This is a genomic window from Clostridium caldaquaticum, assembly GCF_023806125.1.
In the GTDB taxonomy this organism is placed as follows: domain Bacteria; phylum Bacillota; class Clostridia; order Clostridiales; family Clostridiaceae; genus Clostridium_AT; species Clostridium_AT caldaquaticum.
Window position 1 is genome coordinate 57672 of record NZ_JAMSKT010000006.1, and the last position, 57671, is coordinate 115342.

Consider the following 57671-nt stretch of genomic DNA (forward strand, 5'->3'; position numbering starts at 1 on the left):
ACCAAAAGATGACAATGTAGTAGATGCAGATTTTAAAGTAGAAGATGACAAATAATAAATAATCTGTATAATATATAAGGGATGGGTAACATGACCCCTCCCTTAATTTAAGTTAGTTGTAATTTACAAAATGTAGGTGGTGAAAACGGGATGGCGAAAAAAGACTATTACGAAGTTCTTGGATTACAAAAAGGTGCTAGTGACGATGAAATAAAAAAAGCGTTTAGAAAATTAGCTATTAAATATCATCCTGATAAAAATCAAGGAAACAAGGAAGCAGAAGAAAAGTTTAAAGAGATAAATGAAGCCTATCAAGTTTTATCTGATCCTGAAAAAAAGGCTCAATATGATCAGTTTGGAACTACAGATTTTAGTGGAGGCGGAGGTTTCCAGGGTGGTTTTGATTTTTCTGATATAGGTGGTTTTGGAGATATATTTGAAAGCTTTTTTGGAGGGGGATTTGGAGCAGGACGAAGAAGAAATGGACCTGAAAGAGGAGCCGATATTGAATATTCTTTAAATTTAACTTTTGAAGAAGCTGTATTTGGAGCAGAAAAAGAAATTGCAGTAAACAGATATGAAAGATGTGAAACTTGTTCTGGTAATGGTTCGAAACCAGGCACATCACCAAAAACCTGTGATAAATGTAATGGTTCTGGTCAAGTTAGAGTTCAAAGAAACACTCCTCTTGGAAGCTTTGTAAGTGTAAACACTTGTGATAAGTGCGGCGGTAAGGGAAAATTAATAACAGATCCATGCCCAACTTGTAAGGGAACAGGAAAAGAAAGAAAACATAGAAAAATAAAAATAAATGTACCTGCCGGTGTAGACACAGGAAATGTTATACCTTTAAGAGGTCATGGAGAACATGGAGTTAATGGAGGACCTCCAGGAGATTTATATGTAAACATAAGAGTTTCATCGCATCCAACCTTTAAGAGAAAAGGCTTTGACATTTATATAGATAGACATATTAGTTTTGCAAAGGCTGCTTTAGGTTGCGAGTTAAAAGTACCTACAGTAGATGGAGAAGTTAAATATGAAGTGCCTGCTGGAACACAGCCAGGAACAGTGTTTAGACTTAAAGGAAAAGGTGTTCCAAGGGTAAACAGCAGCGGCAGAGGAGATCAATATGTAAATATCATAGTAGATATTCCTAAAACTTTAAATGAAAAGCAAAAAGAAGCTCTTAAAATGTTTGTAGAAGCTACTGGTGAAGCACGTGAGGATGGAAAGAAATCTTTTATGGACAAATTAAAAGACAAAATAAAGTAGTATAAAACTTCGCTTTATGAAATATAAAGCGAAGTTTTACTGTGTTTATTCAAATATGTTTAGTATGGCTATTGTTTTGGAATAATAAAAACAATATAATAATTAAAGATATATTTTGAAGGGATTGAAAAAAATGAATGGAAAATGGATAGAGGTTAAAGTTGTAACAAGCAGTGATGGGGTGGAGCCTATAACAGGTATATTTTACGGTTTAGATGTTAAAGGAGTTGCAATTGAAGACCCTAGAGATATTTTAGAAAGAGAACAAGGACCTTTAACTTGGGATTTTGCCGATATAAATATTTTTGAATACGGCAATGAGGCTGCAGTAGTTAAGGGATATTTTAACTTAGATGAAGATATGACGAAGATTAAAAAATATATAGAAGATAAGTTAGCTGAGCTTAGACAAATGGATTTAGATATAGGTGAGGGCAAAGTTATTATTAACGAAGTTCATGAAGAGGATTGGGCTAATAATTGGAAGAAGTACTATAAGCCTACAAAAATCGGTGAAAAAATTGTAATAAAACCTATTTGGGAGAAGTATGAGAAGAAGGATGACGAAATTATAGTAGAAATGGATCCTGGTATGGCTTTTGGTACTGGTACTCATGAAACTACTATGATGTGTATTGAAGCTTTGGAAAAATATATATCCTCTGATGCTATAGTATTTGATATTGGAACTGGTTCAGGAATATTAGCTATTACTGCTGCTAAATTAGGAGCAAAAAAGGTTGTAGGTGTGGATTTAGATCCTGTTGCAATAGATTCTGCGAAATCAAATGTGAAATTTAATAATTTAAATAACATTGAAATACTACATGGAAACCTTATGGAAGTTGTAGAAGGAAAAGCAGATATAGTTGTTGCAAATATAATTGCAGATATAATTATATTACTATCAGAAGATGTAAAGAAATTTTTACAGCCTGGAGGGTATTTTATATCTTCAGGGATAATAAAGGATAGAAAAGAAGATGTAGTTAATAAGCTGACTTCTATAGGGTTTAATATCAAAGAAGTTAATACTCTTGGAGAATGGGTATGTATAGTGGCAGGCTTATAAGGAGAAGAACATATGCATAAGTTTTTTGTAAAGAAAGAGAATATTGATGGTGATTTTGCAGTTATTGAAGATGATGACGTAAAACATATTTATAAAGTATTAAGACTAAGTGTTGGCGATAAAATAAGTATTAACAATCTTGAAGGAAGTGAATTTTTAGGTGAAATTAGATCGATAAATAAAAGACAAGTTACAGTAAAACTTTTGGAAAAACTTCCTGTAAATAATGAAAGCCCAATTAATATTTATCTTTATCAAGGGCTTCCTAAGTCAAGCAAAATGGATTTAATTGTTCAAAAAGGAACTGAACTAGGTGTAAAAGAGATAACACCTGTTATAACAGAAAGAGTAATTGTAAAAAGTGAGCTTGGCGAGTTTAAAAAGGTAGATAGATGGAACAGAATAGCTCTAGAGGCTTGTAAGCAATGTAAAAGAACTTTAATACCAAAGATAAATACTCCTATTGAGTTTGAACATCTTATAAATGATATAAAAACTATGGACTTAGTTGTAGTACCGTACGAAAATCAAGAGAGTTTTGGTATAAAGAATGTTATAAAATCAGTTAAAAATAATACGAAAAATATTGCTATAGTTATAGGTCCTGAGGGCGGTTTTGAGCAATCTGAAATAGAAGTTTTCAGGAATATTGGAGCACATATAGTGACGCTTGGTCCAAGAATTCTAAGGACTGAAACCGCAGGCTTTGTTTGTGTATCATTACTAATGTATGAACTAGGTGATATAGGAGGATTATAGGGGGGGATCTAATGAAGGTTGCATTTTCAACGCTAGGCTGTAGAGTAAATCAATATGAGTCAGAAGCTATGACCGAAAAGTTTTTAAGAGAAGGTTATGAAGTAACTTCTTATGACAGCTTTGCAGACGTATATGTTATAAATACATGTACAGTAACAAATATGGGAGATAAAAAATCTCGTCAAATGATAAATAGAGCAAGAAGGCAAAATCCTGATGCTATTATTGCTGTAGTAGGATGCTATTCTCAGATAGCTCCAAATGAAGTAGCTAAAATTGAAGGTGTTGATGTAGTTTTAGGTACAAGAAATAAAGGGGAAATAGTTTATTGGGTTAATAGAGCTAGAGAAGAAAAAAAGCAGATTGTTGAAGTAAAAGATGTACTGAGAAATAAGGTATTTGAAGAATTAAATATTGAAGAATATCAAAATAAAACTAGAGCGTTTTTAAAAATTCAGGATGGATGTAATAGATTTTGTTCATACTGTTTAATACCTTTTGCTCGTGGAGCGGTATGCAGCAAAAGTCCAGAAAAGGTGCTTGCAGAAGTAAAAGAACTTGCGAAAAATGGTTTTAAAGAAGTCATATTATCTGGAATTCATACTGCATCTTATGGGGTTGATTTAGATAAGAGTGTCACTTTAGTAGATTTGCTTGAACAAATAGATAATGTGGAAGGAATTGAGAGGATAAGAATTGGTTCAATTGATCCTACGTTCTTTAGTGAAGGTGTAATTGAAAGAATAATAAATATAAAAAAATTATGTCCTCATTTCCATCTATCTCTTCAAAGTGGATGTGATGCTACTTTAAAAAGAATGAATAGGGGCTATACTTCAGAAGAATATAGAAAAGTAGTAGAAGATTTAAGAAAGCATATAAAAGATGTATCTATAACTACAGATATTATAGTAGGTTTTCCAGGAGAGTCTGAAGAAGAATTTAGTATTACTTATAATTTTTTAAAGAATATAAAACTTTCGAAAATGCATGTGTTTAAGTTTAGTCCTAGAACTGGAACTAAAGCTGCTTTAATGAGTGATCAGGTAAGTAATGACATTAAAGATGAGAGAAGCAATAAACTTATAGAGCTTAATAATATGCTTGAAAATGAATTTATGAATAAATTCAAAGATAGATTTATGGATATTTTATATGAGCAAAGATATAATAATGAAGAAAAATATGAAGGATATACACCAAATTATATAAAGGTAGTTTCAAAATGTAACGATAATATAGAAGGAAAAATAATACAAACAAAACTTATAGAATCTATGAAAGAGTTTATGATAGGAGAAATTAAATCATAGCTTAAAGGAGGTGAAACTATGGAAGGTTGTTTATTCTGCAGTATTATAGAAGGAAAAATACCTTGTGAAAAAGTATATGAAGATGAAATGGTATTAGCATTTAAAGATATTAATCCAGAAGCTCCAATACATGTATTAATTATTCCTAAAAAACATATAAATAGTATAAATGATCTAGAAGATAAACATGAAAATTTAATAGGACATATTTATACTGTTTGTAAAAAAATTGCCGCTGAATTAGGTATAGCTGAGAGTGGTTATAGAGTAGTGACAAATTGCGGAGCGAATGCAGGTCAAACTGTTTACCATATACATTTTCATCTTTTAGGAGGTAGAAATTTAAATTGGCCTCCAGGTTAAAATAAAGCTAAAATGAAATTCTTGACAGTTTATAAATCTATATTGTATAATTAATATTGTGCTGTTTAGCCCATAGATGCTGCATTTAATTTTTACTGATTAAATTGTGCTAGCGGAGGGAGGGATAAGATATGTCAGAAATTAGAGTTGGAGAAAATGAAACATTGGATAGTGCATTAAGAAGATTTAAGAGAAAATGCGCTAGAGCAGGAGTTCTTTCAGAAGTTAGAAAGAGAGAACATTATGAAAAGCCAAGTGTTAAAAGAAAAAAGAAGTCTGAGGCTGCAAGAAAGAGAAAGTTTAAATAGAATTCTTTTCGAAAGAGGGTACTAGAGATGTCTCTTAAAGAAAGACTGCAAGAAGATTGGAAGCAGGCTTTGAAGGCAAAAGATAAATTCAAGGCTGATACTATAAGTATGGCTAAAGCTGCTGTTTTACAGGTAGAAAAAACTGATGGTGTTAAGCTTGATGATGAGCAAATTATTGAAGTTTTAGCTAGAGAAGTAAAGCAAAGGCGTGAAGCTATACTGGAATTTGAAAAAGGAAATAGGCAGGATCTTGTACATAAAGCAAATGCTGAAATTGAGATCTTGTTAGATTACCTTCCTCAGCAGTTAAGTGAAGAAGAAATATTGGTTATGATTCAAGATGCAGCTGTTGAAGTTGGTGCAAATAGCATTAAAGATATGGGTAAAGTTATGCAAAGTTTGGCTCCTAGAATAAAAGGAAGAGCTGATGGTAAGCTTGTAAGTCAAATGGTAAGGGAACATTTAAATAAATAATAATGTTGTAAAAGGTTCGGTTTTCTGAACCTTTTTTATTTTTTTGAGCTTTCTATTTTGTCATTTATTATTATAATATAACATAAATTTAGTATGAAAGTATTTTCTAGGGGTGTAAGGTGTGGAAAATAAGCTTAATAAGACAAAAGAAACTTTAGCTCAAAGATTAGATTTACCTAGAGATGTAGTTATGAATATACCTAGGATAACGATAACCGGAGATAATGAGATAACTATAGAGAATCATAAGGGTGTAATACTTTTTGAAGAAAAAGAAATTAAAGTTAATTCAAATGTAGGATTAATAACGGTATATGGGTATGGGTTTGAAATACTTTTTATGGGTGGCACTACATTAACTCTCAGTGGAAAATTTAAATCGGTGGTTTATGAAGGAAATGAATAAATTTGATAAATATAAGAAAGGAATAATAACTATTGAAATACAATCCCATATACCAGAAAAATTTATAAACCTACTTTGGAAGAATGAAATTCAGATAAAAAATATAAGAAAAAAAAGTATAACTACTATGACTATGGACATAAATTTAAAGGATTATAATAGAATTGAGGAGATAGCTAAGAGGACTAAAACTAAGATTAAAATATTAAATAGAAGAGGACTAACATTTTTTTTAATTAAAGTGAGGAAAAGAACAGCTTTAGTCTTTGGGTCTTTGTTATTTGTATTTATATTATACTACCTATCTACATTTATATGGAGAATAGATATTCAAACTGAAAATAATCTATCACCATATGAAATAAGACAGCAGCTAATGTCTTATGGAATTGTTCCCGGTATTAGTAAAAATAAAATAAATGTATATGAGCTTCAAGACAAAATGCTGAAAAGTAATAATGATAGTATAATGTATTTTAGAGCAAGAATAGAAGGTTCAAGGTTAATAGTTAATGCTATTGAAAAAACTCCTCCGCCAAATATGATAACAGAAACTGAACCATGTAATTTAGTTGCCAAAAAAGATGCAGAAATAGTTAGAGTATTTACTGCTGCAGGTACTGCTACTGTAAAAAAAGGCGATATGGTTAAAGCAGGACAAATTATAGTTAAGGGTGAACAAGGAAAAGATGGTAGTACATATGCGGTTCATGCAAAAGGGAGTGTTTATGCAAGAACTTTTTACGAGGAGATAAAAGAGGTGCCATTAAAAGGTATAAAAAAAGAGAAAACAGGAAATAAAATTGAAAATATATATGTAGAAATAATGGGAAAAAGAATTTATTTAAAAAACAGTTTAAATAAATTTAAAACTTATGATAAAATAATAGAAAATAGTTCATTTATTAAAAAAGAAATATATGAGGAAACAAAGGAAATTAATTATTCTTTGGATGTTGACGCAGTAACAAAATCTACTTCTGATGAACTGTTTTCAAAAATTATAGAAAGCTTGGATAAAACAGTAAAAATTCAAGATAAAAATATATATACAGAATCTTCCGGTGATAATTTAAGAGTACGTGTGCTTATAATTGCAGAAGAAAATATAGCAATTGAAGAAAAACTTCAGTGAAAAGAGTAGAATTAATAAACAAAAGGTGGGATAGGTTTGGGATCACTAAATTTCAAGGAATTTTTATTTACAAATAGATTAAAACATATAACTATATATGTATGTACATTTTTAGTAATATATTTTGTACTGATTACAGCTCTTATTACTAAAACCTACGATATAAAAAAGGGAGATATATCAAAAATAACTATTAAAGCCCAGCGAGATATAAAGGATGATATAAGCACAAAGGCTAGAATAGATGAAGCTATAAGCCTTATACCACCTCAGTATACTATTAAAGCTGAAGTAAAAGATAGTGTATTAAATAGAATTAGTACGTTGTTTTTAAAAACAATATCTTTAAAGGATAGTAACTTGGAAAAAGATAAAAAGATTAAGGAACTTTCACAAATATCTAAAATTGAATTATCTGAAGAAGAATTTGGAGCATTGTTAGGTAAGGATAAAGAAGAATTAAACAACTTAGAAAATTTTCTTATTAAAACGATGTCGGAAATTTATGATTTTGGTATTCAGTATAATCCTGAATTAAGTAAAGAAGTAAATGATGAAAATATAAAAAAAGCACAAGATACAGTACAAATGAAGTTTAACAATTCAAAATTTTCAAAGTCAACTAGAGATTTAGGATCTACTATTGGGATAAAGCTTATAGAACCTAACTCCTTTTATGATAAAGCTAAAACAGAAGAACTTAAAGCACAAGCTATAGATAAAACTCCTCCAGTTATGGTGAAAAAAGATCAGATAATAGTTATGGAAGGAGAAGAGGTAACAGAGGATAAGTATGCATTGCTTAAAAGCCTTGGATTAATCAATAACAATAGTAAATCGGAATGGTATATTTATATAAGCTTAGCTGTGATTATTTGGCTTATATTGTTTTTGGAGAGCTTTTATCTTTATAGATATCATAAAGAAGTCTTTAAAGATAGTAGTAAGATTTTGCTTATAAATATAATAAATTGTATTTCGCTAATAATATCAAGAACATTGAGCATGGTATCACCATTTTTAATTCCCTTAGCTTTTGCACCAATGCTTATTATGCTTCTTATCAATCATAAAGTGTCTTTAACTATTAGCATTTTAAACCTTGTTTTAATTAGTGCAGCTGTTAATTTTAATATAGATATAATGTTGATTGCAATTTTAAATGCTGTAATTGGAGCTCTTATAATTCAGAAGCTTCAGCAAAGAAATGATATATTATATTGTTGCATATATATAGCAATAATAAATACTTTAGCTACCTTGTCAATAGGTTTTCTTCTTAGTAACAATGCAGCAGATATACTTTTAAAAGCAGGCTATTGTCTTGTAGGAAGCTGCCTGTCAGGGATATTAACAGTAGGATTGTTACCATTTTTTGAGAGTGCTTTTGATATAGTTACTACAATAAAACTTTTGGAGCTCTCAAATCCAAACAGTCCCCTGCTTAAAAAGTTATTAATGGAGGCACCTGGAACTTATCATCATAGTGTTGTTGTAGCTAACTTAGCAGAGGTAGCAGCTGAAGTTGTTGGTGGAAATCCTGTATTTGCTAGAGTTTCATCTTATTATCATGATGTAGGTAAAATTAAAAGACCATATTTTTTTAAAGAAAATCAAATAGGGAACGATAATCCACACAGCAAGATTACTCCAAACTTAAGCGGTTTAATTATTACATCACATGTAAAAGATGGTTTGGAATTAGCAAAGGATTATCGACTCCCAAAGGTTATACAAGATATTATAGAACAACATCATGGTACATCACTTGTTAAATATTTTTATATAACAGCAAAAAATTCTACTAATAAGCCTGAAGAAATTGAAGAAGATGATTTTAAATATCCAGGACCAATACCTTCTAGTAAGGAAGCAGGTATAGTTATGCTTGCCGATAGTGTAGAAGCAGCTGTTAGGTCTATTAGTGAACCTACACAAAATAAGATAGAAGAAATGGTAAATAATATATTTAAGTCTAGATTAAACGAAGGACAGTTAGATAACTGTGATTTAACTTTAAAAGATATTAATAACATAAAAGATACTTTTATAAAAACTCTCGTGAGTATATATCATCAAAGAATAGAGTACCCTATTGATAAATATGAAATTAGACAAAAAGATAAATTGGATATTAAACTTTAAGAGGAGATTTCAGTATGATTTTTATAGATAATAGACAGACTAAGGTTACACTAGATAAAGAAACAGAAGATATATTAACTAAAATAATCGATTACTGTCTGAAAGTAGAAAAAGTGTATATAGATTATGAAGTGAGCGTTATTTTTATAGATAACGCTCAAATAAGAGAAATAAATAGAGAATACAGAAAAATAGATAAAGAGACAGATGTTCTTTCTTTTCCTATGTTAGAATATCCTTCTAAAAAAGTTTATAAAGATGTATATTTAAACTATAAGTTTGATGACAGCTTTTTTGATGAAGGTAGGCTTGTATTTGGAGACATAGCAATTTCTCTTGAAAAGGCTAAAGCACAAAGCATTGAATATGGACATTCATTTTTACGAGAAATATGTTATTTAACTATTCATTCAGTACTTCACTTACTTGGCTATGATCATATTGAAGAAGATGATAAAATTATAATGAGAAAAAGAGAAGAAGAGATTTTAGAAAACTTCAACATAAATAGAAATTTATAATACTATACGTATTAATTAGTGAACTGTAAGGAGATAGTTTCTATGAAAGTAAGAAAGCTTTTAGATAGTTTTAACTATGCCATTGATGGTATTATTCATGCGGTTAGGACACAAAGAAATATGAGAATACATATGATTGCAGCCCTTTTAATATTGACTGCATGTTTTTTTTATGACTTAAATAAATTGGAACTTCTTCTTTTAACTATAACAATAACTATGGTAATAATTGCAGAAATGTTTAATACAGCCATAGAGTGTACTATAGATGTAGTTGCAAATTATTATCATCCTTTAGCTAAAATTGCAAAAAATACTGCTGCAGGAGCGGTATTGATAGCTGCTATAAACGCAATAGTTGTAGGCTATATATTATTTTGGGACAGATTAAATACAATTACTCTAGGACTTATCAGGAAGATAAAACATTCTGATCCTTACATGATATTTTTAATACTAATTATAGTTTGTATAGCAACACTTGTAGTTAAAGCAATATTTGGAGAAGGTACCCCCTTAAAAGGAGGAATGCCAAGCGGACATAGTGCAATAGCATTTTGTCTTGCAACAACTATAGCACTGGTGTCTGATGAACAGTCTCTTGCGGTGCTTTTAAGCTATCTTTTAGCTTTTATTGTAGCACAAAGCAGGGTGGATTCTAATGTTCATTCTATATTTGAAGTGATAGTAGGCGCAATTTTTGGAACTCTTCTCACTATAATATTATTTAATATATTTGGATAAATATATTATAAATATTGTTGAAATACTAAATAATAGTGTTATAATTTATATACAAGTTTTGAATTGTTTGTAAGTAAATACCTTATAAGGAATACAAGGAGGGTATATGGAATATAAAGACTTAATTTTAAGAGCTTTAAAGGCCAAGGAAAAAGCTTATGTACCTTACTCAAACTTTAGAGTTGGAGCTGCAGTACTAACTGAAGATGGCAGTGTTTATGAAGGCTGTAATATTGAAAATGCTTCATATGGAGCTACAAATTGTGCAGAAAGGACTGCAATTTTTAAGGCTATTTCAGAGGGACACTGTGAAATTAAAGCATTAGCTGTTGTTGGAGATACTTCAACTTATATCTATCCTTGCGGTATCTGTAGGCAGGTTATTGCTGAATTTGCCAAAAGCGATACACCTGTTATTTTAGCAAAAAATGAAGAGGAATATATAGTTAGAACTTTAGTACAAATATTACCAGACGCATTTACTAAAAGAGATTTGAATAAATAAAAGTTAATAGTAATATAAGGAGTGCATATTAAATAATGTTTAAATCAGGATTCGTGACAATTATTGGAAGACCTAATGTAGGAAAATCAACACTTCTTAATCATATAATGGGAGAGAAGTTATCTATAGTATCCAGTAAGCCTCAAACTACGAGAAACAATATACAAACTATTTTAACCAAGGAAGATTATCAAATAGTGTTTGTAGATACTCCAGGCATTCATAAGCCAAGACATAAGCTTGGAGAATATATGGTAAAAATAGCACAGGATACTATAAAGGAAGTGGATGAAATTTTATTTTTAACTACACCAGATGTTGAGGTAGGAAAAGGGGATAAATACATACTTGAACAATTAAAATCCTTTAAAAAACCAATTTTTTTAGTTTTGAATAAAATAGATGAAAATACAGAAGATAGAGTAGCACAAACAATAAAGAATTATTCAGAATATTTTAGTTTTACAGAAATCATACCTATTTCAGCTTTTAAAGGTAAGAATACAGATAAACTAAATGAGCTTATGGTGAAGTATTTACCTGAAGGTCCTATGTATTATCCAGAAGATATGATAACAGATGTGCAAGAGAGATTTGTAATTGCAGAAATTGTTAGAGAAAAGGCATTACGACTGCTATCTCAGGAAGTTCCTCACGGAATAGCAGTAGATATTATAACTATGAAAAAGAATGAAAAAAATATTTATGATATTGAGGCTACTATACTTTGTGAAAAAGACTCTCATAAAGGTATAATAATCGGGAAAGGTGGGGAAACATTAAAAAAAATATCCACTTATGCAAGACAAGATATGGAAAAATTTTTAGGAACAAAAGTGTATTTAAAGCTCTGGGTAAAAATAAAAAAGGAATGGAGAGATAATATTAGTGTGCTGAGAGAATTAGGTTATAAGTAGTTTATGTTAAAATTTACCTGATTAAAAATATAAAGTCTTAGCAATAATTTAAAATTATAGGATATACTAATGTATAGGAGATGGTTTTCTGTCAATTTTTAAGAGTAAAGCTATGGTTATCAAAGCAGCAGAGTTTAAAGAATCTGATAAAATTATATGGCTGTTCACTGAAAAACTGGGAAAAATTTCTGTTGTAGCTAAAGGTGCAAAGAGGAGCAAAAGCAAGTTTTTGTCTTTAACTTTGCCCTTTTGCTTTGGTAATTACGTGGTTTTTAAAGGTAAAAGTCTATACACATTAAATGAAGGCGAAGTAGTAAATTCATTTCAATTCTTATTAAGTAACTTAGAGAGCCTTACTTATGCTTCTTATTTGTGTGAATTAATAGATATAGCCTTGGTAGAAGAAGAAAGTAATCGAGAGCTTTTTAAAAATTTTATCACTGTTTTTTATTTAATGGAAAATAATGCTGTTGACTATGAATTACTTTTAAGAGCTTTTGAAGTAAAGCTTATAATATCCGCTGGATACTATTTTAATTTAGAAAACTGCAGTATTTGTGGAAAGAAAATAAATACATCTAATTACATAAGTTTTGAACATTTAGGTGGATTATGTAATGATTGCAGAAAAATTGGAGGCATGTCCGTAAGTTATTCAACATATAATACACTTAAATATTTAATTAAAGTACCTATTGAAAATGTATATAGACTTACTTTGACAAAAGAAAATAAATATGAGTTGTATAAGTTATTATCAAATATAATTGGAGATAGTTTTGGAAAAAGACCAAATAGTTTAGAAACTTTTGATTTTATAAAAGGGAGTTGAGTAAAATGAGTGAGATTACATTAGAAAAAATCGATTTAGTGAGAGAAAGAACTGGGGCAAGTTATGCCGAGGCTAAGGAGGCTTTAGAAGCATGCAGTGGAAATGTAGTTGATGCTATAATTTATATGGAAAAAAACAAGAAAAGTCCTTTAGAAGGCGTGTATGCCAGCAAAGATGAGTTTTTAACTTGGATAAAGGATTTAATTAATAAAGGTAATGTTACTCGAATAAGGGTAAAAAAAGAAGACAAGGTTTTAGTTGATATGCCTGTTAATGCTGGTATAGCTGTAGGAATAATAGCTTATGCAATTTGGACTCCTTTAATAGCCATAGGTGTTATCGGAGCTGTTGTTACAAATTTAACAATAGAAATAACTAAAAAAGATGGTTCTGTAGAGGTTGTTAATAAAATAATTAAATCAACTGTTCAAGATATGAAGGAGAAAGTTAATGATGTAGCATTTGAAGTAAAAGAGAAAGTAAATGACGTAGCTTCTGAAGTAAAAGATAAATTTTCCAGTAAAAAAGAAGATGTAAATGGAAAAGAAAATGAAACGGTGTACACTTATACTGTAAAATTTGATGACATTGACAATGAAAAATAAGATTAATATAAACCAGCAATATATAATATTGCTGGTTTTATACATATTATGATAACCTTGTAAATTGTATATTAAAATAATTATTGAAATTATACGTAAACTTAGGTAAAATAATAAAAGTGTGATAAAAATTATGCAATAATAGAAAAAATAAAAGATTAAGAAAAAAAGAGTAAAATGAAGAAAAATATAATATAACAGGAATATTTTATTAAATTAAAGAAAAAATAAATAAAGTATTGTATAATTTATTTATTTAACATGCTATAATATCGTTGTATTAAAGGGAAAGAGGGTGAACAGCATTAGACTTACGCTAAGACAAGAAGAAATTATTAGATTAGTAAAAGAAAATGCGCCAATTACCAGTGAAGCCTTAGCAGAGAAGTTAAATGTTACTAGAGCTGCTCTAAGACCTGATTTGGCAATATTAACTATGACAGGTATATTGGAGGCTCGCCCTAAAGTAGGATATATATATTCCAAAAAAACTTCTTATAGTTTGATTTATGAGTACATAAGAAAAATTAAAGTATATGAACTAATGTCCAATCCTGTTGTTGTAGATGAAAATACAACAGTATATGATGCTATAGTTCACTTGTTTTTAAATGATGTAGGCACATTGTTTGTTGAAAATAATGGAATACTAATTGGAGCCGTATCTAGAAAAGATTTTTTGAAAATAGCAATAGGTGGGACAGATATAAGTAAAGTACCTGTTGGAATTATAATGACAAGAATGCCAAATATCATTTTTGTAGAAAAAGAAGATAGTGCATATCTTGCAGCACAAAGAATTATGGAGCATGAGGTTGATAGTTTACCTGTTGTTGAAAGATTTTATAATAATGGTAAAGAAACTTTAAAAATTGTGGGTAAAATATCAAAGACTAATATCACCCGCTTATTTGTAAAACTGGGTGAAAACAACTAAATTCTAATGATCTAATCGGGACATAATACGACCCGTTAGTATATAAATAAATATTTACAAAGGAGTGTTACAAACATGCAAAGTAAGAAGTATGTTTACCTTTTTAGCGAAGGTAATGGCTCAATGAGAGAACTCCTTGGTGGAAAAGGTGCTAACCTAGCAGAAATGACTAGCTTAGGAATTCCAGTTCCACAAGGATTTACAGTAACTACTGAAGCTTGCAATAAGTACTATGATGACGGTAAGGTTATCGCACAGGAGATAATCGACGAAATTTATGCTACTATGGCTAAGCTTGAAGAAATAACTGGAAAGAAATTTGGTAGTGTTGAAAATCCATTACTAGTATCAGTTAGATCTGGAGCAAGAGCTTCAATGCCTGGTATGATGGATACAATACTTAACCTTGGATTAAATGATGAAACTGTAGAAGCTATGGCAAAGTTAACAAACAATGAAAGATTTGCATATGATTCTTACAGAAGATTCATCCAAATGTTTGCTGATGTTGTTATGGGAGTAGAAAAGAGACATTTTGAAGACATAATGGATGAAATGAAGGAAGCTAAAGGTGTTAAGCTTGACACTGAATTAGATGCTAATGATCTTAAAGAACTTGTTAAAAAATTCAAAGAGTACTATAAGAGTGTTAAGGGAGAAGATTTCCCATCAGATCCAAAAGCTCAATTAATTGAAGCTGTTACAGCAGTATTTAGATCATGGGATAACCCAAGAGCTATTGTTTATAGAAGAATGAATGATATACCATCAAGCTGGGGTACAGCAGTTAACGTTCAATCAATGGTATTTGGTAATAAAGGAGACAATTCTGGTACAGGAGTTGCTTTTTCAAGAAATCCTTCTACTGGAGAGAAGAAGATATTTGCTGAGTATTTAATGAATGCTCAAGGAGAAGACGTTGTTGCTGGTATAAGAACTCCATCTCCAATAAGCAAACTTCAAGAAGATATGCCTGAAGTTTATAATGAATTCGTAGAAATTGTTAATAAACTTGAAAATCACTATAGAGACATGCAAGACATGGAATTTACTATAGAAGATGGCAAGTTATATTTCTTACAAACTAGAAATGGTAAGAGAACAGCTCAAGCTGCTTTAAAAATTGCTGTTGATCTAGTTGAAGAAGGAATGGTAACTAAAGAAGAAGCGATATTAAAGGTTGATCCAAAACAATTAGACAGCCTGCTTCACCCAGCATTTGATGCTGCAGAATTAAAAGCTGCTAAGGTAATAGCTAAAGGACTTCCAGCTTCACCAGGAGCTGCTTGTGGTAAGATTGCCTTTACTGCTGAAGAAGCTAAAGAAAGAGCTGAAAAAGGAGAAAAAGTTGTTCTTGTTAGACTTGAAACTTCACCTGAAGATATCGAAGGTATGGTTGCTGCTGAAGGTATATTAACAGTAAGAGGTGGAATGACTTCCCATGCTGCAGTTGTTGCTAGAGGAATGGGAACCTGCTGTGTAGCTGGTTGTGGAGAATTAAAAGTTGATGAAGAAGCTAGAACAGTTGAAGTTAATGGAATAACATTAACTGCAAATGATTATATATCAATAGATGGAAGTACTGGTAATGTATACGGCCAAGCAATAAAGACTGTAGAACCAGAAATTACTGGTTACTTTGGAACTTTCATGGCTTGGGCTGATGAAATAAGAGCATTGAAGGTTAGAACAAATGCTGATACACCAAGAGATGCACAACAAGCTGTTAAGTTTGGAGCAGAAGGTATCGGTCTTTGCAGAACTGAGCATATGTTCTTTGATGAAAACAGAATACCAGCTATGAGAGAAATGATAGTAGCTAAAAATGAAGAGCAAAGAAGAAAAGCTCTTGAAAAGTTACTTCCAATGCAAAGAGAAGACTTTGAAGGTCTTTATGAAGCAATGGAATATAGACCTGTTACAATAAGATTTTTAGATCCACCATTACATGAGTTCTTACCTCAAGAAGATGAAGATATAAGAGCATTAGCAAATGAAATGGGCTTAACTTTTGAAGAGTTAAAAGCAACTGTTGAATCACTACATGAATTTAACCCAATGATGGGTCATAGAGGATGTAGATTAGCAGTTTCTTATCCAGAAATAGCTGAAATGCAAACAAGAGCAGTAATTGAAGCTGCTATAAATGTTAAGACAAGAAAGGGTTATGATATAGTTCCTGAAATCATGATTCCTCTTGTTGGAGAAGTTAAAGAATTAAAGTATGTTAAAGATGTAGTTGTAAAAACTGCAGATGCTATAATTAAAGAAAAAGGTGTTGAACTTAAGTACATGGTAGGTACTATGATAGAAATACCAAGAGCTGCTTTAACTGCCGATGAAATAGCTAAAGAAGCTGAATTTTTCTCATTCGGAACAAATGACTTGACTCAAATGACATTTGGTTTCTCAAGAGATGATGCTGGTAATTTCTTAAAGCACTACTATGACAAGAAGATTTATGAGTTTGATCCATTTGCAAAATTAGATCAAACTGGTGTTGGTCAACTTGTTGAAATGGCTGCTAATAAAGGTAAAGCAACTAGACCAAACATTAAACTTGGTATTTGTGGAGAACATGGTGGAGATCCATCATCTGTTGAGTTCTGCCACAATGTAGGACTTAACTATGTATCCTGTTCACCATTTAGAGTTCCAGTTGCTAGACTTGCAGCAGCTCAAGCTCAAGTTAAAAATCCAAGAAAATAATTTTATAAAGCAAAATAGTATTAGTATAACATTCTAAGGCTTATACATAAAAGCTTAGAATATATAAGCACAAAACAAAGTAAGGGTATTGCTCTTTAGTTTTTAAGGGCAATACTCTATTTTTATTTATTTTTTGTATTTTAGTATAAAACTATAATAGAAAAATAGGTATTTCATATATTTGATTAATCAAGATGGATACTTATGTAGAAATTAATTTTCTATTTTACAGCAAAATAATTTTAAAGAGTAGCTATTGAGACTTTATCAAGCGCCACAGTGTTGTTCGGCTGATTCCAAGGCTTTCGGCAGCCTTGGTTTGGTTGCCGTTTTGTGCTTCAAGTACTATCGCTGCAATTTCTTTATTTATTTCATTGAGTGGGCGGGAAAGATCAAGTGACTTTGCTAAATCCTTTGTGTGATAAGAAGCGTTAGTAATTATTCGTTCCTTATTTAATGCTTCCTGCACATCATCAGAATAAATATAGAATTCGGCTGCCATTATAACGAGGTTTCTCATGACCCTGTTTAATTGAGTATAGTTATATGGCCAGTCGAAATTGCGCAACATTTCCATTCCATCAGGTGAAACACCTAAAATTTGCTTTGCCATATCTATGTTAAGCCTGTTCAGGTACAGATTTACAATCGAATCTATACGTGATGGGTTATCTCTCAATGGAGGTAAAGTGATTATGAAGCAGCGCAGGCGATTTACAAATGCCATGAAATTTGAATCGAGTGCCCCTTTTATGTTGCTGATACATGAAAAAATAACTCTGTTTCTCTTGTAAATCTCCATATCTGTTATAGTAATTAAAAGCTGTTTTTGCTGCTGCTCGCTTAGAACATTTACATTTTTAATAAAAATAGTATTGTCAGTTCCGTATAAGGGAGAATTATGATTATTTATAAGGTAATACCATATTTTACCACTTAATAGGTCGCAGTCAATTTGAATAAAAGGTTGATTTTTCATAGAGCTTCGCAGATATAAAGCTTTGGCCATTTGCTCTTTACCCGTACCTACTTCGCCTGAAATAATAACAGGATAATTGTTTTTATTTACTTGGTTAATAATATTATCAAGTTGTGCAATGGAATCTATTACACTATAAGTACTATTAAAATATATTTTTTCTACTTCTTTATGATTGAAGTAATTAATACCGCATTTGTTTCCAGCCAGTGGTGTTTTGGTGGCTGTAGAATAGAATGCCACATATTCTGATTTGTCCGAAACTATTCGCTGTGCCTGAATAGAATAAAGCAGATTGTTTTGTCTGAACACAAAGCGGCGTTTTCCGGTGGTGAGCACGTCATTTATTTCTGCATGTAATATATCCAAAATGTCAGTATCATTTTCGGTAAGTGTAGAATAAAATAGCTTTCCTTCACTTGTGAAAACCACTGTACAGGCATCTTTGCCCTGAATTAGCTGTCTTAGAAAATGATTTTCATCTCTGAGATAGCTGTAGTTACTACAACATAGGACAGCAGTATTAAATGCAGCACGAATACTTTCAATTCCGGATGTAATTAAAAAGGCATTCATGCCAAGCCCCCTTGCAGTAGTATAAGTAATCATATCACAAAGGATAGTGTAATAATTATCATTCTTTAATTGATACAAAACAGAAACAGCCTTTTCTGTTGAATCGATTGTAAACACATCAATTTTATAAGGAAGCATCTCCTTTAAAGATATGAACTCTTCTGTAATATTTGAGAATCCAACAACTGCAACTTTTCTTGTACCGGCACCTGATAATTTAAGTGTGCGCAAAATATCATAGGCAGATGTAGTGATCTCAATTACAGGCAGTGAAACGGATTGTTGAACTAATTTTGCAGTACCGCCTCGCGAGACAATGACATCATATTTGGCATGGAAATTATTTTGTGCGATTTCTACGCCTTTTTTTAAATCGCCTACTGTAACTGTTAGGTCTATATTGGGGTACTCATCTGCAAGCTTAACCAGCAAAGGTTTCATGCTGGCATAAGGCGCAATGGCTAAAATATGTATTTTAGAAGACATTTTTTATCGCTCCTTGTAGTGTGAGTTTAAAAATAAAACAATTCTACAAAAATATTATATCATACTAAAAAAAAATACAATATATTTGTTAAATGTTTCAAAATTAAACTATAATTTAAACTGTTTTTATTTACCATAATTTTAAGTTTTAGTACAATAGTTAAGTAAAGAGAAAAAGCGTGCATGATCTGTGGGAAACGTTAATGATTTTTTTGGATTTAAACATATGAAACCAGCAAATTGATTTTACAGGAGGCTCTGCTGCATGCAATTTACCTCACAGATCTTTCTGCGAATTCTCTAAAACGTTTCTACAGACCGGCGGGAGTCAAGGAGGTTGATATATGCTAGAAGAATAAACAGGCTTGCGCCTGCAAATAAATAGGTGGGATTCTATGCAAAGCAGAAAATGATAAACAATCATAATTTGGAAATGGATTGTGCAATAAAACTGTCACAGAACAGGATGTAACCTTAACAAAGTAAAACTAATGAGTTCAAGTATTTATAGGTTTGAAAGTTTATAGCTTTATTTTTAAATTAGGAGTAGAATAACATGCTAATATAAGAGTGATGGAATTAGCAAATATCAAGACTTCTTTTATAGGTTTTTCTAACCCTACTATGCGGAATTTCGCAATCGATTACAAGTATTGAAGAAAGGTGGTTTTATATAATGTATGTTGCACCAAAAGTAAAACCCTTATGTCCGCCTGAGAAGGCGCCACGTTTTGAGAATGTTACATATGCTGAGGTAATTTTGGACAACGGGCAGCCTTACACTTTGAAGATGGATATATATCAGAGTTTAAATCAGACTGAGCCAGGTCCTTGCATCATCTATATTTTTGGCGGTGGCTGGAGTTGGGGAGAATATAAGCAGGTGACTCAAAAGGCAGTATACTGTCGTGATTTAGTTCGTCTAATAGAAGAAGGATATACGATTGTTTGCCCAGACTATCGGTTGATTCATCAGAGTATTTTTCCAGCTTGCATCCATGATGTAAAGGGATGTGTTCGTTTCTTGAAAGCAAATTATAAAAAATATAATATTGACCCTGACCGCATCGGTGCATTGGGAAATTCAGCCGGTGGGCATTTGGCAGCTATGCTTTCTATTGGAGGAAATCAGCCTGAAATTGAAGGCGATGTGGGAGGTAACTTGGAATATGACAGTACAATAAAAGCAGCGAGTATCTTTTATGCTCCTTCTGACCTATGCTATGATGTTGTGGCAAAAGCAGACGCTATGGATGGCCAGGTTAAGGATCTGACGGGTACTGAAGTAGATAATCTTAGCAACGGGAATGCAGATTCAATTCCGGCATTGGCCGTTGGCTATGTAGGACCTGGACGTAATATCAAATCACTTGCCGATTTGATAAAGAGGAAGGATACTACCAGTCCTGACTGGAAGTATGTGGAGTTGCTAAAAAAATGCAGTCCGATTACTTACGTAAGAGAGGATTGTGTTCCGGTATGTTTATTACATGGAGGACATGATCCATTGGTAGACCCGGAGCATACGGAGTTATTATATCACGCTTTACTGGGTGTCGGTGCTGATGTAACTATGATTTGCTGTTCTTATGGTGGACATGGACCTTCACTGGGAGAAAGAGTTGATCAATTTGCTTATCAATTTTTGAAGGATCGTCTGTAATACTTCATTTGCGACAAAAATATCAATTATGGATTAAAAAAGAATAAAAAAGGGGGAAGTTAAAAATGACACTTCAAATGATTATCGCTCTTGCAATTGTAATTCTTATGATTGGTATGATTATGTCCGATAAATTTGCTTTTGGTGCACCACCATTAGTGGCTGCTTGTTTAATGGTATTGACTGGGGTTTCTACTATTAAGGATGCATTTGCAGGATTTATAGATACAAATGTAATTATGATAGCAGGATTCTTAGCAGTTATGGCAGGGCTTCAGAAGACCAGACTTATGAAGAAAATTCAGTCCGTTATGTCGAACCTTGCAGTAAAAGGCGGCTTTACAGCATATGTGCTACTTATTATTGTTGTTATGTTAGGTGCCAGCTTAATGGCTGGTATGACTGGTTATTATGTAATGATTCTTACAATTGCATCTACCATTCCATATAACAAGAAGTTACCAAATTCTAAATTACTTATGCCATTAGGATTTGCTTCAGGACGAGCTTTAATTCCGGTCAATGTTGCGTTCTTTTTAGGATTTTCAAACTCCCTTTTGAAAAGTGCGAAATATAATGGCGTTATTCCAATGGCAAAATTTTCTGTCATGATTGTATTTATGTCAGTCGCATTCTTAGTCTGGACATTGATTGCTTATCGTATTCTTCCGGATTACGATATTAATAAAGATAAAGAGACTGAAGTAGAGAAAAAGCAGAATGTGCAGGTTTCAACATTACCATTATGGAAAGAGAATGTTACATATATTGCATTTATAGCTTCTGTTGTTGGAATGATGTGTGCAAACAGTATGGGGGAAATCGCATATATTCTTCCAGGCGTTGCAACTGCTGTACTTTGTTTGATTCATGTGTTTGACTTTAAGGAGGCACGCAATAATTTCTTTTCTCCATTGATAATTATGATGGCCAGTGTAATTGGTGTAGCTAATGGACTTGCTAATACCGGTTTCACAGCCATGGTCGGTAAAGCTATTGCAAAATCTATGGGTGGCAGTGTTAGCCCATTCATACTAGTGCTAATGTTCTGTATGCTTACTAGTGCATGTGCTACACTGACTGGTTCGAACATCGGTACCTTATTGATCTTTGCTCCTATCGGTATTGCAACTTGTATGAGTCTTGGATTAAATCCGATAGGTCTTGCTGCTGCAGTTACTGTTTCTGCTTGGGGTGGTGGTTTCCTGCCAATCGATGGAATGCCAGCAATGATTTTAGGTATGGGTAATTACAAACTTGCACAGTTCTTCAAGTACGCGATTCCGATGTACTTAATTCAGATTATTGGTCTGGCAATTGGCGCTGTGGTAGTATTCCCAATGTAATTTAATATAGTTAGTAAGAGCTGGCGGCTATACTTGTTGCTGGCTCTCCTTAAGTTAATGGGTGAAAGGAATACAGATACATTAATGTTATTATTTTTACATATGTTTGTGAGGGGGGTCTTGATTAATGGTATACAAATGACTATTCTAAAGCAGTGAGACAGTATAGATAGTGAATGACAAAACTGTTAATGAGGATTACGCTATTAAGAACTGTGAGATACCTGTACATCTTTGAATATTTGAAGAAAACGAAAATTAGTATGACAAGTAATGGGATAAAATAAATAGATTGGATGTGAGAAAATGGAAAATAGTATTTCAAAAAAATATGAAGTGTTTTATTATATTTCAACAAAAGCAAACTCATATACTCCTGCAAAGACAATTTATGTTTGTGCTCCTGATAGAGCTGTTCGCTCATATGAGGCTTTGGAGAAATTTGCAAAGGACTCAGGATGGCTTGAACTGGCAGAAGACGATGGTGCAGTTCTTGTCATGCCAATTGCGAAAAATGGCTGGTATAAGCAAAGCTCTTCAATGATTGCAGAATTTTATGATGAAACCAGAAAAAATTTTAAATCAAAAAGTGATGTAACTATACCTGGACGAGATGGATTAATCTGGTGTTGGGAAACGCTTGTCTATTTGGTTGGCTATGAAGAGGGTGCAGTATTTGCAGGAAATGTGACTGTTACAACTCCAAATCGTTTTGCCGGTGTTGCTCTTATTAATGGTGTACCCTGTGATTATACATCAGGGCTTAACCCCTCAGACCATTGGCTAGTAAGTAACGTAAGTCCTGACTATAATAAGAAAAACCACGATATCCCGGTTTGTCTTTGGATGTTTGTACAGAATAAAAGTTTTGCAAAAGAGGCCCTTGCATATTTTTCTAAGAGTAACCAAATCACTGCTTCTGCTGAAATGTTAGAATATGATGGCATAAGCACAGAGCTTTATAAAAATTCAATCGAGGAAGCTGCTCAAATCAGAGTTTCTGTCGGGGATTTTGAGGCTGTTCCGGCACTTGCCAAGAAAGTTATGAACCAATTTTTCAATAAATTCATTCGGTGGAAGAATGCTCCGGATGGTACTTTAAAGCCATACCTTAGCAAGTCTGCCTTTTATGAGTCCGAGCGTTATGCACATGACTCAGTAATAGTGAATAATAATAAGTACGAATTTTCCACCTATCTTCCTGAGGGAATGAATAAAAAAGATGCTGCAGGACTTCCTGTTGTCTTCAGTGTTCATGGCAGAGGAGAACCAGCATGGATTTTTTCAACGAAGAACGGATGGGATAAACTTGCGGATGAAACTAAGGAATTTATTTTGGTTCTGCCTGATTCACCACTAAACATATGGCTGCCTGAACGTGATAGTGAAGTATTTGGACATATTATCAATAAGCTTTATGAAACATATTCAATAGATAAGACAAGAGTATATCTTACTGGCTTTTCTAACGGTGGTATGTTAACACGTCAGGTAGCAAATCTCCATCCTGAGCTTTTTGCTGCAATTTCTCCATGGAATGCACCTTTTATTGACAGTTTTGAAAAAATATTATCAAAGGGCTATGAACTTCCATGTTTTATTTATGCTGGCGATAATGATGAAAAAGTACCTTTATGGGATAACTTGGACAGCTTGCTGGAGAATATGCTTAAAGTAAACAATTGCAGGATTAGAGAAGCTGAAAAACGTAATCCTATGAAATTTATCCCAGATGGGATGCTTGACGGCGAGAATTATTACACAAAAGAAAACAAATATACAGATGGTGACCGCTTCAAGACTTTCTTATACAATAACATGGAGGGTAAGCTAAGAGTCTGCTTTACACTTATGAAAAACATGCCTCATGGTGCCGTATATGATCAAAGCCGTGCTGCATGGGCATTTTTGAAGCGCTTTAGTCGACCTGAGGGTTCAAAAAAAGTTATTGATGCCGATTCCAAATAATAAAGTGTACCATTGTGGAAAATATTAGGTATATATATTAAAAGGAGAAGCAAACTTTTTGACACAGCATTCCTCTTAATATATTGAAACCAACAAATATTTTTATATTATAAATTTCAAAAAATGAAAAAGCACTTAAAATATATAAAGGAAAAAATATAGAATTAAAAAACATAACAGTAAAATATTTTATGGCTAGTTTGTAGCTTTTGCAGTTTTTTAATTGCAGTTTGCTGCAAAATCAGGTTATATATTTATCACCAAAATATTAAAAAGAATTTCTTTCCGTAAATTTGCCTTAATTAGTGGAATTGGGGATTTTATGTTTAAGATATTATTCGCATTATTGACTAATTTGTGGCAGTTAAACATCTGCTTAATTATTATAGGACTGTGTATTCCGGGAATAAGCTATATTGAGGAAAACTAACTGATTGATTTCTTGCCATTTTGTAGACACATTCTATCTCTATTTTTGTTTTAATTTGTTCGAGTTATTGTGTCTACAAAACTATACTAACACCAATCCAAGAAATTATTTAATATAAAAAATCACCAGAGCAATCTGGTGATTTTTTATATTATGTAAGTATGAAACTTATTTTCTATATGCTTTGTGAAACCATCGATAAATTGAAGATGATAATCAGATTTAGAACAACTCTTATTCAAAAGTGTAATAAATGAATTTTTATTACATTTATTTATATTGTTATAGTAATCTCTAGATATTTTCCAAAATTTTTGTGGAAATGCCAGATAAACAAGGATAGCTTTATATTCATCCAGATTAAGTGGATATATATCTTCGTATAGTTTTAAACAATTTATAGCAAGCTCCAAGTCCCATTTAGTATTGTCTCTTTTTAATAATCTTCTCAAAAAATATGATAAATCGTGTACTCTATAATCGATTTTACATTTGTCGAAATCTATTGTCCAAATATTTCCCGAGTTATCAAATAATATATTTTTATTTACATAATCAAGATGACATAAATTAATAAATAGGTTAGTATTGTTTATAGTAGATGCGATATTAGCAGCTTTTTGAGCTAAAATTAAATTTGAGTCAAAATGCTGTAAGAAAATTTTTGAAAATTTATCGCCATGTTTGAAAGCAAGATTAGAACATGTAAGCAATTGTTGAAAATGTTTATTTAATGAACTATATAGGTTTTCAAAGCCTGTCCGATAGTTGCTTCCAGAGATAGGTTTAAAGTTTTTTGTACAACTATGTATTTTAGCTAAATTAATACTAGCTTGAAGTACATTTTCTAAATTGTCATAACTACATTTTTCACCTTCAACCCAAGGAGTTAAAATAAAGAGCATGTTTTCAAAGTTTACAAAACGACTTTTATTTTTTGTAGGTAATATTCTAGGTACTTTTATATCATTTCTATAAAGCCATTCTACAGCTGAATAAACAAAAAGAAGCTCCTCTATAGAAAAATATATTTTTTTTAAGCAATATGAGTTTTCTACATTAGTTACCTTATATACAGCTCTTTGCTTTTCTGTATCTTTAAATTTAATTTGAGTAACTTGGTAATTTTCCAAATTATAGTATGGAAGGACGTATTTTTTTATATTTTCTTCAGATAATAGATTTGTATTATATGATTTAGCCTCATAGGGCATAATAACACTCCTTAAATAGCAATCTTAATACTATGATATTAATAAAGTTTTTGTAATATACATATTAAATAAAAAAAGGGATTTTCATAAATATATAGAATTAAATTATTGGGGTGAATTTTACTATGTTGATAAGAGAAAAAATACAATATTATGAAAGAAAAATATTAATAGATGTAGCAGCTTTTTCAGATAATACTAAGGGTAGGAAGATTAAAGAAGAAAATGATGAGATACGGACACCTTTTATGGTTGATAGAGATAGAATAATACATAGTAAATCCTTTAGAAGATTAAAACATAAAACACAAGTATATATAAAAACTTCAGGAGATCATTATAGGACTAGATTAACGCATACATTAGAGGTTGCTCAAATAGCTAAAACTATAGGAAAGGGCATAGGCTTAAATGAAGATTTAATTGAAGCTATTGCTTTAGGTCATGATATAGGTCATGTTGCTTTTGCTCATAACGGTGAAGATGTATTAGATAAATTATTGCCCAACGGGTTTAAGCATAATGAAAATAGTATAAGAGTGCTTACTAAATTAGAAAAATATGGTCGAGGATTGAATCTAACAGAAGAGGTATTAGATGGAATTTTACATCATAGTGGTTTTTCATCTTCGTCTAAAAAAGCATTTACTTTAGAGGGTCAGGTTGTAAAGTTCAGTGATAAGATAGCTTATGTGAATCATGATATTGATGATTCTATTAGAGCTGGCCTATTAAGCGAAGAACAGCTTCCTAAAGATGTTATAGAATTACTTGGAAATAATCATAGTAAAAGGATAGATACTTTAGTTAAAGATTGTATATATACTACCTTAAAAAATATAGAAAATGGCACTATAGAAGTTTCTTTAAGTGAGGATATAGGTAATGCACTTAATGATTTAAGAACTTATATGTTTGAAAATGTATATAAAGGAGAAATTTTAAAAATTGAAAGAGATAAAGCTAAGTTTGTTTTAGAGCAGGTATTTTGTTATTTTTTAAAAAATCATGAAAAAATGCCTGAATTTTATAAGAAAATAGCTGAAAGTGAAGGATTATATCAAGGTGTTGCTGATTATATTTCCGGAATGAGTGATGATTACTGTCTTTTTTTATTTAATAGTATTTATGTACCAAAATTTGTTATATATTAAAAAATTAAGGAATAATTTTTGTTATATTATGGGTAAAATAATATTTGTTAAGTTAAAGAAGGATTTTTAAGTTTTATAAAGAATATTATTATTACTAAAATATTATTTAAAATTAAAAAAAATATATTTTTTAGAAGGAATATAGTTATTTGTGTCGAATATAATAAAACTTGTCATGAATATATAAAAGTTAGGTGGGAGGATTTCAGTGATAATCTCAGAAGAAATCATCCAAAAGATAAAGGAAAGCAATGATATTGTAGATATAATATCAGAAAGTGTAAAGCTTAAAAGATCTGGTAGAAATTATGCTGGGCTTTGCCCTTTTCATCAAGAAAAAACCCCTTCTTTTAGTGTATCTCAAGAAAAACAAATTTTTAAGTGCTTTGGATGTGGAGAAGCAGGAAATGTGATCACATTTGTAATGAAATACAAAAATTTGGATTTTATTGAGGCTGTGAAGCTACTTGCAGAAAGAGCAAATATCCAGCTAGAGGATGAAAATTCTGAAGGTATAAAAAATAGAGATATTAATGAAAAACTATTTAGATTAAATGTTGACGCAGCTAGATATTTTTTTTCTCAACTAAAAAACAATAAAAGTGCTATGTCTTATTTTTTAGGTCGAGGTATATCTGAAGCTACTATAAGAAAATTTGGATTGGGTTATGCTCCAGATAGTTGGAACAACCTGATGAATTTTTTAAAACGTAAAGGATATACTGAATTAGATATGCTTAATGTTGGACTAATAATTAAAAGTCAAAAGGATTCTTTTTATGACAGATTTAGAAACAGAGTTATGTTTCCTGTGTTTGACCATAGGGGTAAAGTTATAGGTTTTGGTGGGAGGGTGTTAGATGATTCTAAGCCTAAATATTTAAATTCGCCTGAAAGCAATATATTTAAAAAAGGTATCAACCTTTATGGTTTGAATTTTGCTATAAACAATTTAAAAGATAGAATGTTGATAATAGTAGAGGGTTATTTAGATTGTATCTCTTTACATCAACAAGGCATCACTAATGTAGTTGCTTCCTTAGGTACCGCACTTACAACAAATCAAGCTAAACTTTTAAAGAGATATGCTGACAGAATTATAATATCATATGATGCAGATGCAGCAGGGCAGAATGCTACTTTAAGAGGATTGGAAATATTAAAAAATGAAGGTTTTGACGTTAGAGTTTTAACTGTTCCACAGGGAAAAGATCCTGATGAATTTATAAGAAGCAATGGACGAGAAGAATTTATAAAACTTATTAATAAAGCACTTCCTCTTATAGATTATAAAATAAAAAAAATTGGAGAAGGAACAAATTTTAATGATCCAGAAATGCTTGCAAGATATGTTAAAAATGCAGCGTTAATACTTACTGATTTAAATCCACTGCAAAAAGATGTATATATAAAAAAAATAGCAGAAGAAACTGGAATAAAAGAACAGGCAATATATGACTTAATATCTGGTGAAATACAAAAAAATGTAAATAAAAGTGGAAATATAAATACTGTAGATAATTTTGGACAAAAATTATATTTAGAGCCTGCATATATTAAGGCTGAAAGAAGTATATTGAAACTTATGAATATGCGTAAGGAAGCTTATGATTATGTAATTAAAAATTTTTCTGAAGATATGATGATAATGGAAAGTCATAGAAAAATTTATAGGTTAATTAATGAATATATAGACTTTGAATTTAACGAAAGACAAAAATTAGTAGAGCTTAAATGTGACGACATAGATAGTTCCAGGGAGTGGATATCATTATTAGAATTGGAACTTTTATATGAGAATGATGATTTTATTAAATTTATAGATGATTGTTTTAAGGAGATTAAAAAATATAAATTGGAAGAAGCTATGAAAGATATAAGAAAAAAAATAAAGTTTTATGAAGAAAAAGGTCAATTTGAAGATTCTTTAAAATTAACACAAGATATGGTTAATATTCAAAATGAGTTAGCTAGACTATAAGTGTTATGGAAGGAGGCAATATTATGAAAGATAAGAGTGCAAAAATGCAATTAGTGAAAAAGCTGATTGAAAAGGGTAAAAAAAGTGGCACTTTAACCTATAAAGAAATAATGGATGAGTTAGAGGAAATAGATTTAAGTCCAGAACAGATAGAAAAGATATATGAAGTTTTGGAGAACATGGGCATAGATGTTATTGGGGATATGCAGGATATTGAAGTTCCCGAAGAAGATCTAGATTTATCAATTCCAGAAGGGATAGCAATTGATGATCCAGTTAGGATGTATTTAAAAGAAATTGGGAAGGTACCGCTTTTATCACCTGAAGAAGAAATTGAACTTGCTAACAGGATAGAAGCTGGAGATCAAACAGCTAAGAAGAAATTAGCAGAGGCAAATCTTAGACTTGTAGTCAGTATTGCAAAGAGATATGTGGGAAGAGGAATGCTGTTCCTTGATCTTATTCAAGAAGGGAATCTAGGACTTATTAAAGCTGTAGAAAAGTTTGATTACAGAAAGGGCTTTAAGTTTAGTACTTATGCTACTTGGTGGATTAGGCAAGCAATTACTAGAGCTATTGCTGATCAAGCTAGAACAATAAGAATTCCAGTACATATGGTTGAGACAATAAATAAATTAATAAGGGTTTCAAGGCAGCTTCTTCAAGAGCTTGGCAGAGAGCCTCTTCCTGAAGAAGTAGCAAAGGTAATGGAAATGCCTGTTGATAAGGTAAGAGAGATAATGAAGATAGCACAAGAGCCTGTATCTTTAGAAACACCTATAGGTGAAGAAGAAGATAGTCATTTAGGTGATTTTATACCTGATGATGAAGCGCCAGCACCTGCAGAAGCAGCTGCTTTTACTATGTTAAAGGAACAACTTATAAATGTGTTGGATACATTAACACCTAGAGAAGAAAAAGTTCTGAGATTGAGATTTGGTTTAGATGACGGTAGAGCAAGGACTCTTGAAGAAGTTGGAAAAGAATTTAATGTTACGAGAGAAAGAATTAGACAAATTGAAGCAAAGGCTCTTCGTAAGCTAAGGCATCCAAGCAGAAGCAAAAAATTAAAGGATTATTTAGATTAAGCACCTGATAAACTGGTGCTTTTTTTATATTTATAGATATATTTTAAAAATAATCTGTTTTAATTGTACACTATTATGGTATAATTCTTAATAAAGAGGTGATAATATGGTAGTTTATAAACCTTTAAAAGGAATAGGAGTATATTATTTATTAGCTATGTTAATATTTTATGATATTTTAATAATCCTGGGAGTTTTTTTTGTTAATTCCTATGTGATTTCAAGTTTGCTTAAGCTTCTTTTTGTTATTTTTACTGTTTATCAATTATATTATATACTTTTTTATTCTTCTATAAAGTATATCTTAGATGATGAAAACGTATATATTTCTAGTTTTCTAAGGAAAATTAAAATCTCATTAAAACAAATTGAGTGTTATAAAATCAACAGTGGAAATATAAATGGGGTAAAACTATCTGGAATTATAACTAATAGTTTTGCAATTGGAAAATCTTTTATAAAAAAAATCGGAACAACTAATATTTATGTAACTTCAAGTAAAAAAATATTGTATCTTAAGTCAGGTGATACAAATTATGCACTGTCACCTGAAGATTATTTTGCATTTGAGGAGTTTTTAAATAATAAGGGTATTAGAAATTTGGATTGGGAATATAGAATGAAAGAAGAAGTACATTTATATAAAGATAAATATTTTATGATCCCTTTTATAATTGTTAGTCTTATTATTACTACATTAACACTTAATCCATTTGTTCTTTACCTGACTAGAAAGCTTCCAGATAAAATGCCGCTTAATTTTGATTCATCTTTTATTCCTGTAGATTATGGAAGTGGAAAGCAATTTGCTTTTAATCAGATGATTTATGGTGTATTAAATATGGCAATATTATTTTGTATGTATTATGCCTCACATTTTTATGCTAAATATGATATAAAATCTGCTAAAAAATTTATATATATTTCATTAGTAATAGCATTATCATTTTTGCTAATACAATTTAGGATACTTTATGCATTTAAATAATTTAAATTCAACATTTTACTTTTATCAGGAGGAATTATGGAGCTTAGTTTAAGACTTAAGAAGGTAGCTTCAATGGTAGAAAAATGTACAAGGATTGCTGATATTGGAACAGATCATGCATATATTCCAATTTATCTTATAAAAAATGAGATTTGTGAAAGCGCTATAGCTACAGACATAAATAAAGGGCCTGTGGAAAAGGCAAAAGTAAATATATATCTTGAGAATTTATCAGACAGAATTGAGTGCAGATTAGGGGGAGGATTTTCTACCATAAAACCTAGTGAAGTGCAGTGTGCCATAATTGCTGGAATGGGTGGCAACCTTATAAGAGATATCATTGAAGAAGGAATTGATGTGTTTAAGAGCATTGATTATTGTGTACTACAGCCAGTACAAAATCCTGAAGTTTTAAGAGAATACATATATAAGTGCGGGTATAAAATAATTGATGAGGAATTATGCGTAGAGGATAATAAATTTTATGAAATAATGAAGATAAAGTTTGATAGAAAACCTATAAATTTAAATCCTATATATTATGAAATAAGCAAAGTGCTTATAGATAAAAAACATCCGTTATTAAAGGAGTATATTAGCTATAAACTAGAAAAATACTATAAAATAAAAGAGTATATAACAGGGTACACTGAAAACTCTGAAAGAAAAAGAGCTGAAACTATTGAAAAAATTAAAAGTCTAGAGGGGTTGCTTAAACGATGAAGTTAAAAGTAAGTCATATTAAAGAATTAATGGAAAACTTTGCTCCTGTAGAGCTAAAGGAAAGTTATGATAATGTTGGACTAATGGTTGGGGATTTAGAAAGTAGTGTTACTTCTGTGTTGGTAGCTTTAGACTGTACTTTGGAAATAATAGATGAAGCTATAGAAAAAGGGTGTAATACAATAGTTACTCATCATCCGCTTCTTTTTTTAAAGCCGCAATCTATAACAACAGATACAATACAGGGAAGAAAAATTATAAAACTTATTAAGAACGATATAAATCTTTACTCTTGTCACACTAATTTAGACATAACAAGAGGTGGCTTAAATGATATTATTACAAAGCTTTTAGGATATAAACAATGGGATATAATTGAACATATTAATCCATGTAATAATATTGATAATCAGGGCATAGGAAGAATAGTAACCCTTAATAAACCAGTTAGTTTGCTGGAACTATGCAGTGCTGTAAAGAAGGCTTTACAAATTGAATATTTAAGATATGCAGGAGATGAATCAATGCTTATTAGTAAATTAGCTATAATTAACGGTAGCGGAGAAGATTATTTTAAAGCTTCTAAAAAACAAGGTGCAGATTGTATAATAACCGGAGATACTACTTACCATTATATTAGCGAGTATTCAGAAGAAGGTATAGGGATTATTGATGCAGGACATTTTGAAACTGAATGGCCTGCTATGAAGATAGTGGCTGAAATTCTGCAGGAAAAAATAATAAAATTAGGTTATAATAATTCTGTATTTATAGCTGAAAATAGTAAACCTGCATATAAATTTATTTAATTATTAAAAAGTACTATTTTATTATTATTATTCTAAAATTGGTATAAAGATTTATTTGATTTAAATTTTAAACTATGATATTATTGTATTCGTTGAGTAAGCCAGACAGTCGCTGCTTGAAGCTAATAATTTAGCGTTCAAGGAGAGGAAAGTCCGAGCTCCATAGGGCAGGGTGCTGGGTAACCCCCAGTGGAGGCGACTCTAAGGAAAGTGCAACAGAGATATACCGCCTGAGCAGATGTTAGAGTTTAGAAATCAGAAGTTAGATTATAAAGCTGATTACTTCTGCTCAGGTAAGGGTGGAAAGGCGAGGTAAGAGCTCACCAGCGCAATGGCGACTTTGCGGCTATGTAAACCCCACCTGGAGCAAGACCGAATAGGAAGGCATCATCGTTAAGATGAAGGAGTTGCCCGCTCCGCCTTCGGGTGTGTCGCTTGAGCCTATTGGTAACAATAGGCCTAGATAGATGACTGTTTAATACAGAACTCGGCTTATAGGCTTACTCATTAATAACATGAAGCAAAACCAGGTTTTAGCCTGGTGTTTTTATTTTATTGAAAATAATAAAAATTTATAATGCTACATTTGAATATTTTTTATTCTTTTGGATATAATATCAGTCAAGGAGGGATATCATGTCTAAAAGAAAATATATTATAATTACAATTGGAATTATAGCTTTTTTGTTTGTTTCTTTCATATATAGCTACAAGTGGGCCATTAATAAATTTAATGATAATAAGAAAGCTAAGGTGAGCGAAGTTAATAATGTAGATAAGCCTACATCAAATTTAACTTTAGGAGATAAAATTTCATCTAATACAAAAATTATATTGAAAACCGAATATAAAAAAAGCGGAGATATAAATATTAAAGAAGTTAAAGTTTCAGAGTTTTTAGGAAAAAGTAAAGAGAATCTTGAAGAACAAGGATACATAGTAGAAAGTATGTCTGCAAAAGAGGTAATTTTAATTAAAAGGATTGACAGCTATGCTCCAAATAAATATGTATTGGGTGTAAAAGGACGGTGCTTTGCTATTTATAAAACAGATGAAAATGGCAACATGTATATAGAAGATGAAAGTAACGATGTAACAGATATACAAGTTCCTACAGAAGGTGATTATAACCTTTTAATTAATGGTTCTAAAGATTTTCAATTTAATAGCAGAGAAGAAGTAGAAGAAAAACTTGGGGAATATAGTTCATAGCCCTGAGTTTTTTTATTGTATTGATTTTTTAAAAATGATAAAGTAATATATGAATTGACAAATTAAAGTAAGATATGCAAAATATATAGACATACTATGAAAAGCAGTTAGTTGAAGGGTGTGAATTTAGTGTACGAATATATAAAAGGTATATTCATAGGAGTTAATAAAGATTATATTATTATAGATAATAATGGAATTGGGTATAAAATATATACATCAGGCACTACTCTTGCTAGTATGCCAAAGACTAATGAAAAAGTTACTCTTTTTCTTCAGCAAATAATTAGAGAGGATTTTATTGGACTTTATGGTTTTCTAACAAGGGATGAATTAAATATGTTTAATTTATTGCTCAGTATTACTGGTGTAGGAGCTAAAGCTTCATTATCCTTACTTTCAATTAGTAGCGTAACTAATTTAAAATATGCTATTTTAACAGGAGATGAAAAAACTCTTACTAGGGCACCAGGAATAGGTAAAAAAACTGCACAAAGAATTATATTAGAACTTAGAGATAAATTAAAAAATGATGATTTTATAACTGAAAATAAAGATATTATAGAACATAAAGAAATAAGCAAAAATTTATCAGAAGCTTTAGAAGCTCTACTTGCTCTTGGTTATTCCGAAAAAGAAGCAGAGAGTGCATTGAAAAAAGTTTCAAAAGATGATACAGTGGAGAGCATTATTAAAAATAGCTTAAAGCATCTTATGAGCTAAGGAGAATAATTTATGGAAAATAGAATTGTTACAGCTTTAAATACTGAAGAAGACAATGATATAGAGTATAGTCTAAGACCTCAAAATCTTAGAGAATATATTGGCCAAAATAAAGTAAAAGAGAAGCTGCATATATTTATTGAGGCAGCAAAAAAAAGAAAGGAAGCTTTGGATCATGTACTTTTATATGGTCCACCAGGACTTGGAAAAACTACTCTTGCAAATATTATTGCAAAAGAAATGAATGGAAGCTTAAAGATAACATCAGGACCTGCTATAGAGAGGGCAGGAGACTTGGCTGCTATACTAACTGGGTTAAGCGATTTTGATGTTTTGTTTATAGATGAAATACATAGGTTAAATAGAACAGTAGAAGAAATATTGTATCCTGCTATGGAGGATTATGCTCTAGATATAGTTATAGGAAAAGGAGCATCGGCTAAGTCTATAAGAATTGATTTGCCTAGATTTACTTTGCTTGGAGCCACAACTAGAGTAGGGCTCTTAACTGCACCTCTTAGAGACAGGTTTGGAGTGCTTTGCCCTATGGAATTTTATGAGGATAATGAATTAAAGACTATAATAATACGTTCAGCACAAATATTAGGTGTTTCTATAGAGGAAGATGCAGCTTTTGAAATAGCTAGACGTTCAAGAGGTACTCCTAGAATAGCTAACAGGCTTTTAAAAAGAGTAAGAGATTATAGTGAAGTTAGGGGAAATGGAATTGTTAATTTAGATGTAGCAAGAGCTGCTTTAAAGCTTTTAGATGTAGACAGTGAAGGGTTCGATAGAATTGATAATAAGATATTGGAAGCTATAGTAGATAATTTTAATGGAGGACCTGTAGGGCTCGAGACATTAGCTTATTTTATTGGAGAAGAACTTGATACTATTGAGGATGTATATGAACCGTATCTTCTTCAAAAGGGATTTATTATAAGAACACCTAGAGGAAGGATGGCAACAGATAAAACCTATAACCATCTAAAAAGAAACAGAACACAAAATAATATTGGCCAATTAACTATATTCGATGGCAAGTAAGTTATCAATAATAACAAAAGAAGGTGAGATATTTGGATGTTAAAGATTTTTATTTTCATCTACCTGAAGAGCTTATAGCTCAGCATCCCTTGGAAAGAAGAGATGAGTCAAGGCTTATGGTGGTAGATAAGAACACTGGAGTAATAGAACATAAAATATTTAAGGATATAATAAATTATTTAGATGCTGGGGACTGCTTGGTTTTAAATAATACTAGAGTTATGCCAGCTAGACTTATTGGTGAAAAAGAAGGTTCTGGAGGCAAGATAGAGTTTTTACTTTTAAAAAGAATTGATAAAAATAGCTGGGAAACACTTGTTAAACCGGGTAAAAGAGCAAAGATAGGGTCAAAATTCGTTTTTGGAAATGGGGAATTAAAAGCCGAAGTTACAGAAATGGGTGAGGAAGGCAATAGAATCGTACGATTTGATTATGAAGGAATTTTTGAAGAAGTTCTGGATAGACTAGGGCAGATGCCTCTTCCTCCATATATAAAAGAAAGACTTGAAGATAGGGAAAGATATCAAACAGTTTATTCTAAAGAGATTGGTTCTGCTGCCGCTCCAACTGCTGGGCTGCATTTTACAGATGAACTTTTAGAAAGAATAAAGAAAAAAGGAATAAATATAGTATTTGTAACTCTTCATGTTGGGCTTGGAACTTTCAGGCCTGTTAAAACAGAAAAGGTAGAAGAGCATTTAATGCATTCAGAGTATTACGTTATGACTAAAGAAACTGCAGAAATCATAAATAAAACGAAAGAAAGTGGAAAAAGAGTCATTGCAGTAGGAACTACATCAAATAGAACCTTGGAAACTATAGCTGATGAACAAGGAAGAGTTAGAGAACAAACAGGATGGACAGATATATTTATATATCCAGGGTATAAATTTAAAATAGTAGATGCTCTAATAACAAATTTTCATCTTCCAGAATCTACACTTATTATGTTAGTAAGTGCATTTTCAAGCAAAGAGATTATTATGAATGCATATAATGAAGCTGTAAATAATAAATATAGATTTTTTAGTTTTGGTGATGCTATGTTTTTGAAATAACAGAAGATAAAAAGGATGTGAAAAGCTTGTACAAATTACTCAAAAAGACTGGAAAGATAAGAAGAGGACAGTTTGATACCCCACATGGAGTAATTCAAACTCCTGTGTTTATGAATGTTGGAACTTTAGCTGCAATAAAAGGTGCGGTGTCTTCAATGGATCTTAAAGAAATCGGATGTCAGGTTGAGCTGTCCAATACATATCATTTACATCTGCGTCCAGGAGATAAAGTTGTAAAGAATTTAGGCGGATTGCATAAATTTATGAATTGGGATAGACCAATACTTACTGATTCAGGAGGATTTCAAGTATTTTCCTTATCAAGTATAAGAAAAATCAAAGAAGAAGGAGTTTACTTTAGTTCTCATATAGATGGCAGAAAAATATTTATGGGACCTGAGGAAAGCATGCAGATTCAAAGCAATTTAGCATCAACTATTGCAATGGCATTCGATGAGTGCATACCTAATCCCTCTACTCGTGAATATGTTATTCAATCAGTAGAAAGAACTACCAGATGGCTTGTTAGATGCAAGGAGGAAATAGATAGACTGAATTCGCTTCCAGATACAATAAATAAGAAGCAAATGCTTTTTGGAATAAATCAGGGTGGAATTTATGAGGATATAAGAATAGAACATGCTAAGACTATAACAAAAATGAATTTAGATGGGTATGCAATAGGGGGATTAGCGGTAGGAGAAACTCATGAGGAAATGTATAAAATAATAGATGCAGTTGTACCGCATCTGCCTCAAGATAAGCCAATATATTTAATGGGGGTTGGTACTCCTGAAAATATATTAGAAGCAGTATCTAGAGGAGTTGACTTTTTCGATTGCGTTTTGCCTGCACGAAATGGAAGACATGGACATGTATTTACTAAATATGGTAAAATAAACATAATGAATGTAAAGTATGAGATGGATTCTAATCCTATAGATGAACATTGTCAGTGTCCTACCTGCAGGTCTTATTCAAGGGCCTATATTAGACATCTTTTTAAGGCTAAGGAAATGCTTGCAATGAGGCTTTGTGTTTTGCATAATTTGTATTTTTATAACAACCTTATGGAGGAAATAAGAGCAGCTATAGATGGGGATTATTTTGAAGAATTCAAAAATAAAAAATTATCAGATTGGAATGAAAAAGCTTAAATTTATATTTAATAAATATAGGCCAGATTAGAAAGGGGGGATATAATGCAAAATATATTAGCTTATACGCCATTTATATTGATGATAGCACTTTTTTATCTGTTCATTTTTGTTCCTGAAAGCAGAAGAAAAAAAAGATATAATGCTATGATTAATGGTCTAAAAGTAAATGATGAGGTTATGACTAGAGGAGGTATAATAGGTAAACTTGTTAATATACAAGATAAATTCGTTATACTTGAAACCGGACCAGATAGAATGAGAATAAAACTAGATAAAAACGGTATTTCTCATGTTCTAAATGCTGATAGCGAAGAAAAAAATAGTAAAGAAAAATAATCATAAAACATCCTTTTTCTACATACATAATATTAGAAAAGGGATGTTTTTTATTCTAAATAATTTTATGGAGGTGCCATATTTGGAGGAACTTAAAAAGAACTACATTTACATAGGAAAAGGTGTTCTAAGAGGGTGTATAATCACATTGATTTTTGCATTCATCCTAGCACTTGTACAAACCTACGGCAGCATTGGGGACAATATATTATCTCTATGTATTTTAATAACAACCATGGTTAGTGTGATTTATGGCTGCATTTATGCAACTAGAAAAATAAACAATAAAGGATGGTTGGTTGGCATTTTAGTATCTCTAGTATACATATTAATTCTATATGTTACAGCCATTATTTTAGGAAAGGATGGATTTGCTGTAAAAGATATTTGGAGAATACTTTTAGCATTAGTTACAGGTACACTATCTGGAATGCTGGGAATAAATCTATAAAATACTTTATTTTATTGGTGATTTATGCTATAATTTTGTGGAAAGCTTTAGAAATGGAGGAATTAGGATGAAACATATCACAACAGTTAACAAATCTAATATTAAAGATAGCTTAAAGAAACCAGGATGCAAAGAATGTGCTAATTCTTGTCAGTCAGCATGCAAAACTTCCTGCACAGTTGCTAATTTAGCTTGTGAAAATTAATATATTCTTAAGCAGTAACTCAAGGTTACTGCTTTAAATTTATAAGAACATAGTTACATATATTTGGCATTGATTGATGGGAGGAGAAATAAATTGTCACTAATTCATAAATTTATTCAAGGTAATGAACGTTATGTAGTTGATGTAAATTCAGGAGTTGTACATTTAATTGATGAGTTAGTTTTTGATCTTTTAGATGACAATGAATTAAAGAGTTTGGAAGAACTTAAAGAAAAATATAGAGATAAGTATGAGGCTACCGAAATAGAAGAAGCGTATGAAGAATTGGTGCAGCTTGTTAAGGAAGGGATGTTATATACAGAAGATTTATATGAAGATATAGCTTTGAATGATAAATCAAAATCTTTTATTAAAGCTCTTTGCCTAAATGTAGCTCATGACTGCAATTTAAAATGCAAGTATTGTTTTGCCGATGAAGGCGAATATAAAGGGTGCAGAAAGCTTATGAGTATTGAGGTAGGGAAAAAAGCTATAGATTTTGTTATCAATAATTCAGGTCCTAGAAAGAATATTGAGATTGATCTTTTTGGTGGAGAACCACTATTAGCATTTGAAACGATTAAAGAAATAATAGATTATGCAAGAGAACAAGAAAAAATACATAATAAAACAATCAGATTTACTATGACTACAAATGCTACTTTACTTAATGATGAAATAATAGAATATATAGATAAGCAGATGGGAAACATAGTATTAAGCATAGATGGAAGAAAAGCTGTAAATGATAATGTGAGGGTAAGAGTCGATGGAAGTGGCAGCTATGAAAGGATACTGCCTAAAATCAAAGCGATGGTTGAAAAAAGAGATAAGTCAAAACAGTATTATGTAAGAGGTACTTTTACAAGAGATAATACTGATTTTTATGAAGATGTGAAGCACTTGGCAGATTTAGGTTTTAATGAAGTGTCTGTAGAGCCAGTCGTTCTTCCAGATGAGCATGAGCTTTCTTTAAGAAAGGAAGATTTACCTGTAATATTTGAACAATACGATAAGATTTATTATGAACTATTGAAAATGAATGAAGAAGGCAGACCTTTTAAATTTTACCACTTTAATATAGATTTACAGGGCGGACCTTGCGTTTATAAAAGAATATCGGGCTGTGGTGCTGGACATGAATATGTTGCGGTTACTCCAGATGGAGACATTTATCCATGTCATCAGTTTGTAGGAAATGAAGCCTATAAAATGGGTACTGTTTTTGATGGAAATATAGATATGGAAATATCAGAAACATTTAAAAAAGCTCATATATATAACAAGCCAATTTGCAGAGAATGCTGGGCAAGATTCTACTGCAGCGGAGGTTGTCAGGCAAATAATTTTAATTTTAATGGAGATATTCATATTCCTTATGAGTTAGGCTGTGAAATGCAGAAAAAACGAATTGAGTGTGCAATTGCATTAAAATCTAAAATTATGGAAAAATAATAACATAAATGCCTAAAGTTGACACAGTTTTTTAAAAGTAATATAATTAACTCTATGAAATATGCAGAGGGGGATAAAAATGAAAACTAAAGTAAAAAGTACGGCATTATTTTTAGTTATTATACTAGTAATAGCTTTTTTAGCCTATAGTGGAGCTTATGGTTTAACGATTGGAGATTATAGAATCAGACCATTTTCTGAAACTGTTAAAAGAGGACTAGACTTAAAAGGTGGTATTTCTTTAGTAATGGAAATACAAGAAAGCAACATTAAAAGAGAAGATATAGACAGAACCCTAGAGCTTTTATCTATGAGAGTTAATAAGATGGGGGTAAGCGAAACTACTATTCAACAGGAGGGATCTAAGAGAATAAGAATAGATATTCCTGATAGATTCGACACTAAAGAGGTTATTGATACTGTAGGTAAAACTGGTAAGTTAAAATTTGTTGGTCCTGATAATAGCGAAATATTAACTGGAAGTGATGTTAAAGATGCTACTACACAGGTTGATCAGCAAACAGGCGCACCAATTGTAGGATTAGAATTAAATGATGCAGGAGCTAAAAAATTTGCAGATGCAACTCAAAAGTTTTTAAATCAGCAAATAGCTATATATATGGATGAAGACATGATTAGTAACCCAACAGTTCAAGCGGTTATTAATGATGGAAAAGCTGTAATAACTGGAAGCAAGGATTTGGCTGAAGCGAAAAGATTAGCAAGCATAATAAAGTCAGGTGCACTTCCACTTACTGTGAAAACAGCTTCTGTTAAGGTTGTAGGACCAACTTTGGGAGCAAACGCTATGGCACAGAGTATAAAGGCCGGAGTAATAGCTTTAATATTTATTTTCTTATTTATGGTGCTTTATTATAGAGTACCTGGTCTAATAGCTTGTTTAGCTTTAGTTTTATATATGGTTCTTCTTCTTATAGTTTATTCTTCAATTGGTGCTACACTTACATTATCAGGTATAGCAGCATTCTTGATATCTGCTGGTATGGCACTAGATGCTAATGTACTAATATTTGAAAGGATGAAAGAAGAGTTAATAACTGGTAAAAGTATAAAATCAGTAATTGATGCAGGATTTCATCGTGCTATGACTTCTGTATTAGACTCAAATATAACAACAGTAATATCAGGTATAATACTTTACTACCTTGGATCAGGTGCTGTAAAAGGTTTTGCTCTAACGCTTATTATAGGTGTTTTATTAAGTATGTTTACAGCAATTACTGTATCAAGATTTTTAATTAAATTAGCTGCTAAAATGGGAATATTAAATAAAATCACCATAGGAACCTTCGGTGTAAGAAATGTAGTTAGGAGGTAAGGTATTATGCTAAAGATAATAGAGAAAACTAAGCTGTGGTTTTTAATTTCAGCAGTTGTAATAATTATAGGAATGGTTTCTTTGGTTAAAAATGGATTGCAGTTTGGATTGGATTTTGCAGGTGGAACGATTATAAAAATTGATTTAGGCAAAGAAGTTGACAAAAAAGAGTTAGATACTATTATCCTTAAATATGCACCAGATGCACAAACAAATTTTGCTACAGTTGAAGGTAAAAGCTTACCAGAGCTTGAGATTAGGAGCAAGGATATAACGGGAGAGAATGTAGCATCTATGTTTGCAGAGCTTAAGCAGAAGTATAATTTGCAGGACTCAGCTTTATTTTCACAGGAAACTATAGGTGCCTCCATAGGTTCAGAGTTAAAGCAAAAAGCATTAATTGCATTAACTATTGCGATTGTAGGTATGCTCATATATATTGGAGTAAGATTTGAATTTAAGTTCGGTGCTGCAGCACTTTTATCTTTAGTGCATGATGTACTTGTAGTTTTAGGTTTCTATGCAATACTAAAGCTTCCTGTAAATTCAGCATTTGTTGCAGCAATGCTTACTATTATAGGATATTCAATAAATGATACAATAGTGGTTTTTGATAGAATAAGAGAAAATCAAAAATATATGAAAAGATCAGATTATACTGCACTTGCTAATGCAAGTATGACTCAGACTATGGCAAGATCTATTAATACAGGTATGGCTGTAATAATTACATTAGTATCAGTATATTATTTTGTACCAACTGTAAGGGAATTTACTATTCCGTTATTAGTTGGGGTAATTTCTGGTACTTACTCTTCTGTTTTTATAGCTACACCTTTCTGGGTTATATTTAAAAATAGAGCAAAGAAGCTTAAGGCAGTTAGTCATGCATAATAAAAAACCTCGGAATATTTCAAACCTTGGAATGTTTCCGAGGTTTTTTATTAAAAGTTGTTATAAAAACTTGAACATATGCGAATAATTAATATATAATATAATAGTGTTTCTAAAAATAACGGATATAAATATTACTAAAGTGCATATTGTTCGTTTAACACAATTATAACTACCTATGTATTTTGAATATACTAATAATACAAAATTAAGGGGGAAACAGAATTGAACTTAAAAGAAAAAATAAGAATTATTGAAGATTTTCCAAAGCAAGGAATAAGTTTTAAAGATGTAACTACACTGCTTCAAGATAAAGACGTGCTTAAATATACAGTAGATGCAATAGCTGAAGATTTAAAAAATAAAAAAATTGATTTGATAGTAGGGCCCGAGGCGAGAGGTTTTTTATTTGGTGCTCCGGTAGCTTATGCATTAGGAGCAGGTTTTGTACCAGTTAGAAAAAAAGGGAAATTACCTTTTCACACTATAGGGGTTAGTTACGATCTTGAGTATGGTAGTGATGAATTAGAAATTCACAAGGATGCTATTTTGCCTGGCCAGAGAATTGCAATTGTTGATGATTTATTGGCAACAGGAGGAACTATAGCTTCAGTTGCAAAATTAGTTGAGAAGATAGGCGGAGAAGTTGTATCAATGAATTTTGTCATTGAACTAACAGAATTGAAAGGAAGAGAAAAATTACAAGGTTATGATATAATGTCACTTGTACAATACGATATTTAGTTTTATAATACGTCTAAATTTTAAATTGCAAAATTCTACATGATATTATATAATATTTATAAAAAATAACGGCTGGTTTAATCAACCAGCCTTTGATTTTAGGAGAGTAGCCCAAATGCTTACCAAGTTAATGGATAAAATTGATAAAAATTGTAATAATGTTAATAAAGAATTTATAACAAAGGCCTATAATTTAGCATTTGATGCACATAAGGATCAAAAAAGAGAATCAGGAGAACCTTACATAATTCATCCTGTAGAGGTTTCCTGTATTATAGCAGATATGGGTTTAGACACAAATACAATAGCAGCGGGATTACTCCATGATGTAATAGAAGATACTCCTTATACTTATGAAGATATAGTTAGAGAATTTAATGCGGAAGTTGCGGATTTAGTTCAGGGAGTAACGAAATTAGACAAAATTCAGTTTAAAACTAAGGAAGAACAGCAGGCTGAAAATGTAAGAAAAATGCTGCTTGCTATGGCGAAAGACGTAAGAGTAATTCTTATAAAGCTTGCTGACAGGCTTCATAATATGAGGACTCTTAAATACAGACCTGTTGAAAAGCAAAAACAAACCGCAAAGGAGACCTTTGATATTTATGCACCTTTGGCTCATAGATTAGGTATCTCAAAGATAAAATGGGAGCTAGAAGATTTAGCTTTTAGATATACTAAACCAAATGAATATTATGATTTAGTTCAAAAAATTGCTGAAAAGAGAGTAGAACGAGAAGCAAATATTGCAGAAATAACAAAAGAATTAAGTGAAAACTTGTTAAAGGCTGGTATAACTTCAGATATTGAAGGCAGACCTAAACACTTTTATAGTATATATAGAAAAATGGTTAACAAGAATAAATCTATTGATCAAATCTTTGATTTAACAGCAATAAGAATACTAGTAAATAGTGTTAGAGACTGCTATGCAGCATTAGGTATAGTTCATACTATGTATAAACCTATACCTGGCAGATTTAAAGATTATATAGCTATGCCAAAGCCAAATATGTATCAATCTCTTCACTCTACAGTAATAGGGCTGCAAGGAAAACCTTTCGAAATACAGATTAGAACTTTTGAAATGCATAAAACTGCTGAATATGGTATAGCGGCTCATTGGAAATATAAAGAAGGAGCTTCTGGAGCAGACGGAACACTTGATTCTAAGTTATCATGGCTTAGAGAAATACTAGAATGGCAAAGAGATACTTCTGATGCGGAAGAATTTATGGAAGGATTTAAGATTGATCTTTTTTCAGATGAGGTTTATGTTTTTACACCTAAAGGTTCGGTTATAAATCTTCCAAGTGAAGCAACTCCTATTGATTTTGCTTATCGTATCCATACGGATATAGGAAACAGATGTATTGGAGCTAAGGTTAACGGGCGAATGGTTCCACTTGATTATAATTTAAAAACAGGTGAAATTGTAGAAATTGTTACTTCTTCTGTTGCTAAAGGTCCTAGCATTGATTGGTTGAATATAGCTAAAAGTAATCAAGCAAAAAGTAAAATAAGAGCTTGGTTTAAGAGGGCTAAAAAAGAAGAAAACATAATAAAAGGCAGAGACTTATTAGAAAAAGAAACTAAGAAGCAAGGATATAACTTTGGGGAAATAGCAAAGGGAGAAGCTGTTGAACAGCTTTTAAAGCGTTACAATATGAATAGTTTGGAGGATATATTTGCTTCAGTTGCTGTTGGAGATATAATGGCTTCAACGGTTGTATCTAAACTCAAAGACGGTTATTTAAAGGGGAACAAGATAGAACCTCAAAACAATAAAGTTTTGGAAGAGCAGATAAATAAGACAATAGCTAAAAACTCTGATAACGTCAGGGGAAGCAAAAATAATAATCCAGGTGTGATAGTAAAAGGTATAAGCAATATTTTAGTGAGATTTGCAAAATGCTGTAATCCAGTGCCAGGTGATGAGATTATTGGTTATATAACTAAAGGAAGAGGAGTATCTATACACAGGCAGGATTGTAAAAATGTTGCTGTTTTGCTTCAAGATACTGAAAATAAAATTGTAGATGTAAGTTGGGGAACAGCTAAAGGAACAGATTATATTACTGAAATACAAGTAAGAGCTGAAGATAGAGAAGGTCTTTTAGCGGAAATTATGGAACTTATTATTGAGGCAAAAACTCATTTATGTGCTGTAAATGCTAAGACAATTAAGAATAATATAGCTGTAATTAATATTAAGTTAAAAATTTCTGATATAGAACATTTAAAGGACTTAATGAAAAAAGTAAAGAAGCTTCAAGGTGTGATGGAGATATACAGGACAAAGTCTTAACAGGAGTGATTAAATTGAGGGCTGTAGTTCAAAGAGTAAAATCCTCAAAGGTAGTTGTTGATGGAAATGTAACAGGAAGTATCGGTAAAGGTATAAATGTGCTTCTTGGTATATCAAAAAGCGATACTTTACAAGATATACAATACTTAAAAGATAAAATATTAAATTTAAGAATATTTGAAGATGAAGCTGGAAAACTTAATAAGTCTCTTTTAGAAGTAGGTGGGGAACTGCTTGTGGTTTCCCAATTTACTTTGTATGGAGATTGTAGAAAAGGTAGAAGACCAAATTTTATGGAAGCACTTTCTGGAATACAGGCAGAACAACTTTATAGTGAATTTGTTAATGAGTGCAAAAAAATATTAAGTAAGGTTGAAACTGGTATCTTTGGAGCCAATATGAATGTTTTTATAGAAAATGATGGTCCAGTAACCATTATTCTAGATAGTAAGAGAATATTTTAATTTGAGGTGTGATTATGCAAGTTAAAAGAATACCTGTTGGGAGTTATGCAGCTAACTGTTATATTTTAATTGATGAGTCTACAAAGGAATGTGCAGTAATAGATCCGGGTGGAGATGGAGAAGAATTAATAAAATATATTGATGAATTGCAAGTAAATGTAAAATTAATACTGTTAACCCACGGACACGCAGATCATACTGGTGCTGTCGGTCAACTTAAAGAGAGATTTAAAGTTTCTGCACATATACATAAAAATGATGGTGATTTTATAAATAGTGGGGAATTTATGTTTGGTCCTTTGAAATATAAAGGAGAGACTGTAATATTAAATACTGATGTAACAGAAGAAAGCATATTTAAAGTAGGAAACCTGGTAATAAAAGCAATAGAGACTCCTGGCCATACTCTTGGAGGGGTTTGTTATCTTGTTGAAGATAAGATATTTACAGGTGATACTTTGTTTTTACGATCTATTGGAAGAACTGATTTAATTGGTGGAGATTTTTTTACATTAATAAATAGTATAAAAAACAAGTTGTTAGTCTTAGATGAGGATATAAATGTTTTTCCAGGCCATGGACCACAAACTACTATCAAATATGAAAGAGAAAATAACCCATTTATTTAAAATTAAAGTATATTTTAATTTTTTCACTTATTACTAAGGAGAAAATATGATAAAAATACATTTAGATAATCTTAAATTTAGATATGATGTTTATCAAATTTTTAATCTTTTTTATAATTTAGAAAATATTGGTTTTGTTGAAGAAGACGCAGATTTTAGTATTTCAGATAAAGGAAATATTATTGAGGTTTCAGATGACAATTTTAGATTGGAGTTTATAAAGAGGGCTGAAATTAAAACTAAAGAAAATATCAAGCTTGCAGTTTTTAAATTTTTGAAATCCAAAACAGGGAAAGATTTGCCTTGGGGAACATTAATTGGTATAAGACCAAGTAAAATTGCTTTGGGATTATTAGAAAAAGGTAAGACTGAAGAAGAAATTATACAATATTATAATAATTGTTTTAATACGAGAAGAGATAAGGCTAAATTATGTTATGATGTAGCTCTTCTTGAAAAAAAATTTATAAATAAGGATTCACATGTTATAAGTATATATATAGGAATGCCTTTTTGTCCAACAAGATGTCTTTATTGTTCTTTTGCCTCAAATCCTATAGCAAGCTGCATAAATTTAGTTAATCCATACTTACAAGCACTTGAGAAAGAAATAAGGAGTATAAGCAGATTTATTAAAGAAAAAAAACTAAAAGTTCAGTGCGTTTATTTTGGAGGAGGTACTCCTACTTCTGTAGATGATAAATGTTTTGATTATATTATGAAGTGCATTTTTGATAATCTTGTGTTAGAAATGGGAGTGGAGGAGTTTACGGTAGAATGTGGAAGACCGGATAGTTTATCTGAAAATAAGTTTCTTACTATGAGAAATTATAATGTAAATAGAATTAGTATAAATCCTCAAACCATGAATGATGAAACCTTAAAAAGAATTGGAAGAAATCACTGTTCTAAGGAAGTTATTGAAAAGTTTAATCAAGCAAGAAGCCTTGGCTTTAATAATATAAATATGGATATAATAGTTGGACTATTGGGAGAAGGGATTAAGGATATAGAAAATACTTGTGAAAGTATTTTTAAACTTAATCCAGATAGTGTTACAGTACATGGACTGTCAATTAAGAGAGCTTCAAAACTGCATGAAAATATCGTAAATAACAGAAATTTGGGAAATCTTTTGCAAGAGGAAATGAATTCAATGTATGAAAGAACCTTCCAATTAGCAAAAGATTTGGATATGAAACCTTATTATATGTACAGGCAAAAAAATATGTTTGGTAACATGGAAAATGTAGGATACGCAAAACCTTTTAAAGAGGGGATTTATAATATACAGATGATTGAAGAAAAACAGACAATAATAGCTGTAGGTGCAGATGCAGTATCTAAAGTAGTTTTTTTAGAGGAAAATAGAATAGAAAGATTTGGAAATGTTAAAGATGTAAGAGAATATATTAATAGAATTGACGAAATGATAGAAAAAAAATTACAGCTTCTAAACATTTTGTATTAATACAACATAGAAGATAATTTTAGAGTAAAGTGTAGAGGGAGGAATTAAAATGGGAGAAGCATTATCAGGGCTTAAGAGAACTATTATGTGTGGTGAATTGAGAAAATCTCATATAGGAAATACAGTTACTGTTATGGGATGGGTTCAAAGAAAAAGAAATCTTGGAGGTTTAATATTTGTTGATTTAAGAGATAGAACAGGAATTTTACAGGTTGTATTTGGAGAAGAAATAAACAAAGAAGCTTTTAAGAAAGCAGATACACTAAAGTCGGAATATTGTATTGCAGTAACAGGTGAAATAGTAGAAAGGGAATCTCCAAATGAGAATTTGCCTACTGGAATGGTTGAACTTAAAGGTAGCAACATAAAAATATTTTCTGAGTCTGAAACACCGCCTATTTATATAAAAGAAAACTTAGATGCATCTGAAAATATAAGAATGAAGTATAGATATTTAGATCTTAGAAGATCAGACATGCAAAAAATATTAATGATAAGACATAAAGCAGCAAAAGCTATTAGAGATTATTTTAATGATAATGGGTTTTTAGAAATTGAGACTCCTACGCTTACAAAAAGTACTCCAGAAGGAGCTAGAGACTATCTTGTACCTAGTAGAAATTATCCAGGAATGTTTTATGCACTTCCGCAATCTCCACAGTTATTTAAGCAATTATTAATGGTGTCAGGCTTTGACAGATACTTTCAGATAGTAAAATGCTTTAGAGATGAGGATTTAAGAGCCAATAGACAGCCTGAATTTACTCAAGTCGATATAGAAATGAGCTTTGTTGAACAAGATGATGTTATTGCTATGAATGAAGGACTTATAAAAAAAGTATTTAAAGAAGTATTAAACGTGGATGTTGAAACTCCAATTAAAAGAATGCCTTATAGAGAGGCTATGGAAAAATATGGTTCCGATAAGCCGGACCTTAGATTTGGAATGGAGATAGTAGATTTAAGTGAAATATTAAAAAACAGTGAATTTAAAGTGTTTAATGATGCTCTTTCAAATGGTGGAAGTGTTAGAGCAATTAAAGTAGATAACTGTGCTAATATGGGGAGAAAAGACTTAGATAGACTTACAGAATTTGTGAAAGGATATAAGGCCAAGGGACTTGCTTGGATAGCATGTAAAGAAGAGGGCATCAAATCTCCAATAACTAAGTTTTTGAAAGATGAGGAATTAAAAGAAATCTTGGAAAAAATGAAAGTAAAAGAAGGTGATTTAATTTTAATTCTTTCAGATACTAATAAAATTACACTTCAAGCATTAGGTGCATTAAGACTTGAACTTGCTAAGAAGCTAGAACTTGTAAAAGACAGCAATGAATTTAATTTTGTTTGGATTACTGAGTTTCCTTTAGTTTCTTATGACGAGGAAGAAAAGAGATATGTAGCAGAACATCATCCGTTCACTTCACCAATGGATGAAGATATACAATATCTTGATACTGATCCGTTAAAAGTAAGAGCTAAGGCCTATGATATAGTTCTTAATGGAGAAGAATTAGGCGGGGGAAGTATAAGAATACATGATTCTAAGCTTCAGGAAAAAATGTTTAAGGTACTTGGCTTTACAAAAGAGAAGGCTTGGGAAAGATTTGGGTTTTTACTTGAAGCATTTAAGTATGGGCCACCGCCACATGGAGGTTTAGCGTTTGGTTTTGACAGATTAGTTATGTTCTTAAGCGGTACCGATAATATTAAAGATGTTATAGCCTTTCCTAAAAATCAAAATGCTTTTGACCCAATGACTGAAGCACCAAATATAGTGGATAGTAACCAGTTAGGTGAATTAGGTATTTCAATAAAAACAGCCACAGAACAATAGCGGCTTTATATAGCTGTGCTCTTTATGAGCGCAGTTATATTTTAATAATAAAATATTTGTTTCGGGGTGAAGATATGGAAATACGAAAAGATGTGCAAAATAGATTAAGAAGAATAGAAGGACAGGTTAAGGGAATAGAGAAGATGATTGAAACAGGTGCCAATTGCAAAGATGTACTTATACAAATAGCTGCAATAAGAGCTGCACTTAACAAAGTAGGGGGCATAGTTTTAGAGAATTACGCAAAGGATTGCATTGGATGTAGTGAAGGAAATGGTAAGCTAGATGGATTAATGGAAGCACTTTTAATGTTTATTAAATAAAACTTCTAGTTTTGTCTAGAAGTTTTTCTGATTCTATGTATAAAAACTATTACTTTTGTAATGGAAGATGCTAATAATATACCTACTGCTATAGCACCTGCACTAGAAATAGTGTCTAATCCTGTGCTTAAAAACATATTTATATTTCCTTGAACTGACTGAAGCATAGTATAATACATGCCTCCACCAGGAACAAGGGTAATTATTGAGCATACGGAAAATGTTGTAACTGGAGATTTTAAAATACGAGCAAAAATTTCAGAATATATTCCAGCAAATAGTGAAGAGGCAAATAAAGCAAAGAGGTTATAGTTTGAATAATTTAATACAGCTAAGTAAATATACCAAGTCAGGCTTCCACCTAGGGAGGCAAACAATAAATTTTTACCTTTTATATTAAATAATACTCCAAAGGATAAAGTAGCAAGAAAAGAGTATAAGGATTTTAGTAACATATTATAAAATACCCCCAATTAAAATTCCAAAATAATCAAACCAAATTTTCAATATAATACCAGAACCAACTGCAATAGCTATAGCAATTAAAAATGCTTCTATTCCTCGTGATACACCTGCTATTAAATCTCCTGCAATTGTATCACGAATAGCATTTGTTATTGCAAGACCAGGAACAAGGAGCATTATAGAACCTATTATTATTTTATCCACATTAGTGGCTAAGTGTAATTCTACTGATACTAATGCTAAAATAGCAGCTATTGCTCCTCCAAGAGCATTTGTAAAAAATTCATTAATATTAATGTTATTAAGCAATATTGATAACCATTTTATAATTATTCCTATAAAAAAGGAAACTATAAAGTCATTTAAATCTCCACCAAATAGCAAGGTGAAGAAAGAAGCACCTACGGCAGAAAAAAATAGAGTGGTTTTTATTCCATATCTTGGTGTCTCTGATATTTTTCTAAGCTCTTCATTTACGAAATCTACTGAAAGATTAGAAGGGCATATATTTCTTGATAAATCATTTACTCTAGATATTTTCTCCAAGTCCACAGTTCGAGTTTTTATTCTTTTAACGTGAGAAATAATACGACCATTAATATCTGTAGCGGATATCATGATTACCGTAGGAGTTACGAAACTCTCTGCACTAACTAGTCCGTAAGCATTGCAAATTCTTATTATAGTTTCTTCTACCCTATAAGTTTCTCCGCCGCTTTCTAGTATTATTTGTCCAGCTTTGGATGCCAAGTTTATTACATTGTTGATATTCATGAGTACCACCTTTTAATAAGTTTGTATAATTTAATAAATTAATTCAAGAAAAACTAATAATACTAAATAATTATAGCATAAAAATTTTTTATTAGAATATATCGGAAAATTGCGACAATAATGAAATTTTACTTTTTTCATTGAATATTGTCAAAATCAGTTTTATAATTTATTTAAATAAAATATTAAATATAATATTAAACAAAGGAGTGATTTATATGAACTTTGAAAATCTTAAAAATGTGGATAATGCAGTATTTAGTATTATGCAGTCGGAGATAGAAAGGCAGGAAAACAATATAGAGCTTATAGCTTCTGAAAACTTTACTAGTAAAGCAGTAATGGAGGCAATGGGTTCTCAATTAACAAATAAATATGCGGAAGGTTATCCAGGCAAAAGGTATTACGGCGGTTGTGAAATAGTTGATGAAATAGAAAATTTAGCAAGAGAAAGAATGAAAAAATTATTTAAGGCAGAGCACGCAAATGTTCAGCCACATTCAGGTTCACAGGCTAATATGGCTGTATATTTTGCAGTTTTAAACCCTGGTGATACTGTCTTAGGTATGAATTTAAGTCATGGTGGGCATCTAACTCATGGAAGTCCTGTAAATTTCTCAGGAAAACTTTTCAATTTTATTTCTTATGGTGTAAATAAAGATTCTGAACAGATTGATTACGAAGAAGTAAGAAAACAAGCTCTTGAATACAGGCCTAAAATGATTGTAGCTGGTGCAAGTGCTTACCCAAGAGTTATAGATTTTAAAAAGTTTAGGGAAATATGTGATGAAGTAGGAGCTTATTTTATGGTAGATATGGCTCATATAGCTGGTCTCGTAGCTACAGGAATTCATCCTTCGCCAGTTCCATATGCGGATTTCGTTACAACTACAACTCATAAAACATTAAGGGGACCAAGAGGAGGGGCTATTCTTTGTAGAGAAAAATATGCAAAGGATGTAGATAAAGCTATTTTCCCAGGCATGCAAGGAGGACCTCTTATGCATATTATTGCTGCAAAAGCTGTATGTTTTGAGGAAGCTTCCAAGGAAGAATTTAAATCTTACATAAATCAGGTTATCATAAATGCAAAGGTTCTTGGAGAAGAACTTAAAAATTATGGCTTTAGACTAGTATCTGGAGGTACTGATAATCATCTTTTATTGTTAGACTTAACAAATAAAAATATAACTGGAAAAGAAGCAGAAAAATTATTAGATGAAGCAAGGATAACAGTAAATAAAAATACTATACCTTTTGAAACTCAAAGTCCTTTTATTACAAGCGGAATAAGAATAGGTACTGCAGCCGTTACTACAAGGGGATTTAAAGAAGAAGAGATGAAGGAGATAGCGTACCTTATCAATTATGTTATTGAAAATAGAGGTATAAATATTGAAGAAGTAAAGAAAAGAGTAAATGAAATTTGTATTAAATTCCCAATATATTAATTTTATGATGATAGCATATTCCTTGTATATATGTAATTTCCTGGGAAATGATTTAAGGTAATAGTCTTTGTATGAAAAACATGTTGAAAGGATATAATTCAAAAAGTTAATATCTAAAATTAATATGGAGGAATTTGTATTGATTTATTATGATAGTTACAACTCACCTTTAGGTGAAATATTTGTAGTTGTGGATGCAGCTGGAGTTAATAGAATAGAACTTATAAAAGAGAATTGGTTGAAATTTATTGTAGATAAATCTATAAAAAGAGACTATAATGCCTGTTTTGAAGTTATAAAACAATTAGATGAATATTTTTCAGGAAAAAGAAAGTATTTTCATTTAAAACTTTCTATTGAAGGTACAGAATTTCGTAAAAAAGTATGGGAGGCTTTAATAGACATACCTTATGGAGAAGTTGTGAGTTATTCCAGTATAGCAAAAACTATTGGAAACCCAAAAGCAGTGCGTGCAGTAGGTCAAGCAAATAGAGCTAATCCTTTGCCTATTATCATTCCTTGTCACAGAGTAATTGGTAAAGATAAAAGATTGGTTGGATATGCTGGTACAAGAATAGATATAAAGAAAAAACTATTAAGATTAGAAGGAGTAAACTTAGTTTAAAACTAGACTTAGTAATAAATCCATCAGTATATTTATTCTTATTATAGTTGACAAAATTAGTCGGATTTGCTATTATATTTTTGAATCAATAGTCAGACACTTCGACTTGAAGGAGTGATTTAATGAAACTATCTACAAAAGGACGTTATGGTGTAAAAGCTATGGTAGATTTGGCTATCCACTATGGAGGAGCTCCTGTGTCTATCAAAAATATATCTGAAAGACAAAATATATCAGAATATTATCTTGAGCAGTTATTTTCACCATTAAGAAAAGCAAATTTAATTAAGAGTATAAGAGGGGCACAAGGTGGCTATGTGCTAAGTAAAGCTCCTAAAGATATAACCATAGCTGAAATTATGGAAATACTTGAAGGACCTATTGAAATTTCAAATTGTTTAGAAGAAACTAGCTGCAATAATGTAGATTGTTGTGCTACACGACTGCTGTGGGCAAAAATTAAGAATAGTATAGATAGCGTTACAAAGTCTACTACGCTGCAGGATATTCTTGATGATTATAATAATATGAATTCTGCTAACCAATAAGGAGTGAAAGGACATGAATAAACCTATATACATGGATTATGCTGCTACAACTTTTGTTAAACCTGAAGTTTTGGAAGAAATGCTACCTTATTTTACTGAGCACTTCGGAAACCCGTCTTCTATATATGCATTATCTAGAGAAACTAAAAAAGCTATTGATAAAGCTAGAGACAGAGTGGCAAAAGCAATAAATGCTGAAAGCAATGAAATATATTTCACTGGTGGAGGTTCTGAAGCTGATAATTGGGCTTTAAAAGGAGTAGCTTTTGCAAATAAAAATAAAGGTAACCATATTATTACTACAAAAATAGAACATCATGCTATACTACATGCATGTGAATACTTGCAGAAAAATGGATTTGAAGTTACATATCTGCCAGTTGATGAATATGGTTTTGTTAAAATAGAAGATTTAAAAAAAGCTATTACAGATAAGACTATTTTGATATCAATTATGTTTGCGAATAATGAAATCGGAACTATTCAACCTATAAAGGAAATCGGTAAACTTTGCAGGGATAGAAAAATATTATTTCATACAGATGCTGTGCAAGCAATTGGGAATATACCAGTAGATGTTAAAGATATGAATATTGATTTAATGTCAATGGCTGCTCATAAAATATATGGACCAAAGGGTACTGGCGCTCTCTATATAAGAAGGGGAGTAAAAATAGATAATTTGATACATGGTGGAGGACAGGAAAGAGCAAGAAGAGCTGGAACAGAAAATGTTGCAGGAATAGTAGGTTTTGGTAAAGCTTGTGAGCTTGCAACTGCTGATATGGAAAAACATGCAGAGCGATTAATAAAACTTAGAGATAGATTAATAAATGGACTGTTAAAGATACCATATTCCAGGTTAAATGGGCCATATAAGGAAGGAAGGCTTCCTGGAAATGTTAATATATGTTTTAAATTTATTGAAGGTGAAGCTATACTTCTTCTTTTAGATAGTATGGGAATATGTGCATCTAGCGGTAGTGCATGTACATCAGGTTCTCTTGATCCTTCTCATGTACTTTTAGCTATTGGGCTTCCGCATGAAATTGCGCATGGATCTTTAAGACTTAGCTTAGGTGACAAAAATACAGAAGAAGAGGTTGATTATGTAATCGAAACTGTAGAAAAAGTAGTTTTTAGACTTAGAGAAATGTCTCCACTTTGGGATGACTTTTTAAAGAAAGGAGAACAATAAGAAATGTATAGCGAGAAAGTTATGGATCATTTTATGAATCCAAGAAATGTAGGAGAAATTGTTGATGCTGATGGTGTTGGAGAAGTTGGAAATGCTAAATGTGGAGACATAATGAAAGTGTATCTTAAAATAGAAAATAATATAGTAGTTGATGCAAAATTTAAAACTTTTGGATGTGGTTCTGCTATAGCTTCTTCAAGTATGGCAACAGAGCTTATAAAAGGAAAAACTATTGAAGAGGCTTGGAAGCTTACAAATAAAGCTGTTGCTGAAGCACTTGATGGTCTTCCACCTGTAAAAATGCACTGTTCAGTTCTTGCAGAGGAAGCTATTCATAAGGCTATCAACAATTACAGAATTTCAAAAGGTTTGGAACCTTGGGATTACAAAGAACATAATGATATACATGAAGAGGTTCATGGAGAATAGATAAAAAATATAACTCTTTACAGGGTTATATTTTTTTATTTTAGGGGAAAATATATAGATAGGTATATTTTAAAATCTATGAATTAATTGAGGTTAAAAATGTTTAGAAGCAAGGATTTTATTTTAATGGACGTTATAGATATACACGGTAAAAAAATAGGTTTTGTAAAGGATATAATAATAGATTTTCACAATGGAGAAGTTAATGGAGTTGTAGTTTCTTCCTACAGGCTTTTTCAAAAAAACATAAATGTACTCAGAGAAAATATTATATCTTTTAATAAATCAATGGTTATAAGAGGATGGAATAAAGAATCATATCTTAAATTTTCAAACATTAAAGATATGGATATTATAAATAAATATGGAGATGTTATAGGAATAACTGAAGATATATTGTTTCATGAGTTTACATTTAAAATTCATGGTATTATAGTATCTACTGGATTAATCAAAAATATTATTTCTGGAAAGAAAATTTTGCTTACAAATAGTCTAATATTGGGTGAGAAAAACATGCTGTATTATAAAGATAAAAGTAATATTGATTTTGTGAGTGTTCCACATAAATTGTTTACGGAAGTTGGATGTTATGAAAAAGATATATAGATATTTATTAGTACTTATAATACTTTTTACAATTATATACATTTCGCTTAAAAGTCCAATTCTAAAAGAGGTGTATTATTTAATATTTATCTCTTTTATAATAGCTTATTCAATTAGGCCATTAATAAAAATACTAGTAGAAAAGGGTATAAGTAGAAAATTATCGGCCGTTTTAGTATTAGTTATTTTTATAGTACTTTTCCTTGGGACTTTTGTTATAATAATACCTTCTATTTTTAAAGAAAGTTTATATATTAGTAATACCTTTGGAAAAATACAAACAATTATTGATGGATTATATCTAAAAATAAAACCACTTAGCAATAATAAAACAATTTACGCAATATTAGATACACTATATTCCAATTCAAATAAGATGATTATAGATTTGTTTAACAAAATATTATCAGGAGCCTTCAGCCTAGGAGAAAATATGCTTTCTCTGGCTGTTATTCCAATTTTAGTATATTATTTTTTAGCAGATAGTGAAATTATAGCTAACAGAATGATTATGTTTTTTCCAGCTAATTTCAGATGTATAATTAAGAAGATAGTAGAAGATATAGACAAAATGCTGGGGCGATATATTATAAGTCAGTTTATTCTATGTGCTATAATAGGAATATGTACATTTATTGTCCTAATAATTTTAAAAGTAGATTTTCCAATATTATTATCATTATTAAATGCATTGTTTAATATTATTCCATACTTTGGACCATTATTTGGAGCAATTCCTGCAATTTTAGTGGCGCTTTTGTCTTCTGTTAAAACAGCAATATGGACAGCAGTTTGTCTTTATTTTATACAGCAAGTAGAGGGTGATATTATATCACCTAAAATTACAGGGGACAGTATAAATATGCATCCGCTGTTAGTTATCATACTTCTTTTGATAGGCAGTAAAGTAGGCGGATTTTTAGGCATGGTTTTAGCAGTGCCAATTGGAGTTATAATAAAAATACTCTATGAAGATTTTAATTACTATTTATTTTAGAAAAATAGTTTCCATATATTTAGTTAATACTTTATGGTTACATTACAACATATTGACATGTGAAAAATTTTAACTTATAATTTTTATGAATTATATATGAAGGCTATGATGAGAAGGAGTAAATTTATCTGTACATTTAGAGAGGAAGTGGGTGGTGAAAACTTCTTGGTGGATATTTTGAAGCAGTCTCGGAGTCATATATGTTAAAGTGATACAATTATTTTGTAGTAAATCTAAGTTCTACAATTGTATAATTAGGGTGGTACCGCGGATAACTTTCGTCCCTTTTGGGAATTGAAAGTTTTTTTATTTTACTTAAACTAAAATAAATATGGAGGAATTTATATGAAAAAAATGGGTTTAAACGAAGTAAGAGAAGCATATTTAAGTTTTTTTGAGAGTAAAAATCATTTAAGGTTATCTAGCTTTTCACTTATACCTCAAGGTGATAAAAGCTTACTTTTAATAAATGCAGGTATGGCTCCTTTAAAGCC

Annotated in this window: 58 protein-coding genes, 1 other RNA gene and 1 other annotated feature (2 of these 60 cut by a window edge); of the genes, 55 read left to right on the forward strand and 4 right to left on the reverse strand. The window is 31.2% G+C overall.

Features of this window, described 5'->3' with window-relative positions:
• From dnaK to ppdK, 19 genes are all read left to right on the forward strand, one after another.
• Positions 1–55: the end of a molecular chaperone DnaK gene (gene dnaK, locus M2651_RS05110; protein ID WP_252131268.1), read on the forward strand. The gene continues 1799 nt to the left of window position 1, outside the view; the window shows 55 of its 1854 coding nt (coding positions 1800–1854); the start codon falls outside the window, past its left edge; its stop codon occupies positions 53–55.
• A 95-nt stretch (positions 56–150) separates the two neighbouring features.
• Complete coding sequence (dnaJ, locus tag M2651_RS05115; RefSeq protein ID WP_252131269.1) at positions 151–1275, forward strand: molecular chaperone DnaJ; 1125 nt, start codon at positions 151–153, stop codon at positions 1273–1275.
• Between the two features lie 133 nt (positions 1276–1408).
• Complete coding sequence (gene prmA, locus M2651_RS05120) at positions 1409–2347, forward strand: 50S ribosomal protein L11 methyltransferase (RefSeq protein WP_252131270.1); 939 nt, start codon at positions 1409–1411, stop codon at positions 2345–2347.
• 12 nt (positions 2348–2359) lie between these two features.
• The gene (locus M2651_RS05125; protein ID WP_252131271.1) at positions 2360–3106 is read left to right on the forward strand and encodes a 16S rRNA (uracil(1498)-N(3))-methyltransferase; all 747 of its coding nucleotides are present in this window, start codon (positions 2360–2362) and stop codon (positions 3104–3106) included.
• An 11-nt stretch (positions 3107–3117) separates the two neighbouring features.
• Positions 3118–4419: a tRNA (N(6)-L-threonylcarbamoyladenosine(37)-C(2))-methylthiotransferase MtaB gene (mtaB, locus tag M2651_RS05130; RefSeq protein ID WP_252131272.1), complete on the forward strand. Its 1302-nt coding sequence runs from the start codon at positions 3118–3120 to the stop codon at positions 4417–4419.
• Between the two features lie 18 nt (positions 4420–4437).
• Positions 4438–4782, forward strand: a complete 345-nt coding sequence (locus M2651_RS05135) for a histidine triad nucleotide-binding protein (protein ID WP_252131273.1) — start codon at positions 4438–4440, stop codon at positions 4780–4782.
• 131 nt (positions 4783–4913) lie between these two features.
• A complete protein-coding gene (rpsU, locus tag M2651_RS05140) occupies positions 4914–5090 on the forward strand; it encodes a 30S ribosomal protein S21 (protein ID WP_252131274.1) in 177 nt (58 codons plus the stop codon).
• 27 nt (positions 5091–5117) lie between these two features.
• Entirely contained in the window at positions 5118–5564 is a 447-nt protein-coding gene (locus tag M2651_RS05145; protein ID WP_252131275.1) for a GatB/YqeY domain-containing protein, read from the forward strand.
• Between the two features lie 121 nt (positions 5565–5685).
• Entirely contained in the window at positions 5686–5970 is a 285-nt protein-coding gene (gene yqfC, locus M2651_RS05150) for a sporulation protein YqfC (RefSeq protein ID WP_252131276.1), read from the forward strand.
• On the forward strand, positions 5954–7105 hold the full coding sequence (yqfD, locus tag M2651_RS05155; protein WP_252131277.1) for a sporulation protein YqfD: 1152 nt from the start codon (positions 5954–5956) through the stop codon (positions 7103–7105). Before yqfC ends, yqfD begins: the two co-directional genes overlap by 17 nt.
• A gap of 36 nt (positions 7106–7141) precedes the next feature.
• On the forward strand, positions 7142–9250 hold the full coding sequence (locus M2651_RS05160; protein WP_252131278.1) for an HD family phosphohydrolase: 2109 nt from the start codon (positions 7142–7144) through the stop codon (positions 9248–9250).
• 14 nt (positions 9251–9264) lie between these two features.
• Positions 9265–9771 (forward strand): rRNA maturation RNase YbeY, encoded by a 507-nt coding sequence (gene ybeY, locus M2651_RS05165; RefSeq protein WP_252131279.1) that lies wholly within the window; start codon positions 9265–9267, stop codon positions 9769–9771.
• Positions 9772–9813: 42 nt separating this feature from the next.
• Positions 9814–10515 (forward strand): diacylglycerol kinase, encoded by a 702-nt coding sequence (locus M2651_RS05170; protein WP_252131280.1) that lies wholly within the window; start codon positions 9814–9816, stop codon positions 10513–10515.
• Positions 10516–10621: 106 nt separating this feature from the next.
• Positions 10622–11020, forward strand: a complete 399-nt coding sequence (locus tag M2651_RS05175; RefSeq protein WP_252131281.1) for a cytidine deaminase — start codon at positions 10622–10624, stop codon at positions 11018–11020.
• A gap of 35 nt (positions 11021–11055) precedes the next feature.
• On the forward strand, positions 11056–11937 hold the full coding sequence (gene era, locus M2651_RS05180; RefSeq protein ID WP_252131282.1) for a GTPase Era: 882 nt from the start codon (positions 11056–11058) through the stop codon (positions 11935–11937).
• A gap of 73 nt (positions 11938–12010) precedes the next feature.
• Positions 12011–12769 (forward strand): DNA repair protein RecO, encoded by a 759-nt coding sequence (gene recO, locus M2651_RS05185; protein ID WP_350338292.1) that lies wholly within the window; start codon positions 12011–12013, stop codon positions 12767–12769.
• A gap of 5 nt (positions 12770–12774) precedes the next feature.
• The gene (locus M2651_RS05190) at positions 12775–13374 is read left to right on the forward strand and encodes a DUF4342 domain-containing protein (RefSeq protein WP_252131284.1); all 600 of its coding nucleotides are present in this window, start codon (positions 12775–12777) and stop codon (positions 13372–13374) included.
• A 304-nt stretch (positions 13375–13678) separates the two neighbouring features.
• Positions 13679–14311 (forward strand): transcriptional regulator CcpN, encoded by a 633-nt coding sequence (ccpN, locus tag M2651_RS05195; protein WP_434062137.1) that lies wholly within the window; start codon positions 13679–13681, stop codon positions 14309–14311.
• A gap of 75 nt (positions 14312–14386) precedes the next feature.
• Positions 14387–17020 (forward strand): pyruvate, phosphate dikinase, encoded by a 2634-nt coding sequence (gene ppdK, locus M2651_RS05200; RefSeq protein ID WP_252131286.1) that lies wholly within the window; start codon positions 14387–14389, stop codon positions 17018–17020.
• A gap of 253 nt (positions 17021–17273) precedes the next feature.
• Here the strand turns inward: ppdK and M2651_RS05205 are convergent, their stop codons facing one another.
• Positions 17274–19061 (reverse strand): sigma-54-dependent transcriptional regulator, encoded by a 1788-nt coding sequence (locus M2651_RS05205; protein ID WP_252131287.1) that lies wholly within the window; start codon positions 19059–19061, stop codon positions 17274–17276.
• A 676-nt stretch (positions 19062–19737) separates the two neighbouring features.
• Here M2651_RS05205 and M2651_RS05210 point away from each other — a divergent pair.
• The 3 genes from M2651_RS05210 to M2651_RS05220 all read left to right on the forward strand — a co-directional run bounded on the left by M2651_RS05210 (position 19738) and on the right by M2651_RS05220 (position 24038).
• Complete coding sequence (locus M2651_RS05210) at positions 19738–20724, forward strand: alpha/beta hydrolase (protein WP_252131288.1); 987 nt, start codon at positions 19738–19740, stop codon at positions 20722–20724.
• Between the two features lie 65 nt (positions 20725–20789).
• Positions 20790–22070: an SLC13 family permease gene (locus M2651_RS05215; RefSeq protein ID WP_252131289.1), complete on the forward strand. Its 1281-nt coding sequence runs from the start codon at positions 20790–20792 to the stop codon at positions 22068–22070.
• 306 nt (positions 22071–22376) lie between these two features.
• The gene (locus tag M2651_RS05220) at positions 22377–24038 is read left to right on the forward strand and encodes a CE1 family esterase (RefSeq protein ID WP_252131290.1); all 1662 of its coding nucleotides are present in this window, start codon (positions 22377–22379) and stop codon (positions 24036–24038) included.
• 576 nt (positions 24039–24614) lie between these two features.
• Here M2651_RS05220 and M2651_RS05225 read toward each other — a convergent pair.
• Positions 24615–25682, reverse strand: a complete 1068-nt coding sequence (locus tag M2651_RS05225) for a CotS family spore coat protein (protein WP_252131291.1) — start codon at positions 25680–25682, stop codon at positions 24615–24617.
• Positions 25683–25807: 125 nt separating this feature from the next.
• On the opposite strand from M2651_RS05225, the gene M2651_RS05230 reads away from it, so the two are divergent.
• The 25 genes from M2651_RS05230 (at position 25808) to M2651_RS05350 (ending at position 50081) form a co-directional block, all read left to right on the forward strand.
• Positions 25808–26836: a deoxyguanosinetriphosphate triphosphohydrolase gene (locus tag M2651_RS05230; RefSeq protein ID WP_252131292.1), complete on the forward strand. Its 1029-nt coding sequence runs from the start codon at positions 25808–25810 to the stop codon at positions 26834–26836.
• A 211-nt stretch (positions 26837–27047) separates the two neighbouring features.
• A complete protein-coding gene (gene dnaG / locus M2651_RS05235; RefSeq protein WP_252131369.1) occupies positions 27048–28817 on the forward strand; it encodes a DNA primase in 1770 nt (589 codons plus the stop codon).
• A gap of 5 nt (positions 28818–28822) precedes the next feature.
• Positions 28823–29905, forward strand: a complete 1083-nt coding sequence (rpoD, locus tag M2651_RS05240) for an RNA polymerase sigma factor RpoD (RefSeq protein ID WP_434062136.1) — start codon at positions 28823–28825, stop codon at positions 29903–29905.
• Positions 29906–30011: 106 nt separating this feature from the next.
• Positions 30012–30893 carry a PH domain-containing protein gene (locus tag M2651_RS05245; RefSeq protein ID WP_252131294.1) on the forward strand — a complete coding sequence of 294 codons (882 nt, stop codon included), beginning with the start codon at positions 30012–30014 and terminating at the stop codon, positions 30891–30893.
• A gap of 36 nt (positions 30894–30929) precedes the next feature.
• Positions 30930–31616, forward strand: a complete 687-nt coding sequence (locus M2651_RS05250) for a tRNA (adenine(22)-N(1))-methyltransferase (RefSeq protein WP_252131295.1) — start codon at positions 30930–30932, stop codon at positions 31614–31616.
• Positions 31613–32425 (forward strand): Nif3-like dinuclear metal center hexameric protein, encoded by an 813-nt coding sequence (locus M2651_RS05255; protein ID WP_252131296.1) that lies wholly within the window; start codon positions 31613–31615, stop codon positions 32423–32425. Before M2651_RS05250 ends, M2651_RS05255 begins: the two co-directional genes overlap by 4 nt.
• 93 nt (positions 32426–32518) lie before the next feature.
• Positions 32519–32936, forward strand: an RNA gene (rnpB, locus tag M2651_RS05260) — RNase P RNA component class A.
• Positions 32937–33061: 125 nt separating this feature from the next.
• Positions 33062–33637: a hypothetical protein gene (locus M2651_RS05265; protein ID WP_252131297.1), complete on the forward strand. Its 576-nt coding sequence runs from the start codon at positions 33062–33064 to the stop codon at positions 33635–33637.
• Positions 33638–33766: 129 nt separating this feature from the next.
• Complete coding sequence (gene ruvA, locus M2651_RS05270) at positions 33767–34360, forward strand: Holliday junction branch migration protein RuvA (protein WP_252131298.1); 594 nt, start codon at positions 33767–33769, stop codon at positions 34358–34360.
• A gap of 12 nt (positions 34361–34372) precedes the next feature.
• Complete coding sequence (gene ruvB / locus M2651_RS05275; RefSeq protein WP_252131299.1) at positions 34373–35407, forward strand: Holliday junction branch migration DNA helicase RuvB; 1035 nt, start codon at positions 34373–34375, stop codon at positions 35405–35407.
• Between the two features lie 32 nt (positions 35408–35439).
• The gene (gene queA, locus M2651_RS05280) at positions 35440–36465 is read left to right on the forward strand and encodes a tRNA preQ1(34) S-adenosylmethionine ribosyltransferase-isomerase QueA (protein ID WP_252131300.1); all 1026 of its coding nucleotides are present in this window, start codon (positions 35440–35442) and stop codon (positions 36463–36465) included.
• 26 nt (positions 36466–36491) lie between these two features.
• Positions 36492–37622, forward strand: coding sequence for a tRNA guanosine(34) transglycosylase Tgt (gene tgt / locus M2651_RS05285; RefSeq protein ID WP_252131301.1), 1131 nt, complete (start codon positions 36492–36494; stop codon positions 37620–37622).
• A gap of 45 nt (positions 37623–37667) precedes the next feature.
• Positions 37668–37961, forward strand: coding sequence for a preprotein translocase subunit YajC (gene yajC, locus M2651_RS05290; protein WP_252131302.1), 294 nt, complete (start codon positions 37668–37670; stop codon positions 37959–37961).
• An 82-nt stretch (positions 37962–38043) separates the two neighbouring features.
• Positions 38044–38412 carry a TIGR04086 family membrane protein gene (locus M2651_RS05295; protein WP_252131303.1) on the forward strand — a complete coding sequence of 123 codons (369 nt, stop codon included), beginning with the start codon at positions 38044–38046 and terminating at the stop codon, positions 38410–38412.
• Between the two features lie 67 nt (positions 38413–38479).
• Complete coding sequence (scfA, locus tag M2651_RS05300; RefSeq protein ID WP_252131304.1) at positions 38480–38617, forward strand: six-cysteine ranthipeptide SCIFF; 138 nt, start codon at positions 38480–38482, stop codon at positions 38615–38617.
• Positions 38618–38710: 93 nt separating this feature from the next.
• Complete coding sequence (gene scfB / locus M2651_RS05305; RefSeq protein WP_252131305.1) at positions 38711–40072, forward strand: thioether cross-link-forming SCIFF peptide maturase; 1362 nt, start codon at positions 38711–38713, stop codon at positions 40070–40072.
• Positions 40073–40151: 79 nt separating this feature from the next.
• Positions 40152–41411 (forward strand): protein translocase subunit SecD, encoded by a 1260-nt coding sequence (gene secD, locus M2651_RS05310; RefSeq protein ID WP_252131306.1) that lies wholly within the window; start codon positions 40152–40154, stop codon positions 41409–41411.
• Positions 41412–41417: 6 nt separating this feature from the next.
• Positions 41418–42305: a protein translocase subunit SecF gene (secF, locus tag M2651_RS05315; RefSeq protein WP_252131307.1), complete on the forward strand. Its 888-nt coding sequence runs from the start codon at positions 41418–41420 to the stop codon at positions 42303–42305.
• Between the two features lie 225 nt (positions 42306–42530).
• A complete protein-coding gene (locus M2651_RS05320) occupies positions 42531–43049 on the forward strand; it encodes an adenine phosphoribosyltransferase (RefSeq protein WP_252131308.1) in 519 nt (172 codons plus the stop codon).
• A 115-nt stretch (positions 43050–43164) separates the two neighbouring features.
• The gene (locus M2651_RS05325) at positions 43165–45357 is read left to right on the forward strand and encodes a RelA/SpoT family protein (protein WP_252131309.1); all 2193 of its coding nucleotides are present in this window, start codon (positions 43165–43167) and stop codon (positions 45355–45357) included.
• 14 nt (positions 45358–45371) lie between these two features.
• Positions 45372–45821 (forward strand): D-aminoacyl-tRNA deacylase, encoded by a 450-nt coding sequence (dtd, locus tag M2651_RS05330; protein ID WP_252131310.1) that lies wholly within the window; start codon positions 45372–45374, stop codon positions 45819–45821.
• Between the two features lie 14 nt (positions 45822–45835).
• Positions 45836–46450 carry an MBL fold metallo-hydrolase gene (locus M2651_RS05335; protein ID WP_252131311.1) on the forward strand — a complete coding sequence of 205 codons (615 nt, stop codon included), beginning with the start codon at positions 45836–45838 and terminating at the stop codon, positions 46448–46450.
• 46 nt (positions 46451–46496) lie between these two features.
• Positions 46497–47921, forward strand: coding sequence for a coproporphyrinogen III oxidase (locus M2651_RS05340; RefSeq protein ID WP_252131312.1), 1425 nt, complete (start codon positions 46497–46499; stop codon positions 47919–47921).
• Between the two features lie 49 nt (positions 47922–47970).
• Positions 47971–49758: an aspartate--tRNA ligase gene (gene aspS / locus M2651_RS05345; RefSeq protein ID WP_252131313.1), complete on the forward strand. Its 1788-nt coding sequence runs from the start codon at positions 47971–47973 to the stop codon at positions 49756–49758.
• Positions 49759–49832: 74 nt separating this feature from the next.
• Positions 49833–50081: a metal-sensitive transcriptional regulator gene (locus M2651_RS05350; RefSeq protein WP_252131314.1), complete on the forward strand. Its 249-nt coding sequence runs from the start codon at positions 49833–49835 to the stop codon at positions 50079–50081.
• 5 nt (positions 50082–50086) lie between these two features.
• Here the strand turns inward: M2651_RS05350 and M2651_RS05355 are convergent, their stop codons facing one another.
• A complete protein-coding gene (locus M2651_RS05355) occupies positions 50087–50536 on the reverse strand; it encodes a threonine/serine exporter family protein (protein ID WP_252131315.1) in 450 nt (149 codons plus the stop codon).
• Between the two features lies 1 nt (position 50537).
• Positions 50538–51320 (reverse strand): threonine/serine exporter family protein, encoded by a 783-nt coding sequence (locus M2651_RS05360; RefSeq protein ID WP_252131316.1) that lies wholly within the window; start codon positions 51318–51320, stop codon positions 50538–50540.
• A 218-nt stretch (positions 51321–51538) separates the two neighbouring features.
• Between M2651_RS05360 and glyA the strand changes: the two genes are divergently transcribed.
• The 8 genes from glyA to alaS all read left to right on the forward strand — a co-directional run.
• Positions 51539–52771, forward strand: coding sequence for a serine hydroxymethyltransferase (glyA, locus tag M2651_RS05365; RefSeq protein WP_252131317.1), 1233 nt, complete (start codon positions 51539–51541; stop codon positions 52769–52771).
• Positions 52772–52913: 142 nt separating this feature from the next.
• Entirely contained in the window at positions 52914–53396 is a 483-nt protein-coding gene (locus M2651_RS05370; protein WP_434062138.1) for a methylated-DNA--[protein]-cysteine S-methyltransferase, read from the forward strand.
• Between the two features lie 122 nt (positions 53397–53518).
• A complete protein-coding gene (locus M2651_RS05375; RefSeq protein ID WP_252131319.1) occupies positions 53519–53944 on the forward strand; it encodes an RrF2 family transcriptional regulator in 426 nt (141 codons plus the stop codon).
• A gap of 13 nt (positions 53945–53957) precedes the next feature.
• The gene (gene nifS / locus M2651_RS05380; protein WP_252131320.1) at positions 53958–55142 is read left to right on the forward strand and encodes a cysteine desulfurase NifS; all 1185 of its coding nucleotides are present in this window, start codon (positions 53958–53960) and stop codon (positions 55140–55142) included.
• 3 nt (positions 55143–55145) lie between these two features.
• A complete protein-coding gene (gene nifU, locus M2651_RS05385; RefSeq protein WP_252131321.1) occupies positions 55146–55571 on the forward strand; it encodes a Fe-S cluster assembly scaffold protein NifU in 426 nt (141 codons plus the stop codon).
• Positions 55572–55670: 99 nt separating this feature from the next.
• The gene (locus M2651_RS05390) at positions 55671–56180 is read left to right on the forward strand and encodes a PRC-barrel domain-containing protein (RefSeq protein WP_252131322.1); all 510 of its coding nucleotides are present in this window, start codon (positions 55671–55673) and stop codon (positions 56178–56180) included.
• On the forward strand, positions 56164–57177 hold the full coding sequence (locus M2651_RS05395; protein ID WP_252131323.1) for an AI-2E family transporter: 1014 nt from the start codon (positions 56164–56166) through the stop codon (positions 57175–57177). The genes M2651_RS05390 and M2651_RS05395 overlap by 17 nt, the downstream gene beginning before the upstream one ends.
• A 96-nt stretch (positions 57178–57273) precedes the next feature.
• Positions 57274–57466 (forward strand) — a binding site (T-box leader).
• Between the two features lie 56 nt (positions 57467–57522).
• A protein-coding gene (gene alaS, locus M2651_RS05400; RefSeq protein ID WP_252131324.1) for an alanine--tRNA ligase crosses the window boundary here: on the forward strand, positions 57523–57671 show its start. The gene runs 2491 nt beyond the window's last position; only the first 149 of its 2640 coding nucleotides appear in the window; it begins with the start codon at positions 57523–57525; the stop codon falls past the right edge of the window.

What these genes read in the sequence shown, in the direction of transcription:
- M2651_RS05205 (WP_252131287.1), bottom strand. Translation starts at nt 19,061, where the DNA reads ATGTCTTCTAAAATACATATTTTAGCCATTGCGCCTTATGCCAGCATG.
- M2651_RS05335 (WP_252131311.1), top strand. Translation starts at nt 45,836, where the DNA reads ATGCAAGTTAAAAGAATACCTGTTGGGAGTTATGCAGCTAACTGTTAT.
- secF (WP_252131307.1), top strand. Translation starts at nt 41,418, where the DNA reads ATGCTAAAGATAATAGAGAAAACTAAGCTGTGGTTTTTAATTTCAGCA.
- M2651_RS05245 (WP_252131294.1), top strand. Translation starts at nt 30,012, where the DNA reads ATGGTAGTTTATAAACCTTTAAAAGGAATAGGAGTATATTATTTATTA.
- M2651_RS05340 (WP_252131312.1), top strand. Translation starts at nt 46,497, where the DNA reads ATGATAAAAATACATTTAGATAATCTTAAATTTAGATATGATGTTTAT.
- M2651_RS05220 (WP_252131290.1), top strand. Translation starts at nt 22,377, where the DNA reads ATGGAAAATAGTATTTCAAAAAAATATGAAGTGTTTTATTATATTTCA.
- M2651_RS05215 (WP_252131289.1), top strand. Translation starts at nt 20,790, where the DNA reads ATGACACTTCAAATGATTATCGCTCTTGCAATTGTAATTCTTATGATT.
- M2651_RS05225 (WP_252131291.1), bottom strand. Translation starts at nt 25,682, where the DNA reads ATGCCCTATGAGGCTAAATCATATAATACAAATCTATTATCTGAAGAA.
- aspS (WP_252131313.1), top strand. Translation starts at nt 47,971, where the DNA reads ATGGGAGAAGCATTATCAGGGCTTAAGAGAACTATTATGTGTGGTGAA.
- secD (WP_252131306.1), top strand. Translation starts at nt 40,152, where the DNA reads ATGAAAACTAAAGTAAAAAGTACGGCATTATTTTTAGTTATTATACTA.
- M2651_RS05145 (WP_252131275.1), top strand. Translation starts at nt 5,118, where the DNA reads ATGTCTCTTAAAGAAAGACTGCAAGAAGATTGGAAGCAGGCTTTGAAG.
- nifS (WP_252131320.1), top strand. Translation starts at nt 53,958, where the DNA reads ATGAATAAACCTATATACATGGATTATGCTGCTACAACTTTTGTTAAA.
- M2651_RS05125 (WP_252131271.1), top strand. Translation starts at nt 2,360, where the DNA reads ATGCATAAGTTTTTTGTAAAGAAAGAGAATATTGATGGTGATTTTGCA.
- M2651_RS05360 (WP_252131316.1), bottom strand. Translation starts at nt 51,320, where the DNA reads ATGAATATCAACAATGTAATAAACTTGGCATCCAAAGCTGGACAAATA.
- nifU (WP_252131321.1), top strand. Translation starts at nt 55,146, where the DNA reads ATGTATAGCGAGAAAGTTATGGATCATTTTATGAATCCAAGAAATGTA.
- yajC (WP_252131302.1), top strand. Translation starts at nt 37,668, where the DNA reads ATGCAAAATATATTAGCTTATACGCCATTTATATTGATGATAGCACTT.
- glyA (WP_252131317.1), top strand. Translation starts at nt 51,539, where the DNA reads ATGAACTTTGAAAATCTTAAAAATGTGGATAATGCAGTATTTAGTATT.
- prmA (WP_252131270.1), top strand. Translation starts at nt 1,409, where the DNA reads ATGAATGGAAAATGGATAGAGGTTAAAGTTGTAACAAGCAGTGATGGG.
- M2651_RS05395 (WP_252131323.1), top strand. Translation starts at nt 56,164, where the DNA reads ATGAAAAAGATATATAGATATTTATTAGTACTTATAATACTTTTTACA.
- M2651_RS05355 (WP_252131315.1), bottom strand. Translation starts at nt 50,536, where the DNA reads ATGTTACTAAAATCCTTATACTCTTTTCTTGCTACTTTATCCTTTGGA.
- M2651_RS05255 (WP_252131296.1), top strand. Translation starts at nt 31,613, where the DNA reads ATGAAGTTAAAAGTAAGTCATATTAAAGAATTAATGGAAAACTTTGCT.
- M2651_RS05210 (WP_252131288.1), top strand. Translation starts at nt 19,738, where the DNA reads ATGTATGTTGCACCAAAAGTAAAACCCTTATGTCCGCCTGAGAAGGCG.
- rpoD (WP_434062136.1), top strand. Translation starts at nt 28,823, where the DNA reads ATGGAAGGAGGCAATATTATGAAAGATAAGAGTGCAAAAATGCAATTA.
- rpsU (WP_252131274.1), top strand. Translation starts at nt 4,914, where the DNA reads ATGTCAGAAATTAGAGTTGGAGAAAATGAAACATTGGATAGTGCATTA.
- scfA (WP_252131304.1), top strand. Translation starts at nt 38,480, where the DNA reads ATGAAACATATCACAACAGTTAACAAATCTAATATTAAAGATAGCTTA.
- M2651_RS05175 (WP_252131281.1), top strand. Translation starts at nt 10,622, where the DNA reads ATGGAATATAAAGACTTAATTTTAAGAGCTTTAAAGGCCAAGGAAAAA.
- M2651_RS05375 (WP_252131319.1), top strand. Translation starts at nt 53,519, where the DNA reads ATGAAACTATCTACAAAAGGACGTTATGGTGTAAAAGCTATGGTAGAT.
- ruvB (WP_252131299.1), top strand. Translation starts at nt 34,373, where the DNA reads ATGGAAAATAGAATTGTTACAGCTTTAAATACTGAAGAAGACAATGAT.
- ppdK (WP_252131286.1), top strand. Translation starts at nt 14,387, where the DNA reads ATGCAAAGTAAGAAGTATGTTTACCTTTTTAGCGAAGGTAATGGCTCA.
- dnaJ (WP_252131269.1), top strand. Translation starts at nt 151, where the DNA reads ATGGCGAAAAAAGACTATTACGAAGTTCTTGGATTACAAAAAGGTGCT.
- M2651_RS05390 (WP_252131322.1), top strand. Translation starts at nt 55,671, where the DNA reads ATGTTTAGAAGCAAGGATTTTATTTTAATGGACGTTATAGATATACAC.
- M2651_RS05190 (WP_252131284.1), top strand. Translation starts at nt 12,775, where the DNA reads ATGAGTGAGATTACATTAGAAAAAATCGATTTAGTGAGAGAAAGAACT.
- era (WP_252131282.1), top strand. Translation starts at nt 11,056, where the DNA reads ATGTTTAAATCAGGATTCGTGACAATTATTGGAAGACCTAATGTAGGA.
- yqfD (WP_252131277.1), top strand. Translation starts at nt 5,954, where the DNA reads ATGAAGGAAATGAATAAATTTGATAAATATAAGAAAGGAATAATAACT.
- M2651_RS05350 (WP_252131314.1), top strand. Translation starts at nt 49,833, where the DNA reads ATGGAAATACGAAAAGATGTGCAAAATAGATTAAGAAGAATAGAAGGA.
- M2651_RS05250 (WP_252131295.1), top strand. Translation starts at nt 30,930, where the DNA reads ATGGAGCTTAGTTTAAGACTTAAGAAGGTAGCTTCAATGGTAGAAAAA.
- mtaB (WP_252131272.1), top strand. Translation starts at nt 3,118, where the DNA reads ATGAAGGTTGCATTTTCAACGCTAGGCTGTAGAGTAAATCAATATGAG.
- M2651_RS05230 (WP_252131292.1), top strand. Translation starts at nt 25,808, where the DNA reads ATGTTGATAAGAGAAAAAATACAATATTATGAAAGAAAAATATTAATA.
- M2651_RS05170 (WP_252131280.1), top strand. Translation starts at nt 9,814, where the DNA reads ATGAAAGTAAGAAAGCTTTTAGATAGTTTTAACTATGCCATTGATGGT.
- ybeY (WP_252131279.1), top strand. Translation starts at nt 9,265, where the DNA reads ATGATTTTTATAGATAATAGACAGACTAAGGTTACACTAGATAAAGAA.
- M2651_RS05325 (WP_252131309.1), top strand. Translation starts at nt 43,165, where the DNA reads ATGCTTACCAAGTTAATGGATAAAATTGATAAAAATTGTAATAATGTT.
- M2651_RS05135 (WP_252131273.1), top strand. Translation starts at nt 4,438, where the DNA reads ATGGAAGGTTGTTTATTCTGCAGTATTATAGAAGGAAAAATACCTTGT.
- M2651_RS05265 (WP_252131297.1), top strand. Translation starts at nt 33,062, where the DNA reads ATGTCTAAAAGAAAATATATTATAATTACAATTGGAATTATAGCTTTT.